We start from the raw sequence: 57,671 nt of genomic DNA on the forward strand, positions 1-57,671 counted from the left end.
TGTTGAAATCGTTACGCCCTTTGGTGTTTTTTCCAACCTTTCTGATTTTGGTTGGTGCTTTGGTATTCAGTCTGGTTGATCTGGACGCTTTCATTGGCTACACCAAATCGCTGAACACAGTGATTTTGTCCAATTTCTCCTGGTTGTTCAGTTTGGGCAGTTTTTATCTGCTGGTGTTAATTGCACTGACCTATTTCTCTAAGCTAGGGAACATCCGAATCGGTGGCGAGCACAGTACGCCAAGAATCAGCAAACCCCGCTGGTTTATGATTGTACTTTGTACCACGCTGGCGGTCGGGGTGCTGTTCTGGACAACGGCCGAACCTATCTATCACCTGCATTCACCTCCGGCGAGCTTTGGCATTGAAGCGGGCAGTGCTGATGCTGCATTGTTTGCATTCTCAGCGATGTTTCTCCACTGGGGGCCAACACCGTATGCGATTTATGCCGTTCCTGCGCTGATCTTTGCACTGGCGTTCTACAACCTGAAAATGCCTTTTTCGATCACCAGTGCCATGCGTCCTGTTTTGGGGAAATATGTCACGGGAAAAATGGCCGATGTAATAGATGCACTGGCGCTGTATTCGCTGGTGGTGGGAATGGCGTCATCGCTGGGAACAGGGGCGCTGACTTTGCTGGGTGGGGTGAGCCAGTTTATTCCCATGGAACGTAACGCCCTGACACTGGGTATTTTCATCAGCCTGATTGTCGCTACCTTTGTGATCTCGGCTGCCAGTGGGTTAACCAAAGGGATAGCGCGTTTATCAGCCACCAATTTCTGGATGCTGATTGCCCTGTTTATCTTTGTTTTTCTCTGCGGCCCGACGGCTTATATCCTGGCAATCGGTGTGGAAGGCGTTGGTGCTTATCTGCAAGATTTCTTCCGGCTCAGCTTGTTTACCGGCCAGGCGGCGAATGATCCATGGCCTCAGTACTGGAGTGTATTTTACTGGGCGGTGTGGTTCGCCTGGGCACCGATCACGGCCATGTTCCTGGGGAAAATTGCTCGTGGGTATACGGTGCGCGAGTTTATCCAGGTGAACGTTGTTTACCCGAGTTTGTTCATTCTGTTATGGGTGTCTGTGTTTGCCGGTACGGCGGTGTACATGGACTTGCACACGGACGGTCGTTTATATGCCGTGTTGAATGAAGGGGGTATTGAACAGTTGCTGTACCATATTTTCGGTGAACTGCCTGTGGGCGGACTGACGTCTTTCTTTCTGGTGATGATCGCATTTATTTCCTATGTCACGGCAGCTGATTCCAGCACCGATGCCATTGGCGATTTGTGTACCAGGGATTTTAAATCCGACTCTGATGAAGGCGCAGCCCTGCCAATAAAAATACTCTGGGGGGTAATTATTGGTCTGGTGGCCTGGATTATGGTCAGCACCGTTGGCGTGGATGGCGTGAAGCAACTGTCTAACCTCGGCGGACTACCTGCCACTGTTATCATTCTGGTGTGCAGCCTGACGCTGATCCACTGGCTGCGAAACCCAGAAAAGTTGCAGCAGACACCGGACTGATGTCTGCCGACTAGCCGACAATAAAATCAATAAAGTCCGGATGTGCAAACCGCCGTCCGGGCTTTTTTGTGGCCGACGGAATCGGTTAAAAGCGATGGAAAGTTTATAAGCAGTGATGGTGACAGACACAGATATGGTTTAGTCTGGACGATGTTTGCAGATAAATTGTTTAATAAACAGACTATTGAGTTCAATCAGACCAATGAGGCAACAGCATTATGATCACATTGCATCACCTGAACAAATCACGATCCAAGCGGATTATCTGGTTGCTGGAAGAGCTGGGGGTGGACTATCAGATCGTCCCCTACCAACGTGACAGCGCAACATTTCTTGCGCCGCCAGAGCTGAAAGCGATTCATCCCTTGGGTAAGTCTCCGGTGATTGAGGATGATGGATTGATCGTCACTGAATCCGGGGCTATTACCGAGTACCTGATTGACAAGTATGGTGAGGGCAAACTGGCACCTGAACGTGGCAGCGCGGATTATGTTACCTACCTGCAATGGATGCACTTTGCGGAAAGCTCGGCCATTCTTCCTTTACTGTTGAAGATGTTCGTTGACAAAGACGGCTGTGAAACCAACTTCCTTGCCGGCTATGCCGAAGGGGAAATTGCCAAGGTCATGGCGTATGTCGATCAGTCTCTGGCCGGTAAACGTTATCTGGTAGGGGACTCGCTGACCGGGGCAGATATCATGATGTCATTTATCGTGGAAATCCTGCATACCAGTGGCGCACTCGCGCACTTTCCTAACATTGCGGCCTATGCGCAGCAGTTGGTGACCCATACAGCGTATCTGAAATCGAACGAGATCGAAGCCGCCCATGACTAGCGCCGGCTGACAAATTGTGCTCCCCTGAACCGATACAGGGGAGCACAGTGTTATCAATCAGCCGAAGTATTTTTCTTGTCGATATTTGCTGCCCGGCGAACGGCTGCCACGCCCAGCCCGATGAGAAGAAAGGGGATGGCGGCTGCGGTAGCCTCAGCCCAGGCAAAATAGGCAACATTTTTCATTAAAATGAAATGGCCTAACACGACCAGGAAGACACAGATAATGGCGATATAAATGAATTCGACTTCGTCTTTCATCTTAGTGGTTCTTTTCATGGTGTGACCCTTAATCAAACAAGAGTCACTATTGCACCACAGCCGCAGTTTTTTCTATGGATACAGTTGATGCACTATTTTGCCGAACAGTGCTTTCTGCCAGTACTCTTGCCGTCCAGGCACGCTTTAGCCAGCTGGCCGAGCGTGGCCATCGCAGCCAGGTTTTCTTCATCCATCTCACACGAATAGTTGAGCCGGATATGTCTGACAGCGTCTTGCCGGATGTTAAATAATGTCCCGGGTGCCACCGCGATGCGTTTTTCCAGAGCTTGCTCGTAAAATGCGTGGCTATTGAATGGCGCAGGAAACGTCAGCCACAAGAAGTAGCCACCAGCGGGATCAGTCACAGCTGTACTGTTTGGGAAATAGCGCCGTATGGCGTTTATCATGGCGCTTTTTCTGTCTTGCAATGTACTGCGCAACTTGCGCAAATGGTTGTCATATCCGCCATGCAACAGGTAATGGCTGATCCCGAGCTGCACCGGCACACTGCTTGAAATGGTCGATAAAAATTGCTGTTTCTGAATGGCTTCGCTGTGTTTTCCTGCCACCACCCAGCCAATTCGGAACCCCGGCGACAGACATTTGGAGAAGGAGCCACACAACAACACCCGATCCTGCTGATCGTAAACTTTGGCCGGTACCGGTTTGTCTGCTGAAAAATACAGTTCTGCGTACACATCGTCTTCAACCAGAAAGACATTATGCTGACGGAGAATGCTCACCAGTGTCTGTTTGCGCTCTTGGCTGAGAGTATAGCCAAGCGGGTGCTGGACATTGGTCATCAGCCAGCAGGCTTTTATCGGGTAAGTCGATAATTTTTCAGTCAGGTCATTCAGATCCAGGCCGTCGTCAGCACTGGCTTTTATTTCTACCGGTATCAACTTCAGCCGCTCTATTGCCTGAAGTGCCCCGTAAAATGTGGTCGATTCAACCGCGACATAATCACCGGGCTGAGTGGCAAACTGTAAGCTGAGATTCAGTGCATCCAGGCCGCCGGAGGTGATCACTATGTCATCCGGTCCAACCTGCAGTCCTTGCTGTACGTACCTTTGCGCAATGATCCGCCGCAAATCATGATTGCCGGGCGGCAGGTGCGTTAATGCACTTCTGTTGTTCATCTTGCGCGATGCACTGGACAGGCTGCGAACCAGTTCCTGCTGCGGAAACAGGCTGGAATCGGGAAACGCCGAGCTGAAAGGCATGAGATCGCTGTCTTTGGTGCGCTGAAAGACATCAAAAAGTAAATCATTAATGTTGACCGGCGCCTGAGGGGGTTCCGGCAGCGAAGTGATCAGCGCCTGAATATTAGGTGCGACAAAATACCCGGACTGCGGCTTAGCCACCAGCCATCCTTCACTTTCCAGCAATTGATAGGCCTGCAACACAGTCGCCGTACCGTAGCCGGTTTGGTGACTGCTTGCTCGCACAGACGGGACTTTTTCACCGGAACGCCAAATCTGTTGGCGGATTTGTTGCCTGAGATCATTAGCAAGTGATTGATATTTAGTCATTTGGTTAGCTGCACCGAGTCGAAGTTCAGAACATATCATGCCAAAACGGTAAAGCAAGCCAGTTTGTCGCTTCCTGAGCTCAGACACATTGCTCACTGTGAGCCCTGCAGCAGAAATATCCAGGCAGGTAAGACGATGGCCGCTCAAAGGCTAAGCTCAATATTTCATTGTCAACAAACTGATAGATAAGTGTCATCCATATTTAGGTTCTCTGTCATACAGACCAATTAGCATCATTAACTGGAAATTGGACTAGTCCAGTTAACGCCATGGAATAGAGAAAAATAAGGATTAAACATGTCGACCAAAATGAAGCATATGGCCAGTATTACGGCTGTCTTGCTGACAAGTACCTTGTTAGCAGGTTGCAATGAGAACTCTGAAACGGCTCAGGAAGATAAAAAAGGCAATGGTGGTGTAGGCCAGATTGGAAAGGAGCTGGTTATTCCGCCTCCGACTGCATTAACACCGGTGACGTTTACTATTCACCCGTATCTGCAGCAACCTACCGCAAATAGCATGGCTGTGTTGTTTGAAACGGATGACACATCCCCGACAGTCTGGGTCAGGCCGGCAGAGACGCAAGATGAATTCACTGTTGTTGAACCTGTTGCCGTGGACAACACGCATTTATACAGCGCGGCAATCAACGGATTGAGCACAGATACGCGTTATGAGTATTACATAGTCAGCGGCGACGGCAGCCCGTCAGGTGTGGCGGCTGTCTCAGATCGTTATGTATTCAAAACCTATCCGGCGGCCGGGACGACACTTGCCCCTTTTAATGTGGTTGCCATCAGTGATACACAAAATAACAGCACTCTGGGTGCGCTGAACGATCTCATTACCAAAGGCATTATTCCAACGGTATGTCACAGCCAGCCGGAGCAATGTGCGTCAGAGATCGCGGCGATTACGATTTCCGGCGACATAGTCAACAGCGGCGACAGCATGCTGCAGTGGCGTCGTGATTTTTTCGACCAGATGAAAGCCATCACCCCTTATGTTCCGCTGGTAGCCGTTCCCGGTAATCATGATTTTTACGGTAATCCTGAGCTGACCAATTACCGTCATTTCTTCCAGCAACCTGAAAATGGCTCGGCGGGTTATGAAGAACAATGGTATGCACTGGATTACGGCAACTTACGTTTGGTCGGGTTGAACAGTTATCCGATTTCCAAGAACCACGGTAAATTTAACGCGGAGATTCTGGGGATACAGCGCCAGTGGCTGCGCGAGTTGTTGATCAACACCCAGGCGGATAATAACGTCGATTATGTCCTGAGCATGTTCCATCATCCGTGCCTGTCTGAACTCTGGCTCTCGGGCGAAAGTATCGGCAGTTGCGAGATGGTGGCTGAGATGGAAGATTTTTCCCGATCAAGCGGCAAGATAACTGGCCATTTATTTGGGCATACCCACGCGTATTCCCGCGGGCAATCCATGGATACCCGGCACCTTTGGCTCAATGCCGCAACCGCAGCGGGTTATCGTGAAAAAATTAACGATGATAACTACTACCAGACAGATACCCGCGATTACGATACCTTTGCCATCAGTCAGAGTGAGTTCGGGTTTAACCTGCTGACGTTCAATCAGCAGAGTTCACCTTCCATGCAGCTGACTCGCTACACTGCCACTGTGGCCTCGAAAGGGGGCGGTTTTGCCAGCCTGGATGATACCTTTACTGTGTCCGATACCCTGACCATGAAAGCCAGTCCGGCTGTGCCAGAGGCGCCGCAAGTTCTGGCCGGTAACGGTAATCACGCTTTCAATCAGTTGAATCTGGCGATAAGCCATCCTGATCCGGGCGCCATTTATGAAGTGCAATGGCAACTGAGCAAAGCCAGCCAGTTTGATTCTGAGGTTTTTGATATCTGGGGGAATCAAACCCGGGCGCACAACATCTGGCCGATGCAGGATGGCAGTATTCAGGGGATGCCGACAGATACTCAGGCGGGGGTTGATCTGACTACAATCAATCTGGCTGATTTTTCAGGCCAGCTCAAAATGGGCAATGATGAAACCTACAAATGGCAGAAACGATCGTCAGAACATTCCCATGATTCGTACCGTGACCCGTTCAACGGCAGCTCGGCACCGGTACTGACGTTATTCCCGGGAGACACCTGGTACTGGCGTGCCAGAGTGCGTAATGACAATCTGGGCTGGTCTGACTGGAGTGACACGGCGACATTATCTATTGATGCCGGGACGACAACCGCATTACCTATTCAGAATGGCGGCGCGGAAGCGCAGGATCTTTCCAACTGGACTGTTGAGCAGGGTTACTGGCGGGTGCTGCAAGAAATTGACAATATCACGGCCGCCGAAGGGGATTATTACTTCAGTGCCCGTCCGAATGATTCCGCTGCAGGTAACGCTGCCTATGATGATCTGAGCCAGACTCTGGATGTCAGTGCGTTCAGCAGTGTGATTGATCAGTCTTCCGCATTCGTTCGGTTCAGCTTTAACAGCAATGGCTGGGGCGACGGCGATCATGCCGTGGTGACGCTACAACCTTTGGACAATAACGGAAACGCCATTGGTCAGCCGACTGTGGTGAAAACAGAAAGTAAAAAGCAACAGTGGCTGAGCAATACATCGACGCTGTTATTACCAGTGGCAACCCGGGAGGTGAAACTGACACTGCGTGCAGTGAAAAAAGCAGGCAGTATGGCAGATGTTCATATTGATAATGTGCAGCTTTCACTGACCACGCCTTAACGTCTCTCAGAAAGCTGAATAGAACATAACGGCATCCTGATGATGCCGTTTTTATTCATAGCTACGCGGATATTGTCACTTGGCAGCGCGCCCAGGGTCAGCAGGGTCAGAATGGGCAAAAGGAAAACATAGGATTGCATGTTTTCTCCCGGTTTATCGGTATAAGCTGAATTTTCCGGTAAAGGATTTCAGCGTCTCTGTGTCACCGAACAGACAGATTCCCAAGTATTCTAATTCACTTTCCGGGGTTTCTTTGGTCCAGGCTTGCTGGGCAATGGAGCCGCCTTCAGTCATGGTGTGCGTGAAATCGGTAAAAGCAATTTTATGCCTGATGGCTTCCTCCCTGACTTTGCGGATTTTGTTCGAGTTATCTGCTTTCAGAACAATAAACGGAAAGTGAGACAGGCTCGGATGGCAGTTGCCATCAGCATCATAATAATCAATGTATTCAGTTCCTTGCTGCTCGACACGATGAGAGAGTCCGGCACTCAGGTGTCCCAGTACATTCAGTGTTCGGCCTGCATCCATTTTTCTACTTAATACTGCGATAAACCGCTTTTGATTTTCATCTGGCAAGCTCATTGATGCGTTTCCTTTTTCTCAATATGTCTCAGCAACGTTTAAGCTGTTTTTCTGTTTAAGAATGAATAAAATAATATGCATATCTGCTGATGAAGCGTCAATTCAATAACAGACAATTGCTGGTAGCGCAGAAAAATGCTATCCGGTAACAGGAAGATAAAGAGCTCAACTTCTGTGCTGGGTGTCTTCACCGGCGGTGATAAACAGCATACATGCCGAGTGTTGTATTTTTGCCGTGTGCCATACGCCTTTAGGTACAAACACGTAGGAACCTGGGGACTCCAACCTGACTTCCTGTATTCCTTCCGGCATTTCCAGTTGAAATGTCGCCGATCCGGATAGCAGTATGACAATTTCATCGCCTTTGGGGTGTGCTTCGCTACCAGACCAGTCAGAGCTGAAATCGTGCAAGCTGACCAGATATTGATGATGGAAATCACCAAGCTCTCCGGCCATTAACCTTGGCCAGAAAGTGTCATTCATCTCAAGAAGCTCAATGCTTGCATCGTTTCTCAGCCGAATCGAACTGCCGGCAAGGTGTTGTGGCTGCTTTCGCGTCATGTTGAATCCTTTCTTTCTGCATGCGTATCAAAACGGTGGGAACACATGCAAAAAAGATAGCAGATATTTATGATGCGTCCTGAGATGCGTCCTGAAAGTCATCAGGCTTCAAGCTCATACGCCAGCGCATCGTCGGGCGTAAAATTGCTCTTAAACGTAAAAGCAAATGGGCTGTCACCCTTTTTTCTCAGGTATTCAAGGCGTTCTTTGGCTTCTGCAATGGTCGGGATATGATCATCTTCTACCCACCACAGCACATAAGTATCTTCCGCTGAACGATGAAACCACTCAGCCTTACGACGCATGAAGTCGCGGTGATGGGTCCTAAACATAAAGTTTTTAAGCGTATCCACCGATTCCCAGACAGACATGTTGATTATCATATTGGGGTCGTCGAATGCGTGAATACTGGTTGCATCGCCGGATTCATCCTGAAGCCGCCATATGAAGCCTTCGCTGCTTTCAGCAATGGCATTCACAGGATCCAGATTATCGGCAAAATCTTTAATTTCAGGTGCATCCATTGGGTATTTAGCAAGGGCGATGTTCAGTTGCGCTAGTTTCATGCTTCTTCCTTGAAAATGGTTAGCCAATACTGGGCGTTTGTCTTTGATGCTGCTCGTAATTCAACCACATCAACAGTATGTTGAATAGTGATAAGGCATTCGCTGTCAGGCGATGCCGGTATACAAGCGGCTCCAGCCAAGCAGCAGGGCAGCAGCGAAACCGGCCCACACCAGAGTTGCCAGACCCAGTGTCCAGAATAAGCTATACCGATAACTGAAGTAGTACACGGCTACCAGATAAGCGGCATAGGGAACTAATGAATACAGACTGAACAGAGCGGTCACTCTCAAATCCGGCATGGTGCGCTCTGTGCCAATAATATAGTGGGCAATTAAGGCAAAAGTTGGAAATAAGGGCACCAAACCTGCAATGAAAAAACTTTTACTTTTGGAAAGTATCGCAATCAGCAGTACAGCTAGCGCCCCCAGCAGACACTTAAGAAACAGGGATACCATTAAAATCAATCCATCAAAAAAAGAGATTATAAGCGATAGCAATAAAAATACTGTGAACAGTATTTTGTATTTATCACTAGAGTAAATATTCTACAACTGAGGCTTGAAACTGGACAGCCAGACTGTATAGATATTTTTATTACATTATTATCTATGTTTTTTAATCGATACAAAGTGATGCATCGCTAAAATAGTAATGGAAGGTCACAGCTTTTATTGTTAATAACAGCTTGTCACTGAAAGCAGGTTTCAATTTTTGACATCGATTACATCGTTGATTTTATTTTCATCTTGTTGTTTTTGGTGGTTTTTTGTTTTTAGCCTGATGAGATGTCATATCTCCTAATATAGCGATGTACTGATATGTTATTTGTCTTTTTTATTCCGGATATTTAATTGGGTGAATAAAGAGAGGAGTAAAAATAAGTCATTGACTTTTTATTAAATGCATTGATATAACGGCGTTGCATATGAGCGCGATATTTTTATTAGCTACATATGATTTTGCATTGATGCAAACCAGCATTTTTATAAGAAGGTCTCAATGAAAAAACAAATAACGCCTTTATTAATTTTATTACCTTTTGGTCATATAGCGTCCGCTGCTGCACTGGAAACCAGTGCGTTTTATCCGGAGGAAGTCGAAATTCATTACAATCTCGGTCCTGAAATCTGTAAAGCCGATTTCCGGCCAGTCACGCGTTCAGAAGCACTGCGTTTTCGAGATTCGATCATGAATAAAATCGGAAAGTGGTCTTATGTGACTTTAGCCGATGGCTGGGTCATTATGGGGCCCGGTTACATGGGTGAAATTAAACAGGGAACCGCCAGCCATACCGCTTGTTATCCTCTTAATGCAGACACAAACATTTTATCTTTCCCTGCTATTTCCATTGATGAAGGCTCTAAAGAGCGAGTTGAATGGACATTGCTCAATGATCAGGACGGTTTTGTAAAACCTGCCGCGTATCTGGCTCACCATATGGGTTATGCCTGGGTGGGTGGTCCGAAAGGAAGCCAGGTTGGCGATGACATGAGAGTCTGGTGGGACGGTAACGAAAGCGCCTGGAAGATTCGGGGTAATGATGGCCCGTGTGACGGATACCGTTGTCAGGATATGACCACCATTAAGGCGAAAAACTTTGCATACACCATGGATCCGGCCTCATTTAAAATTGACGGTTCTATCGTGAATTCAAATAGTCAGCTGGTGAATACGATCTCCTCGACGGCGGTCAATAAAACCAGCATTCAGCAGCAATACGTCATTGATATCAGTTACAACACGTCAACCAGCTGGTCACAGAGTAATGATTACAGCTTCAGTGAAAGTATCGCAGTTTCCAGCACGTTCAAAAGTCCTGATGTCACAGGTGGCGTAGACAAATCGATTTCAGTCACTTTCGGCGCTACTCAGGCATGGGGAAGCACCAGTAGCGGTGAAGAAAGTAACAGAGTAACGATTCAGGCAAGACCGGTTGTACCGGCCAATAGCGCACTGAAAGTGCTGCTGAACGTGTACCGGGCTGATATCTCTTATCCTTACGTTTTTGACGCGGACGTATCGTATGAGCTGGGCTTTGATGGTTTCATGCGCTGGTCGGGCAACGGATTGCTGTGGCACCCGGAAGACAGACCCGATTTTAATACCAGCTTTGCTATTGGCCGCTTTGCCGGCAATGAAAAGAGTCTGGAATTCCAGTGGGATCACCGTGATATTACGGGCATGAACAAAACCTGGGACTGGAACTGGATCGCGCAAACGGCGGGTTCTTATGACACCCGTTATTGGTTAGGCAAAGTACTGGCGCCGAAGAAAGCACGCGTTAAAGGCCAGTTTTACGCCGAAGATCAGTTCACCGGCGAGCTGTATTTTGAAGAGATTGCTCTTCCTCAGGGTGACTCAAATACGGCCTCAATGGAAAAAAGCATTCAGGATCAACTTGAAGATGCCGGCCTGAAAGATGTTCAGGTCTCTGTCAGAAAAGCCAATACCGGGGTGTAACGCTCTGTAGCTAGAAGAAAAAAACCGGAAACCACAAAGGGGTTTCCGGTTTGTTCGGATCGCATTCAGATCGAAAGTACCTGTGCTTCAGGTTTGAACAGGCCGACAGTCAGGCCAAATCGATCAGTATATTGAGCCAATTTGCTTCACGGCAAAATAGGGCAGGTTATCTGTCAGCGTGACCTGGATTTGGGTGACGCTGCCATTGCGAATCGTTAAATTTGAATACCATTGAGGATTTTTCCAGTCGAGGCCAAGCACATCCGCCACTATGGCGCGAATTACGCCGCCGTGCGTAACGATCACGACATCGTGTCGCAGCTCGCTGACTATCCTGCTCCAGCAGGCAGTCACCCGCATACTGAAGCTTTCCAGTGATTCGGCATCAGGTAATCCTGAGCTGGCTGGGGCGTGCCAGAATTGCTCAAGCTGTTGCCACTCTACGCTCGCGCTGGTTATTTCCTCAAAGGGTTTGCCATCTAACTGACCAAAGTGCATTTCTTTTAATGCCGGTTCGCACACCAGAGGGTGTTCACCTGCCAGTAATTCAGCCAGCGATAAGCAGCGACGCAAAGGAGAGCTGATGACGGTTGTATAGTTGATATCAGCCTTGGTGAGAGAGTGACAGATAGCCTGATTGGTCTCGGGACACACTGCTATATCCGTTGAGCCGTACAAAGCGGGTGCGCCATTGACTTTGCCGTGGCGGACTAATGTGACGGTGAAGGTTTTCACCTGGCGCTCCCTTTTAATTGGAGTGGCAAGCCGGCTGCCACCAGAGTCACCTCATCGGCAATGGCGGCGAACTGCTGATTCATGCGCCCGGCGTTGTCAACAAAATAGCGGCTCACTTCACCGAGCGGCACGACCCCCATGCCGACTTCGTTTGACACAAAGATCAACCGGGCCTGGCTGTCTTTTGCAGCCTGGACCAGTTCGGCAATGCGCGCTTCCAGCGCCTCGTTGCTGCATGTTTCTCCCAGAGAGAAAATAACGTTATTCAGCCAGAGGGTTAAACACTCAATCAACACCACATCGTTCGCGGTAAACTGAGTTAACAGATTTGCCAGTTCCAACGCACATTCGTGTTCAGCCCAGTCATCCCCACGTTGCTGCTGATGGTGTTTGATCCGCATGCGCATTTCATCATCAAAGGGTGTGGCCGTGGCGACATAATGCAGTTTGTTATCCTGTGTGGCTTTTTCTTTGGCCTGCTGCTCGGCAAAACGTGATTTGCCGGATCGTGCACCACCAAGTATCAGGCTCAATGTTGCTTGCATCGTCATTTTATCCCCACTGGTTGTGAACTGAGGCGATAAGGATCAGGTAAATCAAGAGTTCCATGAGCTGCTGAGCGGCGCCCAGACAGTCACCGGTAAACCCGCCAAGCCGTGCATTCAGCCAGGCTTTGAACCCCATCCGAAACAGAACAGCCGCCACTACCAGTACCAGCGCCAGATCGGGCGCCAACACAAGGCAAACGAGGATACCGGTCGCCACTGAAAAGAGTAACTCAGGGACGGTCTGGGCATTGGCCAGAGGTTTGCTCTTGCTGGTACTGGCGTCGCTGACATAGGGCATGTCGAAAATCAGTGAGGCCGCCACTGTACGGCTGAGGGTGTAGGCAATCAGCAGGATCACGGCCAGTTCGGTGTGTACAGCCAGATAGCTGAGCATGATAAATTTACCCAGCAAGGCCATGATCAGGGTGGCGGCACCGTAAGTGCCGATCCGGCTGTCTTTCATTATGATCAGACGGCGTTCAGTCGTCATGCCACCACCAATGCCGTCAGCCATGTCGGTCAGGCCATCCTCATGAAAAGCCCCGGTCAGCAGCAGGCTGAACACCATAGTGATAAAGACGGCAAACTGTGGTGGCAACCAGGCTGCCGACAGGCTGTAAGCAATGGCACACAGCGCCCCCAGCACTAGCCCAACCAGGGCAAAGTAACGCCCGGCCCGATTCATACGTTCGTCGGAATAAGGGGTTGACGCTGGAATGGGCAGGCGGCTGAAAAAAGACACCGCCAGACAAAACAACTGGTACTGATAACGAAGGTTGAACATTTACACCGTGACTCCGGCATCGGCGAAGCTGGCCATGTTATTGTAAAATTCAGCACTGGCACGAAGCAGAGGGTAGGCCAGTGCCGCACCTGTTCCTTCACCCAGACGCAAGCCTAAATCCAGCATAGGTTGAGCTTCGAGAAGGGCTAACACTTTTTGATGTCCTTGCTCTTCAGAACGGTGCGCAAAAATCATCACATCCCGCGCTTCCGGCTTGAGCAATGTGGCAATATAAGCGGCGATTGAAACGATAAAGCCATCCACCAGAACAGGCACGCGTTGGTCACTGGCGGCCAAAAACGCACCGACCATCTGAACGATTTCAAAACCGCCCAGCTCTGCGAGTGCACGTAATGGACCTGGTTCACCGCTTTCATTGTATCTGGCAACACCCTGACGAATCAGACTGATCTTGTTGCCCAGCTGGGCGTCGCTGATCCCTGTGCCTTTACCCACGCAATAGGCCGCATCCGTGGTACTGAGTGCCGACAGTAAGGCGGAAGAGCTGCTGGTATTGGCAATGCCCATTTCTCCGAACATCAGCAGATTACAGCCCGCTGCTATGGTCTGTTTTGCAATCGCACTGCCCAACTCCAGCCCCTCGGCAACCTGCTGCTGACTCATGGCGGCTTTCTGGGCGAGGTTATGTGTTCCGGCACCCAAACGCTGGACGATGAAATCAGGATGATCGGTTTCCACTGGTAGCAGAATGCCGCAATCAATGACTTTCAGATCAATGTTGTTAATGCGGCAGAACTGATTGATAGCCGCACCGCCGGCAAGGAAATTGAGCACCATTTGCTGGGTTACTTCGCTGGGGGCAATACTGACGCCTTCTTTGGCAATGCCATGATCGCCGGCAAACAGCAGCATGGTGGGCTGAGTTAAGGAAATTTGAGAAACCGCCTCTTTCTGCCCCTGACTTTGTAATAAAGCAAGCTGGTGGGCTGTGGTTTCGAGTTGCCCCAACGCGCCCAGAGGCTTGGTTTTGTTATCTATGCGTTCCTGAATGACTGATGCGTGGCGAGTGTCTAACATGATTTCTAACGCTCCGGTTAAGTGTTTTCCATAATCACTGTATTGCAGTTTACTCGCCAGTGGGGCCACTATCCAGTGAAAGCAAAGTGTTTGATATTGTTACGCCAAAATGACAGGAACAGAGAATGGAATTTGCAGGAGAGCTCAAATTTTTGGGCGGGACGGTTCTTATCTTAAAAGAAGGCACTGCTTTGTCAGTTATTCACATCACAGGCCAGATAATACCTGGCCTGTGATTCATTTCTTTACGCCTTGAGCTGAACGTCCAGTTTCGCCAGCATAAGCTGTGCGGTCTGCAGAGCGCCTTCGACCCATCCCTGGCTGTGGGAGTAGGCCTCGCCACAGATATAAAGGTGAGTATTCGCTAATGGCTGGACGATGTTATTGGCCACATCATCACTTTGCACACCAATATTCCAGCTGTTCCAGCCGCCGCCATACGGGTCATCAGCCCAGTCACGAAATGCCGCCTGAAGCGGCAGTGTTTGCGCCTCATCTGTGGCAGACACATTATGCATCAGGTTAACCTGGCGGGTGACTTCCGCAATCATAGACGCAGGTGCCTGATGCGCTTCCCATTGCGGATCGACATTTTGCTGTTTCAACAGACGCCCGGTAAAGGCCTTGTGTTCTGGTAAGGGCAGGACTTCCAGCTGTTGTTTCCATGCCAGGCCACGTTTTTGTCTGTAGCCATCCCAGAACCCCACATTGACGCCGTCATCATAACTTGCCATCAGGATTGCCGGGCCGTGTAACGCAGGCTGCCCCTCGTCGGTTGGCCAGTAATAGGTTTGCCGCACGGGCATGTCAGTTACGCTGCGTCCTGCTTCAATGCCGGATTGCTCAACCCACCAGGGGGACGCGTAAGTGGTAAATAATTTAAACAGCGGCCTTGGCGTAACACTGCCGGTTAAGGCTTTTACTTCTGGTTGCTGCAAAACAGGACAATTTGGTTCCAGTAAGTCGATGGCGCGTCTTGGCATAGCAAGCACAACATGCGTGGCTGTACACTGGATAGCATTGTATGCCGTGTCCGCCAATTCACTGGTGAAATTGAGGCTAAATACACCGTTAACCTGTTCAAAGCCAGACAGTTTGTGGCCGAGTAACAGCTCGCCACCAATCGCCTGAAGTTCTCTGGCCAGCGCTAATGGTACTGACTGGAAGCCTTGTTTAAAGCCGAGGTATTCGACACCATCACCGAAATCTGTCAGAAACCAGGGGATGGCATCGGCGGCATTCCAGTTAGACAAAGTAGAATTGTAGCCACCGGCATCGCGGCAGTAACTGTAGTCTTCGCTGCTCATGACAACTTGCAGAACATTCCAAAAGCCTTGTTCGTACAGCATTTTGCCATTGAATTCCGCATTCATAGCCATTTCACGGCGCTGTTGTTCAGTAAGATCAATGGCGGTAATGCCGGGAACGATTTTATCGAATGCCTCAATAACCAAAGCGCCGGGTGTTTTACCGAAAGCGTCAGGACTGTAGTTGTATGGCACAGCATGCGGGTTATTTTGATAATCCCAGAGCCGGAGCCGTACATCGCGTAAATAGGCGATATTGGCCGGCGTATCGACCGGGAAAGGGTAGGTTTCAATAGGATCTGGCAGAGAGGCAAACTGGTTGATTTCATCCAATAATGCGTGGATGAGTGGTTGCCGTTTTACATCCAGAATGCGCATGCCGCCCAGCTCAGCGACCATGTTATTGACATCCGGCGCCTTGACCGACAGTAAACGGCCACCGACGCGATCGCTGCCTTCAAAAACAGCAATGCGCTTACCGGGGAAGTTCTTTTTTAACTGCCAGGCGCTGTAAACGCCTGAGACGCCAGCGCCAATAATGGCGACATCATAATGTTCACTCATATTACTTTTCCTTGTGGGCAGAATGGGGTCGATCAGGCCAGAGTGCTGACATGATCCGGGTTGATTTCATCCAGAAGATCCTTGTGGAAATAGTTCAAAGGCGGACGTCGATACGTCGGTGATGTTTTGAGCGGCCCCCCGCTTTGTTGTACTGCGGCTGGATCGCGCTCAGTCCGGATGTCCAGCACATAAGGTTTGTTTTCATTCAGTACGTAGTGAATCGCTTGCTGTAAAGCGGCATTCAGTTCGCCTGTTTTTTCGACCACTTGCCCCTGAATGTCCGCACCCATGGCATTGGCAATCTGATGGAAATTGAGCTGAGGATGCTGCAACGACAGATAATCAACGTCGTAATTGTGGTAACTGGTTGGGTCGGCAGGGTCGCGCTCTACAGGCTTTTTCTTTGGCTCCCAGCCATAAGAGCCAATCACCTCTTCGAGGCCATTTTGCAAGGTATGGTATTCCCGGTTGTTGGTGATGATGTACAACACAGCGAGCTGATATTTGGCGGCACTCCACCACACTTGCGGGTAAAACAGGGACGAACCATCACCGACCGCATTGATCACCAGTTTGGGGGTGACACCCTGAATCGCGGTGGGTTGAATTTTAATACCCAGCGATGCGGGCATTGACCAGCCGAGTGAACCGCCTGATACGCAGTAGTAGCTTACCGGCTTACTCATTTCCTGATTCAGCGGCATCAGGTATTGAAAGCTTGGGCTGTCAGACACGGCCTCATGCACATAGACAAACTCGTTCGCCAGCCCTTGTTGGGTAATGGCCTGAGATAAATAGTGCGGGATCAGTGCCGGGTTAATGGTACCTGAAGCGTCTTGCTGGGCTTGCTGTAAATACGCATCCCAGTCCTGACGGCGCTGTTCGCAAAGCTTGCTCAATAACTGATTGCGGGCGTCCCTTTCGCGCTGCATGTCACCGGAAACAGGCAATTCGGCCATGACTTGATTCAGTTTTTCCAGGCTGGCTCTGATCCCACCCAGCACGGCATGGCTGCCATAGTAGTTTTTACCTATGTCCCAGGTATTATTTGAAAGGTACAAAATGTCCACAGACGTCGGGATTAGCGGCCCATCCGCATAATTAAACACAGTAACCTGGGCCTGATTACTGTAGCCCACCCAAAAAGCCACATCATGTTGTTGATAGATGGCTTGCAGCATGGCCTGATTACCCGGCAGCTCTCCCTGCCAGTGATAATCATCGTTCGGGAAGTTTGCCAAACTACTGAAGGTCTGCAACGCCACAGGCGCACCAACAGTTTGTGCTAATACTTGCAACTGTTCTGCGGCATTGTCGTACCCGACACCATCACCGGCAATGATGATAGGGTTTTTGGCCTGCGCAAAGCGCTCAGCCAAACGCTTTATTTCATCCGGATCACCGGCGAAATTGGTGGGAATACGAGTAATACCCGGCAGCTTTTCAGGCAGTTTCGGCAAGGGTTTTGCCATCATGAATTCCCAGGGAATAGATATGAAGACCGGGCCACAAGCCGGGGCCTTGGCTTCTTTGAAGGCTCTTTGCAGTACCAGTGGGAATTCGTAAGGTGTGCGCAGTTCGTGCGACCACTTACAATACTGGCTGGCTAACTCTTTGATGTTGGACGAAAGCAGAGGTTCTTGCGTGACCAGCTCGTTTTGTTGCTGGCAGCAGAGAATAACCAGCGGCGTGTGAGAGCGATAAGCGTTGAACAGGTTGCCGATACCGTGTGCGATGCCTGGGGTGATGTGAACGACCAGCACTCCGGGTTCACCCGTCATGCGTGCCGCGCCCATGGCCGCACCCATAGCAATGTTTTCGTGTAAACATTCGACATACTCCACATTATTTTCGGCATAGGAGGTGCCATCGATAATGGGAATTTCATTGGTACCAGGAACGCCAAAAATTTGGCGGATATTGAGTTGGTTGAGCGCATCGTATAAATAATCGCGCATGACGCGCGGGGGCATGTCAGACATGACTTATCCTTGTTGATAAAGGGTACAGCTCTCTCCCTGTTAATGAGATGTAATCGGAACGTTACTTTTTGGTATTTCGACATTAGTTCAGGGTTGAGTGTTCTTCAAACTTATTGGTTAAGTTTTAAGGTGTGTCTGAGAAATATTTTAATTGATTTAAATGTCATTAAAATTCTGGCGCAAGGAGAAAGTTTTTCAGATGAGGGGATTTGGTAGATTATTGTTCCAAAGATGATCAATTACTTCTGATTTCTTTGATTTATAAGTTAATCATGTGGGAGAGATTATTATCAGTATTAATAAACAATTAATTTATTGTTTTTGCTTGTTATTGAGAAATGTTGTCAGGTGTTTTTTATGGTAATTACATCACCAGTTGGTGAGGCGAATATGAGACTTAACGAAAATATTATTGTGACAGGATACAGCGACCTTTAAAATTAATGGAATAGCTATTAGATCTTCTTCATCATAAATCTTGATAAAATACAGAGCTTGCATCTTAACTAATTAAAATAAGTCCCTTTTAAATTAGCTGTTATATTTTTTGGCAATCTCATCTGGTGGTGTATTTGTCATTTTGAAGGTATAACTACTTTGGTATCAGTTTGAACCGCCTGGTGAAAGGCGGTCCTTAATTGAAACCCTATACGCAGATGCTGCGGACAAGCACCTGCGTATTAAGGAGGGAGTTACTGCAGTTTGGCCATCCGCTCGCGCAGTTTTACATCGTTTTGCAAAGCATTGGCAATCTGGTTGTAGTTCTCTACAGACAGACCAGCATCTTCAACAGCTTTCACCATTTGCTCACTGGCCTGTTGCTGAATCATCTGTGCCGTTTCCTGATTAATATCACCGTTCAATCTTGTGATTGCCTCTTGACGGATGGCATTGACTGACTCATAGGCATTGGCGAAATCAACCAACTCTTTATCTGTGACATTGAGATTAGGCTGCGTTTTTTGCGCTGAGGTTTGAGCCTGAGCCTGGGTTTGCCCTTCAGCTGCTATTGCTGGTGTTGCAGACACAGTGAGACCGATAGCAGTGAATAATGCGACGAGTGTGATCTTACGCATAAATGAATGCTCCTTTTTCTACGGTTAAAAATCTCCTTTAAGTAGAGCAATGATCTTGCCAACTTATAGCTATGTTTTTATCTATTTGATTTATGTTGAAAAAATTAAGTGGCGAGATGAATTTGGACAAAACGGACATGGTGTTGTGTTTCTTTTTGTCACACTATAACATGGTGTTTGTGACAAAAAGATACACATTCGCTGTGCCTGGATAAGACAATACAGAGCGGAGTGACGGCACTACTTCAAAGGAGAATCCATGGCCAGAATAAGTAAGATGTCTCTATCGATGCGTATGTTATTGCTGGTTTTTCTTCCTTTGTGGGGGCTTTCTGCCGCATCGATTGGTATTGGTACGTATTATGTTGTTGAGCAGCAGACACGCAAACTGAAAGATGACATCAAGTTAATCGCTCGCGCAATTCGTGTGCCTATCGGTGAAGCTATTGAACAAGGCGACCTGGCTACCGTTCAACGGACACTGGATGCTGTATTTACCTTAGGGCAGGTATATGGTGCATCTGTTTATAACAAAGAGGGTGAACGAGTAGCGGCGGCCGGCATTGCTCGTATTGATACGGAAGACAGCCCAATAGCGGAAAAGCTGCTTGAGGTAGGTCGTGATAGTAACGCTTATCAACGCCAGGCAGGACGAAAAGTGTATTCTCATTTTGTCCCGGTTACTGACGAAGGTGGGCAGATCTCCAGCTTGGTTGAAGTCACCCGGCGGGCCAGTGATTTTTCTGCCTCTATCGACCGTCTTTCTTATTGGGCGTGGGGGATTTGGGGGTTGCTCGGGTTGCTGACTTTAGTCATTGTGCAGTTGGGACACCGCCAGGCTGTTGGACGAGACGTGTCTCAGCTGACACAAATGATGGCCGATATAGGACGAGGGCAATTGGGTCTGCGGGCTCCTCAGTCGGGAACTTATGAGCTGGCTGCGATTTCTCAGGCACTGAATCGTATGTTAGATGATATGGTTACTGCACAGGCTGAAATTGCTGCCCACCAAGCCCATGAGACATCACTCAATCAACGGTTGGAACGCAATGAACGGATGGCTACTCTGGGTCGCTTCGTCAGTGGTATCGCCCATGAACTGGGAGCGCCGCTCAATGTTATTGATGGCAGAGCCAGACGTCTGTCTCGTTCAGTTGAAGGCGACGCGCCTCAATACGAACTGACGGCAATTCGCGGCCAGGTTCACCGACTCACTCGTATTGTTCGTCAATTACTCGATTTCTCTCGCACGAGTAGTCAGAAACAAAGCACTCAGCTAAAGAGTCTGATTACGCACGCGATTGACTCATTACGACACGAACAGACGGATAATCCCCCTCTGATAGCAGTGAATGTTCCAGACATGAAATATGTCTGTATTGATCCAGACCTCTTTGAATTAGCAATAATTAACTTGCTACGTAATGCCTGTCAGGCAGCCACTGAACGGGTGGGGATTGACTATCTGGAGGAAGCTGGGGGCTGGAGCCTGTTAATTTGGGATGATGGCCGCGGTATTCCTCCGGAGATGGATCTGCAGCAGTTGGTTGAGCCTTTTTTTACAACTAAACCCAAAGGTCAAGGCACCGGACTTGGGCTGGCCATTGCTCATAACGTGGTTAACGATCACGGTGGAGAATTATCTCTCAGCCGATCTCAGCAAGGAGGGGTGCTAGTGTCATTACATTTTTCTAAGGATGCTTGCGCATGAATATTTTATTAGTCGAAGATGATTCCGACTTGGCTGAATTGCTATGTGAGGAGCTGGAAGGTGAAGGGTACCAAGTGGTTACCGTGCATTCAGCCGAAGCTGCTTCTGCCCAGCTCGGCGAATTATCACCAGATTTAGTTATCTCTGATTTGCGCTTGCCCGGTCGTAACGGCATTACGCTCATACCAGAAGTCAAAGCCATGAACCCAGCCCCTGCCATTTTGTTGATCACGGCTTTTGGTACGGTTAATCAGGCAGTTGATGCGCTTAAGGCTGGTGCCGATGACTTCCTGACTAAACCTTTTGATATGGATCACTGTTTACTTACAGTACGCCGTTTGCTTGAACACCGAAAGCTCAAAGCGCGTATTGCCGGTGAGCAGTTTCACGGTATGTTAGGTGAAAGCTCAGCGATGCAGACGCTGTTCAAAACTATTCGCAGGATAGCCAGAGCAGACGGGCCGGTTTTAATTTTGGGAGAAAGCGGCACGGGAAAAGAATTAGTTGCTAAAGCTATTCATCAGGAAAGTGACCGTCAAAAAGGCCCGTTTCTTGCGGTTAACTGTGCCGGTATACCAAATGAGTTACTTGAAAGTGAGTTTTTTGGTCATGCTGCCGGCGCTTATACTGGCGCGAATAAAGCGCGCTTAGGTTTGCTACGAGAGGTTAATGGCGGGACACTTTTATTGGATGAAATAGGTGAAATGCCTCTTGCTCTTCAGGCTAAATTATTACGTGTATTGCAAGAAGGAACGATTCGCCCGGTAGGAACGGATAAAGAAATTAAAGTTGATGTCCGCATTGTTACTGCAACGCATAGAAATTTAGAAACTCTAATGACGGAAGGATTGTTCCGTGAAGATTTGTTTTTTCGCTTGGAGACTTTTACTTTGTCCGTTCCACCTCTGCGAGAGCGAGGAGATGATATCGCACTGCTGACTCGACATTTTCTGGCACAGCAACAGCAAGCGGGTAAAACCAAAGCGCGTCAGCTAAGCCATACTACCTGGAAAGAACTGCTGAATTACAGCTTTCCCGGCAATGTACGTGAGTTACAAAACGCCATAGAGCGTGCTGCAATTTACTGCGAGGGTGAAGAGGTTTTACCACAGCATCTTCCGCAACGGTTACGTCAACAGCAATATAAAGCGATGGAGAACATTTTCTATCACTTATCGTCAGATGCATTACCTTCACTTTCGCATGTCCAGCAAGATTATGTTCGCTATGTGCTGGACAAGACTCAGGGAAATAAAGCGCATGCAGCTGAAATTCTTGGTGTTACCCGGCGAACGCTTTATCGCTGGTTAGATGAAGGTTGATTGCCGGCCTCCTGTTTCCAGGAGGATTCATCTGTGGGCGGTTCAGATTGCGTTAGTGAGGCAATCACAGAGGTGGCGCATCGTGAACCGTGCTCGACAATCAGATCCAGAGCGCTGGTAAATAAGAAGTTGCCGTTAGTAATTTCACCCAAGGCGAAAATGCTGGCATGTGCGAATCCTTTTTTTCTCAATGACAAAAATCACAACATCCTGATTGGGTTGATAATTCCAGTGACGAGTAAAAGCATCAAGAAAGGCCAGTGATGATGCGCCGCCGCCGACAAGGGTTAAGGTGATCCGTTTCATCATTCTATTCCTCACACGCATCAGTAGAAGTGAACAGTAAGCTTCGTAACCCCAGCCCCAGCACTAAAACAGCCACCGAAAAAAGCAAGGCCGAATCTGTCTCAAAGAACTGGCTGATAAGGCCTGCCCAGAATGAACCGGTTGCCTGAGCCAGGTACATGACAATCAGGTATATCGCGATGACGCGCGAGAGGATTTGCCGTGGAAAAGAGGATTGGATCTCACCATTGAGCAAGGTGACTGCCATGCTCCAACTCAGTCCAAAAACCATGAGAGCAGCGAAAATGACAGTCAGATTACTGCTTAGCCAGATGGTGGCAATCGACGAGATCATCAGGCTATAGCACAACCAATAACCCTGGTGATTGTGGCGAAGTTTCAGCACAGCCGGTAATACGATAACCGTTAACAGTGCGCCCAGACCTGTGGCTCCCATCAAGGTGCCTTGTCCGGCCGTGCTCTGGTTTAAGTGATATTTGGCGATAAAAGGCATCATTGACCAGATCACGCTGCCAGCAAAGAACAAAACACAGGCATCAAATGTGCAGCGGCGAAACAGCCCGGAGGCAGAAATTTGTTGCCACGCATTACGAATGGATACAAAAGCGGGCTGGTCGGTACTGGCCGTCCGTTCGTTGTAAAATCCCCGGAAAAAATAGGCTGAAACGGCAAGCAGCAAAGTCGCCGTGACCAAGTAAACCTGATAGTAAGCCAGCATAAGCAGCAATGTTCCTGCGACGGCAGGGCCGACAGCACGGGCAATATTGAAACCCAGGTTGTTGAGGACAGCCGCATGTTTGACCTGGTCGCCGGGCACGGTCAGCGCAATCCCTGCCTGTGCAACGGGCATGCGGAAGACGGTTGCGACAGAGAATGCAGCCGTCACCCCAACCAGCAATGCCGGGGAAAGCAGCCCCTGCCAGGTTGCGGCTGCTAGGGTTAACGAAACCAGGCCAAGGCTGAGCTGAGCGACAGTCAGAACCAGAGGCTTGCTGAATCTGTCGCCAATCTGACCCGCCAGAATGCCAAACAACAAGAAGGGTAAGGTTGCTGCGACCTGTACCAGCGAGTTGACGGCAGGGGAGGTCGACAAATGCGTTAAAGCGATTGAAGAGGTTGTATTCTGAATCCAAATTGCGCCGTTACTCATGATGTTCGCCAGCCAGAAATGGCGGTACTTCGGATTTCTTGCCACAGCAATTAACTCTGCATGCATGATGTCACCTCCTCAGTCTCTGCAGACCAGATGAATTCGCTGGCAGCCCATTGCGCAATGTCGCGGAAAATCTGTTCCATACGCGCTTCGCTATCAGCTTTGACAATCACGTGAATCAGAGCATCGTTTGACATAGTCATGGCATTGTAGTGTTGTCCGGAAACTGCTCTGGATTGGAATCTGACGATTCCCTCATGTCTGAAGGGGGGATTTCCGGAACAGATCAAACGGCCTGTTTGTGGCGGAAGCTGGAATCGGCCTCCGAGCTGCCCCGGAGTCATGGTTTGCGGGCAAAGTGACTCTGAGTTGAATTCGGCATGCAAATAGGCTTCAACGACATTCACACCGTAAGCCAGTTCAACTTCAGTGGCAAGATCGTTGCCTCCTAACCGGCAGGCAATCTCACACAGGGTGATGTGCTGATTGTTTCCCACGAAGCATTCAATATGGAAGAGGGAGTGCTCAGGAGTCGGGAAGACATGTTCGAGTAAATATCTGCTGAATTCAGTCAAAGGGCGATAAAGAGGGTTTGATTCAGACAGAGTGTACGAGCCAAGGCTTTGGCCACCAACGAAATCCATACAGTTCCCCACATACTTGGCAGGGCTGCATACAGACATTTTTCCGTTTACTACCAGACCGTCGACGTGAAAGACTTCCCCTTCAATGAAGGGTTCAATGATCATATCCGTTGGGTCAATGTCGGTACCGATTTCAGCCCAATGTTCGCAAGAGGTGACTTTGAGCGTTTGCTGGGAGCCGCGGCCAGATTTCGGCTTTATCACGACGGGATAAGGTAACGACTGCCAATTGGCAACCTGATTGGCATCCTGCGGCATTGCGGTGACCACGCCATAACGGGCGGCGTGTTGTTTCATCAGGATTTTATCTCTGAACAGTATGGCTTGGTTAAAACGCTGTCCGGGAATATCGAGAATTTCGCGGATGTGCGCTGCTCTAAGTATGTCTCCTTCGGAAAAGGCGATGACAGTTTCAATAGCAGGCAGCACCCCATTATCGGTTAATCGCTGTAAAAGCTCAGTCGCTGGGTGGGAAAAATAGTGATCCAATTCGATGATCACACCAAATTGAGATGTCAGTTCACTTCTGTTTTCTGCAGATAACTGTTCTGTGATTAAGATGCTGTCACCCTGAAAATATGTTTCCCGGATGCGGCGCTGAATTGACAATATAAACTTTTTACTGGACAAAATGAGAGCTGACATAACGATCCTCTGTTGTACCACCTGTTTATTGATTCGATTGTTTTTATTTGTAACCATTAAATAGATGTAATAACCAATAAATAATATTTTTGTGGTTTATCAATCTGTAGTCTCGATGGGATATTTGCCCATTCAGCGCTGAAATGGAAACACTGTGGTATTTATATATGCAACTGTGTGATCATGATCGGGTTACAACAATAAATTCATCTACTTTGGGAGGCTCTCTTCATCTGTTTCCATATATTTGATTTTGCTTATTACGTATATTGTGTCCGGCGAACAATCTTTCAGGTTGCATGCAGGATTGGCTATTCTGTAAATAGATTCAGTAGTTTGCTTGCGCCGAACGTTGCTGTGGCCAAATTTCAAAACGTTGCTATGGAGAAAGGGAAGTGTTGGGTATTGAAAATGTATGGCTGTTTGTTGTCTCCGGCTTGTTACTGAATATGATTCCCGGACCGGATTCGTTGCTTATTGCAGGGCGCGCCGCGACACAGGGATTTAAAGCGGGCTCTGCGGCTGCGCTCGGGATTGGTTCCGGGACGCTGATCCATATTGTCGCCGCCGCCCTGGGATTATCCGCTGTGCTGGCCACTTCTGCGACCGCGTTTACCGTGGTTAAGGTGCTGGGTGGGGCATACCTTATCTATATGGCAATCAGTATGCTCAGAAGCAGCAGTGCGGCCGGTAATACTGAGGTAATGAAAAAGCCAAAGGCATCGTTGAAGCGAATTTACTATCAGGGATTCATCACCAACCTGTTTAACCCCAAAATCGCTGTTTTCTTTCTGGCATTTATGCCGCAGTTTATCTCGGTATCCAGCGATAATAAGGCATTGGCATTTATCGTTCTCGGACTGATTTTTAACGTTAACGGCATGTTGTGGTGCCATCTGATTGCCTGGGCATCGTCTTCACTCAGCAATAAATTGTCCGTTAGCATCACGACCAAGAAATGGTTATCCCGCTTTACGGCAAGCCTGTTTGGGGTGTTTGGGATCCGGTTGTTGCTCACTTCACAAAGCTAACCGGTAGGAAGTAGAGAAGCATGAATTATTGCTGTGTGGGGTATAAACAAAAAAGCGAGGCCATGAGCCTCGCTTTGTTTTACGTCGCTATCAAGATTGATCAATCCTCGATATAGTTCTCAATACCCGGGCAAGAACAGACCAGGTTACGGTCACCGAAGACGTTATCGACACGGTTGACGGTTGGCCAGTATTTGGCACCTTTGCTGTGCGCGGATGGGTAGCATGCCAGCTCGCGGCTGTATGCGTGCGTCCATTCCGCATCCATCAGATCAACCTGAGTATGCGGTGCATTGACCAATGGGTTGTCTTCCAGTGTCCACTCACCAGACTGCACGCGGGCGATTTCCTGACGAATGGCAATCATGGCGTCACAGAAGCGATCCAGCTCGGTCAGATCTTCCGACTCGGTCGGTTCGATCATCAGTGTGCCGGCGACCGGGAAAGACATGGTCGGCGCGTGGAAGCCATAGTCCATCAAACGCTTCGCGACGTCTTCTTCTGAGATGCCAGAGGCTTCTTTCAGCGGACGGATGTCGATAATACACTCGTGCGCAATACGGCCGTGAGTACCGCGGTACAGCACAGGGTAGTGATCACGCAGGCGTTCCATCACGTAGTTGGCATTCAGAATGGCCAGCTTAGTAGCTTGCGTCAGTCCTTCTGATCCCATCATCGCGATGTAGGCATATGAGATAGGCAGGATAGACGCTGAACCCAGTTCGGCAGCAGAAACTGCGTACTGAGCACCTTCGGTTGCTTTCACTGATTCAACATGGCCCGGTAGGAAAGGCGCCAGGTGTGATTTCACACCGATTGGTCCCATACCCGGACCGCCACCACCGTGTGGAATACAGAAGGTTTTGTGCAGGTTCAGGTGAGAAACGTCCGAACCGATAAAACCAGGGTTGGTCAGGCCAACCTGTGCGTTCATATTGGCACCGTCCAGGTAAACCTGACCGCCAGCAGCATGAACCAGTTCGCACACTTCGCGCACCGCTTCTTCATACACACCGTGCGTCGACGGGTAAGTAATCATGATGCATGACAGGTTATCGCGGTGTTTCTCAATCTTCGCTTTCAGATCTTCAACATCGATGTTGCCGTTGGCATCACAGCCAACCACCACAACTTTCATCGACACCATGGCAGCAGAAGCCGGGTTTGTGCCGTGGGCAGAACTTGGGATCAGACACACGTTCCGGTGGCTGTCGCCATTGGCTGCGTGGTAGCGCTGAATCGCAATCAGACCAGCGTATTCACCCTGCGCACCAGAGTTCGGCTGCAGTGAGAAAGCATCGTAGCCGGTGATTTCACACAGCATTTCAGACAGTTTGCTGGCCAGCTCCTGATAACCCTGAGTTTGATCGGCAGGTGCAAACGGATGCAGGCCACCGAATTCAGGCCAGGTCACCGGGATCATTTCTGCTGCGGCATTCAACTTCATGGTACAGCTACCCAGCGGGATCATACCGTGGGTCAGAGAATAGTCTTTGTTTTCCAGTTTCTTCATGTAACGCATCATTTGCGTTTCACTGTGGTACTGGTTAAACACAGGATGAGTCAGGAACTCACTGGTACGGCGGCAGCTTTGCGGAATCGCCGCGAATTCGTCAGCGGCAATATCGTCAGTGAAAGCGGTGGCTTTCAGTGCCTGGCCGGTGAAGATCTCCAGCAGTTCTTCGACGTCAGTGACTTTGGTGGTTTCATCCAGGCTGACACCCAGCTTGTCGCTGTATTTGCGCAGGTTGATACCGGCAGCCAGTGCTTTCTTGTAGATAGCATCGGTTTGTTTGCCTGAGTTGATGGTCACAGTATCGAAGAAGGTATCGTTAACCAGTTCCAGACCAGCGTTACGCAGACCCGCAGCCAGAATCGCCGTCAGGTGGTGAACGCGGCGACCGATTTTACGCAGGCCTTCCGGACCGTGGTACAGCGCATAGAAGGCCGCCATATTGGCCAGCAGTGCCTGAGCGGTACAGATGTTGGAGGTCGCTTTTTCGCGGCGGATATGCTGCTCACGCGTTTGCATCGCCATACGCAGCGCCTGATTGCCTTTAGCATCTTTTGATACACCGATAACACGGCCTGGCATGGTACGTTTGTGCTGATCTTTAGTTGCCATGAAGCCGGCATGCGGGCCACCAAAGCCCATTGGTACGCCGAAGCGTTGTGCACTGCCGATGACCACGTCAGCACCCATTTCGCCCGGCGCTTTCAGGATAGTCAGTGCCAGCAGATCAGAAGCAACCGCAACCAGTGTTTTCTTGGCGTGTGCTTTTTCAATGATGTCAGTCAGATCGGCAATAGCACCTGTTGTGCCCGGGTATTGAACCAATGCACCGAATACCTCGTGGTTGTCCAGCTCTTCAGCTTGGCCACGGATGATCTCAATACCTATGTATTCTGCACGGGTCACGACCACGTCGATGGTTTGTGGGTGCAGGTCGGTAGAGATGAAGAAGGCTTTGCTTTTGCTCTTGCTGGCACGCTGACACAGGGTCATGGCTTCTGCGGCTGCAGTGGCTTCGTCCAGCAGGGAGGCATTCGCCAGTTCCATACCGGTCAGATCCATGATCATCTGCTGGTAGTTCAGCAGTGATTCCAGGCGGCCCTGAGAAATTTCTGGCTGATACGGTGTGTAAGCCGTGTACCAGCCAGGATTTTCCAGCACGTTACGCAGAATGACATTCGGCGTTAAGGTGTTGTAGTAACCCTGACCGATGAAACTGCGGTTGATGACGTTCTTACGGGCAACAGTCTTCAGCGCAGACAGCATGTCTGCTTCGCTTTGTGGCTGATCCAGCTTCATCGCTTCTTTCAGACGGATGGAAGCCGGTACAGTTTCTTCAATCAACTTGTCAATGCTTTCGGCGCCAATGGTCTGCAGCATTTTTGTCTGCTGTGCGTCATTTGGGCCGTTGTGACGGGCAGCGAAAGCTTTGTCGTCACTGAGTGCATGTAAAAGGTTCATGTCGGTCATGGTTCTTTCCTGAACAGTTACTACACATTGCCAGTGAATGTCTGGGCAATGGCGAGAATTCTCTTGGGTGGAAAAACGGCTTTCGTGTTGAAAGCCGCGGTGTTCCATTACTCTTCGATAGCCGCCTGATATTGGTCAGCATCGATCAGTTTGCTCAGTTCTTCAACGTCAGCAATCTTGATTTTAGCAATCCAGCCGCCTTCGAACGGTGCTTCGTTGATCAGTTCCGGGCTGTCGCTCAGTTCTTCGTTGATCTCAACGATTTCGCCTGTCACAGGGGCATAAATGTCAGAGGCCGCTTTCACAGATTCAACCAGAGAGAAAGACTCACCGGCTTCGGTGCTGTCGCCCACTTCTGGCAGGTCTACGAAAACCACGTCGCCCAGCAGGCCCTGAGCGTGGTCAGTGATACCCATGGTGATAGTACCGTCGCCGTTGTCGCGGACCCACTCGTGGCTTTCAGTAAACTTTAGGTTGCTCATTTAAATCTCCTCGCGCAATGTTTCTGCATCTTTGTTATTTGTGAGGGCAGGCGGGAATCGAAAGCTGCCTGCCGACCATTTTCTGTCACATTAAAATGAATTTACTGGTACAGCGGGAAGCGGCTGCACAGTTTCTGTACCTGCTGCTTCACGCGTTGTTCTGTTTCGCTGTTATCGTCCGGACTGGCTGCCAGGCCATCCAGCACATCGCCGATCCACTCACCGATTTGTTTGAATTCGGCTTCGCCAAAACCGCGACTGGTGCCAGCTGGTGTACCAAGGCGGATACCTGATGTCACCATAGGCTTTTCAGGATCAAACGGGATACCGTTCTTATTGCAGGTGATACCGGCGCGTTCCAGTGCTTCTTCCGCCTGATTGCCCTTCAGGCCTTTCGGACGCAGGTCAACCAGCATCAGATGGGTATCCGTGCCGCCGGTGACAATGTCACAACCGCGTGCTTGCAGCGTCTCTGCCAACACCTTGGCATTGTTGATCACATTTTTGATGTACAACTTGAATTCGGGTTCCAGCGCTTCACCCAGGGCAACGGCTTTACCGGCAATGACATGCATCAGCGGGCCGCCCTGCAGGCCTGGGAACACGGCAGAATTGATCTTTTTATTAATGTCTTCGTGGTTGGTCAGAATCATACCGCCACGAGGGCCACGCAGGGTTTTGTGTGTTGTTGTGGTGACAACATGCGCGTGCGGCAGGGGTGACGGGTGTTCACCGGCTGCAATCAAACCTGCGATGTGCGCCATATCTACCATCAGATAGGCACCGACTTCATCGGCAATGGCGCGGAATTTTTCGAAGTCCACCTGACGCGGAATCGCAGAACCGCCGGCAATGATCATTTTGGGTTTGTGCTCAAGTGCCAGCTCGCGCACCTGATCGTAATCAATGTCGCAGCTGCCCTGACGTACGCCGTACTGAACGGCGTTGAACCATTTGCCCGACAGGGCAGGGCGCGCACCGTGAGTCAGGTGGCCGCCGGCATCCAGAGACATCCCCAGAATGGTATCGCCCGGCTGCAGCAGTGCCAGCATGACAGCGCCGTTTGCCTGGGCGCCCGAGTGCGGTTGAACGTTGACGTATTCACACTGGAAAAGCTGTCTGGCGCGCGCAATGGCAATACGCTCAACTTCATCAACATGCTCACAGCCACCGTAGTAACGGCGTCCTGCGTAACCTTCAGCGTATTTGTTGGTCAGGCAGGTGCCTTGAGCTTGCATGACGGCTTTGGAGACGATGTTCTCAGAGGCAATCAGCTCAATTTGCTGATTCTGGCGGTTCAGCTCTGCGGCAATACCGGCATTCACTGCGCCATCAACCTCGGCAAGGTTGGTTGAGAAGAACATTTCCAAGTCGTGGTTTTGGTATGAAGCTTTCATTTCACGTTATCCTCAATTCGCGCTCTGAACCGGTTCGTGCTGTACGGTGATATCGGTACGCAGAGCGGTATATGTCGTTATGTCTCGTTGTTATCGCTTCCCTGGCTTAAGCGAAGCACCGAAGTGCATTTGCCTAACAAGTGCGTTACATACGTTTCTATTGATAACGGATCAAACCAGAATTTCCAATAGTGGATTATCGTTCACTTTAGTGGCCGCAATCTTACGCAAACGTTTGCTTCTTGTCATGTAAATTTCTATGATAGGGACCAAATTTTCGCTATTTATCTGGCGGAAATGTGTGTCAGCTCTAATTCTTTTTAGTGGCTGATGCCAGCAATAGTGCACTCTGATGGCCGATTATGCTGCTTTTTGCGTTGTCATTGTAACGATATCTGCGTTGGAAAATCTGAGTGTCTGGCCCTGGAAAAAGCGTCAGGGTTTACCTTGTGTTTCCTATTGGAAACTTTATTTCAAATATGTTGTGTAGGTCATGGTTTTGCCTTTGCCTGGCTTCCCACTTGTTAACAGCTTGTGTAAGAATGATTGAAAGACGTGCCTCGGAGGGCAAAATGAGTAGTGATGAACAGCAAGTGGATCCGTACCCATCACTGACTGTCGCCAGGGAACGGGAGTCAGAGAATATTGAGCCGTTGCAGTTAGGCAAGCGGTTGAAAGAAATACGTATGGCTCATGGTCTGACCTTGGAAGAGGCCAGCAAGCGCACCGGATTGGCGCGTTCAACCTTGTCTAAAATTGAGAATGAACAAATCTCGCCGACTTTCCAGGCGATGCAGAAACTGGCCACCGGATTACAGATAGATATTCCGCAACTGTTTGCGCCGCCCAAGCAGCTGGTTGCCACCGGGCGGAGAGATATCACTCGCCAGGGTGAAGGCAAGCCACATCCCACCACGACCTATGAGCATGAATTGCTGGCGACCCAGTTACGCAATAAGAAAATGATGCCTTTTAAGTCGCGGGTTCGTGCCCGTCATTTTGATGATTATTCAGACTGGATCCGGCATGACGGCGAAGAGTTTTTACTTGTGCTGTCGGGGAAAATTACCTTTTTTTCGGAGTTCTATGAACCGGTACGCCTGAGTGAAGGTGATTCAGTGTATTACGATGCCACCATGGGGCACATGCTGGTGTCAGTCAGCGATGAAGACGCCCTTATTCTTTGGGTGACAGCGTCATAACCGTCGTGTTATCGCGGAAACAGTCACAATGGCAGAGGGGGAAACACCGCCTCTGTCGCACTTTGAGAACGGCTAGGTTGAGAGATAAGAAACTTTATCTACTATTGGAAACAAGAGATACAGTTTATCTACCTGCTAGCAACATCTACACAGTGACAGGTTAAGTCAATCTGCCACAGAAATTGATGCAACAGCCGCTGTGCGGTGAATGGAGTAAATATCAATGTCTCAGGATCTTCTTGTTACACCTTTGCATGCCCTTCACATTGAGATGGGTGCCAAAATGGTTCCGTTTGCAGGCTACGACATGCCAGTGCAATACGCACTGGGTGTGCGTAAAGAGCACATTCATTGCCGTGAATCAGCCGGTTTGTTTGATGTTTCCCACATGGGTCAGCTGCGTTTACATGGCGAAAATGCGGCGAAAGCCCTGGAAGCACTGGTCCCTGTCGACATCATTGATCTGCCGGAAGGCAAGCAGCGTTATGCTTTCTTTACCAATGAAAACGGCGGCATTTTAGATGACCTGATGGTGACCAACTTCGGTGACCACTTGTTTGTTGTGGTCAATGCGGCGTGTAAAGAGCAAGACATTGCGCACATCCAGGCGCACCTTCCTGCTGATGTGACGCTGGAAATCATTGACGATCGTGCGCTGCTTGCCCTGCAAGGCCCGAAAGCCGCTGAGGTGCTGGCGCGTCTGAACCCAGCCGTCAGCGATATGCTGTTTATGGATGCCACTAAACTCGAACTGCTGGGCGCAGAATGCTATATCAGCCGTTCTGGATACACAGGTGAAGACGGTTACGAAATTTCCGTACCGTCAGATAAAGCGGAAGAGCTGGCACGTACCTTACTGGCCTACGGCGAAGTCGAGTGGATTGGTCTGGGCGCACGGGATTCACTGCGCCTTGAGTGTGGCCTGTGCCTGTATGGTCATGACATTGATACCACGACCACGCCGGTAGAAGCCAGCCTGTTATGGGGTATCAGTAAGCCTCGCCGCGCTGACGGTGAACGTGCGGGTGGTTTCCCGGGCGCAGAACTGATTCTGAATCAGATTGAGACCAAAGATGTAGCCCGCAAACGTGTTGGTTTGATTGGTCAGTCGAAAGCGCCGGTTCGTGAAGGCAGCAAGCTGTTTGATGCGGACGATAATGAAATCGGCATTGTGACCAGCGGTACGTTTGGGCCGACGAAAGAAGCCCCGGTTGCCATGGCGTATGTAAAAACTGAGCTCGCCACGATTGGTACTGAGATTTTCGCTGAAGTTCGCGGAAAGAAACTGCCAATGACAGTGGAGAAAATGCCGTTTGTACCACAGCGTTATTACCGTGGCTAATGGCGGTAATCAGCAGTGAAGCCTGCCGATAAAAATGGAAAGGAGCGCAATGCGCTCCTTTTTTATTTCGTAAACATCAGCAGGGGGAACTGAGGACGTTTAGCGCTCAATCTCAGCAATCAATCATTTTGTAGGCCGAGGTAAACATCAGGCTGAAGCCTTCTTGTGAAATTTCCTGCGGGGTCAGTTCAGCAGCTTCCAACCGACGGTAACATTCATTCAAAGCAGCGATAACTCGCTCCTGCTCTTGCTTATTCAATATTTCAGCGTTCATTCTTTTCTCTCTTTCTTTTTGTTGTTTTGAGTGATGACTCGTTCGCCGCATGTGGCTACTGAGTCATTGACAGAAAACGCTGTTGATGCACTTTGTTACTGGATGGGGCACAAAGTTCGTTACAGCTTTTCCGGTTAACTAGACCTTTCAACTGTGTCTATGTTTCCAGCTTAATCAAGCTGTGGCGGGATAATGTCAGGAAAAGGTAAAACCTAAAGCCGGCAGAGCGACTTTAGGTAAGACATTAATAACGTGTATTTAAATCGTGCAACTTATTCAAAAAAGCCTGAATCTGGGTTTCATTGTTGTGATGAAAATCGGTCGTTGTCTGGTTAATGACTGTGTCTGGATCTTCATTCAGAGTATGGAAGTGGTAAGTGTTATGAAAGTTAACATCAACACTGACATTACCGTCTGACAGGCTGACGCTGTATCCGTCGTAGCTCTCTGTACAGGTAATATCATCGAGCTGTTTGCCGTTTTCGACGGGTGTTCCCAGTGTTTTTATTTTTTCATAGGCGGTTAGTAAGGCGCGAACATCAACGCTGTTTTTCATGATGGCCTCCGGTTGGATCTACCCCTCATGCTTTAAATTTAGGTGCTGAGTCAACCCTTGCAAGCTTTATTGGCTTTTGATTAATCCAGATCAATTCAGGATGTAACAATTTCATTACATGGTGCTGTTAATCTGGATAAACACTGGCGGGACTATTTCTGAGCTGGGGTAGTGACCTTGGATAAGGTGCATGATAATTTGAGGAAAGTCGCAATAACAAAACGGAATTTCACAGATGTTCAAGCAGCTTACTGAAGCACAACTCGATCCAATTTTATCCCTGACACAAATGTTCCGCGAGGATGCCCGTTCTGAGAAGATGGATTTGGGTATCGGTGTATACCGCAACAGCCAAGGTGAAACGCCAATCATGCAGGCGGTATTTCAGGCTGAGCAGCGTCTGTTGGAAACACAGAAAACCAAAGCCTATGTGGGGTTAGCAGGCGATGAAGTTTTCAATCAGGCAATGATGGATTTACTCATCAAAGATACCTCTGCTTATCAGCGTGCTGCTGCGGTACAGACCCCGGGCGCCAGTGGCGCACTGCGTATGCTGGCCGATCTGATGCATCTGGCTCAACCAGACACAACCGTGTGGATTTCAAACCCCAGTTATGTCAACCACAAGCCGGTAATGGAAGCGGCTGGCCTGAAAGTGAAGTTCTATCCGTACTTCGATACCGCAACCAAACAAGTTAACAGCGAAGCGATGCTGGCAGAGCTGGCGAAAGCCGGCCCTAAAGATGTGGTATTGCTGCATGGTTGCTGCCATAACCCGACCGGCGCGGACATTTCATTTGATGACTGGAAGGCAATCACTGAGCTGGCGAATAAAAATGGTTTCCTGCCCTTTGTTGATATCGCTTATCAGGGATTTGGTGACGGGCTGGAGCAGGATGCGGCCGGTTTACGCCATCTGGCTGACAATGTGGAAGAAATGATTGTTGCCACTTCCTGCTCCAAGAATTTTGGTTTGTACCGCGAGCGTACGGGGGCGGCGATTATCATCAGTGATTCTCTGAAAGAAGCTCAGAAAGCCAAGGGCAGAATTCTGCAGCTGGCGCGTGCTTCTTATACTATGCCACCTGATCACGGTGCGGCTCTGGTGGCGACTGTCCTCAATGATGACTCTCTGACCGCCACCTGGAAAAGCGAGCTGACGGAAATGAATCAGCGTCTGCGGCGTCTGCGTGCGGGTTTGACTCAGGCGGTGCGGGATAATGGCTCCGATGCGTTTGATTTCATTGAAAAGCACAAAGGGATGTTTTCCGTCACAGGTTTAAGTCAGGATCAAATTATTCAGTTACGTAATGAATTCGGCATTTATGCGGTTGGCGACGGCCGGATTAACATTGCAGGTTTGCAGGAGCAGAAACTGGATTACCTGGCAAAAGCCTTGTTGAGTGTCAGTCGCTGATCGGTTCGTCAAAACTTAACTCAGGCAAACAGGCAGAAGGAGCACTCAGGTGCTCCTTTTTCTTGGCGTTTTAATCGCTTTTTTATTGATCCGGGAACACAAACTCAGCCTGCACTGGGTAATGATCAGACAGATCGCTGTAGTAGCCATTATGCCAGAACTCACCTTCAGGTAATGGCCATTTGCCTTTCAGGTAATGCCAGTACCATTGTTCATCGGCTTGCAGTTTCACCACTTTCATTGCTGCTGGTACTGAGGGTTGCAGGTAGTCTTGATGCCAAAGGACATAATCCAGGGTATCGTTGTAGTTGAGTGAGTAACCGTCCCTGTACGCACCAGATTTGGTGATCCAATTGTATTTGGCAGAGAAGCTGCCGGTGCTCGGATCGGGAAAAAACAGCTGGCTTTGTGTCGTTGTCAGCATGTCTGCAATCTGATCCTGGCGGCTCCACTCCACATTCAGATCGCCTGCAATAATAACGGGCTCTGAGGTCGGAATAGCTTGTGCTGAAATGAAACTCTGCATTTCAGCCAGCTGTGCCATGCGCACCGGGTGTTCTTTATCCGGGTTGTCAGTGCTGGATTGCAGGTGTGTACCAAGCAGATGAAAGCGCTGACCATTTTTGTCAATTTCGACGTAGGCAAAGCCTTTGTTGGCATAATAATCCCAGGTGCTGTTGTCGCTGGCGTGATAAACATGCGCTTTCTGGCTCACAATGGGGTAGCGAGACAATATTGAGACACCGCCACGCACAACCACAACAGAGTTGGAACAATCTCCGGTTAATGCATCCCATCCCCGGCCGCTGCAATCTAAGCCCACAACCGGTGTTTGATATGGATACAGAGACGCCAGTTCATTAAGCATGACTTCGGAATCTGGATTGAAGGCTTCATTGATGATCAGCACATCGGGTAAGTTTTCCAGGGCAGAAATCGCAGCGGGTATCCGCTGGGCGCGATTGGCCTGATCCCAATCACCGAAAGAGAGTAACAGCGTGTTATACGCCATGACGTTTAACGTTTCTGCCTGAGTGAAGGATGACAACAATAACAAAGTTGTCCCTAACATTTTTTTCATCGCCAGTGTCCTTGTTGATTAATTAAAGAGAATCATTCTCCCGATGAAATGATAGGTGTGCTTATGTTAAGAGTTTGTTGCTTTAAGATGAAAGTTAACGCTAACCAACAGAAAAATAAGGATAATTGAGAAATAACTCGAAAAAGTGAAATTTAGCTAACAGTAATTACAGGGATGAGATCTGGGTGGGAGCAGGTTTCAGGGGGAAACAGCAATGGCGCGATGGATCAGTCTGTACCGGCAAGCAAAGTACAGACTGGCGGGCTTAGCATAACCACAACGTTTCAGATTTCTCAGACGCTTGCTGAATAAGCCAGCTTGTCATAGCAGCGACAAGTTCATCATGATTTGGCAGCGGTAGCGCACAGATGTCGCTGATTAAGGTGTCTGTCGGACTGTCCGGGTCGGTAAACAGCATACCGCAGGCTGCAGGCTTCCCCTGATAGAACCCCACGAACAGTTGTGCTGGACAGTCGGTCTCCAGCATGATTTGCGTCAGAAACTCTATGACAGCGTCAGACTCTTCATTTTGCCATTGGCTGGCATGAACCAGAGAAAACCGGATAGTGAGAGGGTGGCAATCGACAGGATAGACACTCAACAAATCTGAAGGCGAAGCGAAATCAGAAGCTTGAACTGAGTTGACTGTCAGTTCGTTCTGCGCGGTGTGATAGAGGGCAAGCCCCTGCTTGCTGAGCGCTGTGGGAAACTCAGCGTCCGTAATATGACTGGCCATCCAGGCATTTTTTTGTGCGAGCAACTGTGTGATTTGAGAATGCATATCTTCGATTTCTGCTGGATTCAGCCTCAAAGATACATGAAACAGGCAAAAGAAGGTATGTTAAATTTTTACAATTTCGCTGTTTCAGCGTGAGTCAGGAATCAGTGTTTATCAAAGTAATCCTTATTCCTGATGTATTTGTGCATATAGTGGTAAGTGATAGGGCGCAATATCCAGCTCACCAGTGACTTGTACAGTCTGACCGGTGTCGAGATGTTGTCGTAGATTTTTTCGTTGTGCAGCCAGAGCATTTTACCTACATGCCAGTGCATCAAAGGAATAGCCGGCAGAAAGGTGACTATGTCCAGATCGCAGCATATCCGGTAGGTGCAGTGATGGTAACTGTAGGCTTGCCTGAAGCTCCAGAAGCCGGCCGCCGGTTGCCCGAAAGTCACAACCCGTTTGATGGCGTCAGGAAACTCTTTGCCCAGCCTTTCCACTGTCAGCACCGCCATGGCACCACCGGAGGAATGGCCAGTGAAAGACACCCTTTTTCCGTTGCTGATCAAGGGTAACAGGGTTGAGCGAATTTGCTGGTAGAGCGATTCATCCTGAAAATGCTTTGCATCAGCAGCTTGCAGATAATCAATTTCTTGTGAAGCCGACATGGAGGGGAACGCCTCTGCGTACCGATTTGAGTCTATTTTACTTTTCTGTTCCAGAAGAAAGTGATAGCCCCAGTGGACATGATAAGGCTTATGTCTTCCTGGCAGCTTTTGCGGAAAACACGCAAAGTTGAGTAGCCAGTCCCACAGGTTTTGCGATCCTTTGAACACGACTATGGCTTCATTCTGCTCTCCCCAGAGTACCCGGATAATGGTTCGCCCCCATCTGTCGGTAATATCTCGCCGGCCTGCCGGGTCAAAGCCATACTGGGTATGGTCAAAGTCAGCCGGATAAGCCTGTCGGCATAAAATGGCGTAGCGTTCGTACTGATAGCGTTTAAGTTTCTTCATACAGTCGGCAAATTGGTGCTTCTGTGTGTGATGTCTCCCCTGAGGCTAACGGGTTAACATCGCAAATTCATGACAATATGACAGTTACATTTTGGTGTAACGTTTCTCTCAAGTTTCTCTTAACATTCACTAATTCAATGATCAAAGCATAGTGCTGCTTGTTTTTTGTTCTTTATGCTGTCATTTTGGGTGGGTAAACTATGCGCATCTGGCATTGTGCGCACAGTGTGCCATGTTGTTTAGGGCATATCCCGAAAGGGAATCACAAGGACAATTGCTAAATTGAAGCCAACTTTAGGAGAATGACTGATGGAAAATGGTTTACAAAAGGCTTTGCAACAACAATGGTCTTCACCGGTGTTTGACCCTAGCCTGTACTTTTCTCACGTTGAAACCTGGATGCAGGTTCACCGTGCATGGGAAGCCATTGCGGCGAAGCAGTTTACCCGGGCAACACACGACGGCTATGACAATACCCTCAAGCAGATTGAACAGGCAGACAAGGTATTGAATGAGAAAGTGCAGCAAACCAAAGAGCAAGGACTGGTGTTTCCGTTTGATATGATGCAGTTAGCCAGTGAGAATATGCTGTCGGGTTGGCTGGCGATGACGGGTCAGGAAAGCGCCGCTGCAGACAATTCTCAGCAACTGGAAGAGTTGGAACAAGCGTTAGCGCTTATGACGTCTGAGTGTGAAAAAGCACAGAAAGCCAAGCAAACGGCACAGCGCAATCAGCGTAAAGTGAAAACCGATCTTGATGCCAGCACGGCGAAAGTGGCATCGCTGAATGAAGAACTCCGGGCGGTAAAAGCGGAACTGGCTGAAGCCAACAAGCTGGCTAAAAAAGAGCAAACAGAATTGCTGGCCGGACAGAAAACGCTGCAAAATGAGAATGATGCGCTGAAAAAGCAACTGAAAGAATTGCAATCCCAGCAGATGTCACAAACTAAAGCATCACAAACCAAATCATCAGACGTGTCCTGAAAAACGGGTCAACCGAATGCCGTGTACATCAAGCGCCGAAAGGCGCTTTTTTGATCTGGCAGGGAAAAGGCAACCGGATAAACACTCAGGCACCGAAGACTGGGGGAGGTCTTCTTTATCCGGTTGCCATAGAATGAAACCAGCCAGCTAAGTGCTTCATTCTGTATAAGAATAACGGGCAGAAGCTGAATGCGGCGGTTTCATGTAACAGCAATGTAGACTAAAATAGGGAAACAAAAAATTGAAAATCCCAATTTAAAAGGTTCCCCTTTTCTATGAGTGGTCAGCGTCTGAAAACGCAATTCCAGCGTCTTTATAGCCATTTTTCCGGTCAGGACAGCGATACAAACTTGCAAGACATTTCTGATGTGCTGTTTTGCACGCGCCGCAATGTGCGTATGGTCATCAACAAGATGGTCGAGAAGGGATGGATCGACTGGGAACCGGCTATCGGTCGCGGCAAACAGTCACGGTTAGTCTTTCATAGTACGGATGCTGAGCTGCAGTACAATCATGCCCGTAAGCTGGTCGCCGATGGCAAGCTGGAACCCGCTCTGGAAGCGCTGGGGCATGATGCCAATAAGCTGGCACAGCTCATACAGGAACAGCTTGGACTGTCCACCCAAAAAGGACGTCAGATTGTTCGCGTTCCCTATTACCGCGCGTTTACCAACCTCAATCCGCTTCGTCCGCTCCGGCGTTCCGAGCAGCATCTTGTGCGACAGATTTTTAACGGACTGACACGGATTAATGAGGAAAAAGAGGAAACCGAAGGCGATCTGGCTCATCACTGGGAGGCTTTTTCTGCCCGCCACTGGCGGTTCTATCTTCGTCCTGCTGTTCGCTTCCACGATGGCAGTCTGCTGGACAGCCAGGATGTCGTGAAGAGTCTTGAGCGCCTTAAAGAGCATAAGTTGTTCTGCCATCTCAGTCATATTTCTTCACCCTTTCCTAATACCATTGATATTCGTCTTAGCCATGATGATTATCGCTTGCCTGATTTACTGGCTAACATCATGGCGGTGATTCAGCCTGCCGAGCTGGACAGTGAAAAGGAAGCGGATTTGTTTCCGGTGGGCACCGGGCCTTATAAAGTCACGCAAAATGACAGGCAGCGTTTGACGCTGGAAGCGTTCGATCACTATTTTGGATTCCGGGCTCTGATAGATGTGGTCGAGATCTGGATTTTAACCGGTGTCACCGCCTGCTATCTGCAACCCGGCACGGATAGGGTTGTTGAGCAGATTAAAGACGTGAACGATCAACTGACCCTGGATGAAGGTTGCAGCTATCTGCTGCTGAACAGGGTCAATGGTCTTGCCAGCGATCCTGAGTGGCTGGCTTATTTTCAGAGCCGGTTTGGGCCAATGCAATTGCTGTCGAGGATGAATCCGGCAGAGACAGGCGATATCCGTTTGATCAATGCTTTTGGGTTGTTACCCGGCTGGACCGATCTTAACCCGCTACCGGTAAAAGCCGCTGTTCCAGCTAAACGCATGGTGACGTTAGCGTTTCCTCAGCATCATCCGGTTTACCATGAACTGGCCCGGGCGATAGAAAGCGTTCTTGCCGAAGACGGACTGAGACTCAAAGTGATGGAGCTGAGCAACACAGATGTGCTGATGGGTAAGCACGCGGATAAAATCGACATCTGGCTCAATGGTATGAGCCTGAGTAACCACAGGGATGATGCTTTTCTGGCCTGGCTTTACAGCTTCGACCATATTTCACGGGCAATGCCTGACAGTGAATTTGATTCGCTGAATCAGCGCGTTAAAGCATGGCGTTCAGAGCATGGCCGAGCGTGTCCCAGCCATGACATAGGCGCGAGTCTGGTTAAATCAGGCCAGGTGATTCCTTTATTTCATGCCTGGTTAGGGGTGTACAGCGCCGGTCCGGTACAAGGTATGGAACCCAATTCCATGGGATGGTTTGATTTCAAATCCGTCTGGCTCAAACCGGGCCTGGAATAGACCCGGCAGCGTTAAACCGTCTATTGGGTGGTTTCGACAACAGCTTTCTCTGCTCTCGGATCCCAGTCCTGATCACTGAACCAGCGTCCAATCGGCCGCCAGACGGTATCTATCATGGATTTGTACCAGGGTGCTTTTTCTGAAGTTTCCGCGGCAAGAATTGGCTGAACTGTCAGTAAATGTTTGTCGAGATACCACTCGACTTTGCCCACCTGCTGGCCTTTGGTGACAGGAGCTTCCAGGTTTGCGTTATAAAAAACTTTGTGTTCCAGGCTTTTCCGCTGGCGGCGTGGTACGGTAAGAACGCCGCTGTCACCCACTTCAACCTGAACGTTTGATGGAGAGCCATACCAGACTTTGGCTTTTTTCAGTGTCTTACTGTCAAAATCGGGTTTGAGATCCTGATAGAAACGAAAGCCCCAGGTCAGTAATTTTTTGCTTTCGTTGCGGCGGGTATTCACGTTTTCTGTCCCCAGTACCACGGCTATCAGCCTGAAATCATCTTGTGCTGCTGAAGAGACCAGGCTGTAACCTGATTCTTTGGTGTATCCGGTTTTCACACCATCGGCATTGAGGCTGGTGTCCCAGAGGAGCGGGTTACGGTTGCCCTGTTTGATGTTGTTGAACGTGAATGATTTGATTTTAAACATTTCGTACATTTCAGGCAGGTCATGAATAAATGCCCGCGTCAGCAGCGCCATGTCATAAGCGGTTGTCGCTTGCTGATCATTATCCAAACCATGTGGATTGGTAAAATAGGTATTATTCATCCCCAATTTTTCTGCCTGGCGGTTCATCATTTCGATAAATGCTGAAGTATGTCCGGCAACATGCTCGGCAAGTGCCACTGTGGCATCGTTGCCGGAAGACACGATCACACCGTGATTAAGATCGTCGACGGAGACAGTATCGCCCACTTTGATAAACATGACTGAAGAGCCCGGAAATTTTTGACTCCAGGCATTTTCACTGATCACCACTTTGTCGTCATTGTGAATATGACCGGCCTTCAGCTCGGTTCCGACCACATAACTTGTCATAATTTTGACCAGGCTGGCGGGGGCATGCGCTTTGTGCTCATTACTGCCGGCGATCACTTGCCCCGATTGGTAGCTCATCAGCACCCACGCGTCAGCAGCGATCTCCGGAGGGCTTGGCATCAGCGGCTCTTCTGCCAATGCGGGAGGAAGCAAAGAAAGATACAGGCCGGTTGTAAAGCATAACAACGCGGGTCTAAACAGTGTTTTTATCATAGTCCAGTGCCCCTATTCAGATGACGCCGAGTGATACCAACCAAAATACAGGTTTGTTATTTTCCGGTCCGACAACCCGTGATCGAGACGGATTTTTTATATTTATTGTCACGAGTTAGGTTAATTTTCGCTTTATCACTGACTGTTACTCTTCATGAAAAATCTGACGATACACAGATTCTGATTGGTACTACTTCCAGCTTAGTAAAAACTCTGTTCGTGAGGATATTTTTTACCGTCGGCCTGTGCTGTTTAGCTAATGACGCTGTCAATGAACCTCTTCATGTTTGTTTCATATTATGTTGTTAATTTGATGTAGTTATCAAAAAAGTGATAGCCCATTCATAATTTTGTTCATCAATCGAGATTTGTGTGCAACTTTATGTTCTTAACACCTCGTTAACAAAAATCACAGGGATACACATGAAGCGAGCATTAACACTGCTGGGACTTTTAACATTCGGAGTGCAGGGCGCGGCAGTCGCTCAGGTCAGTAACGGCGACTTTGAAAGCTGGAGTAATGGGAGTCCGGATCATTGGACCACTATAGATTCAGGGATCAGTGTAGATGTAACCAGCAGTCAGGTTTACTCAGGAAGCAGTGCTGCGGCAATAACTGTCAATACTGGAACGCAAAGTTCAACGGATTTTCGTCAGACAGTCGGTGTGACTGATGGGGAAACTTACGAATTCAGTGTCTGGGTATATCACACTGAAGGAGGGGTGGCCGCACGTTTGTATGTTGATGGTTATCTGGAATATTCCACACCTGCAACTACCGGCCAGTGGCAGCAGCTTAGTTATAGCTATACAGCCGCGAGTACCACCAGTATTGAGGTAGGGTTACGTTTCTATGACCAGCCGGGTTTTGATGGCTCAGAAGTAGTTTATGTGGATCGCTTTGAACCCACCGGCAGCGAGGGCGGCAGTTCAGGAGGAACAGGCTCAGGAGGCGGGCTGAGTGATCTGTCGAGTTACTATCAGACGGCTGAAGGATTGACCGGATATACACTGAAAACAGCACTGTACAATATCATCAAGGATCACAGTGCTCAGAGCTATAGCGATCTGTGGACGTTTTACAGCACATATGAACGGGATGACAGCTATGAAAATGACGGTTCCATTCTGGACATCTATTCGGAGAATCCGTCGGGAACTGATAGTTATACCTTTACGCCAGGTAACGATCAGTGCGGCTCCTATAGTGGTGAAGGCGACTGTTACAACCGCGAGCATTCTTTTCCTCGAAGCTGGTTCGGCGGGGCCGTTGCACCGATGAATACCGATGTGCACCATGTGTTCCCGACCGATGGTTATGTGAATGGCAGACGGAGCAGTTACCCTTACGGCGAAGTTGGCAGTGCGACTTACACTTCTGATAATGGTTCAAAGCTGGGCTCGGCTGCATCCGGCCTGAGTTATTCGGGGACTGTGTTTGAGCCTGTAGATGCTTTTAAAGGTGACATTGCCCGGGCTTATTTTTATATGGCCACCCGCTATCAAAACGTGATTTCCGGCTGGGAATCGAATAACACATACGGCGACGCAGTGTTGAACGGAAGCAGTGATCAGGTGTTTGAGGAGTGGTTCCTGGCGATGTTACTGCAATGGCATCAGGACGATCCGGTCAGCCAGAAAGAGTTAGACCGCAACGAAGACGCTTACAGTTTCCAGGGCAACCGCAACCCGTTTGTCGATTATCCGGAATTTGTGACAGAAATATGGGGGCAGTAAACGCCTCTCAGTCAGGGGCCCGTTTGGGTCCCTTTCTTTTTTCTCATTAAACGGTTATCTCTGCGAAGAGTGAAGCACCACAAATTTTTGAGTAATTTCATCGCATTATTGCTGTTCTGAACCACAATATAAAAAATGCAACAGTGTATTGTTTGTTGAGTGTGTTGTCTCATGGAGTAGAGAATGCGTAAAAATGTGTCTTACTTTGTCCTTTTTCTGATCTTGCTCGGATGCCCCTTTTTAGCCAGTGCCAGTACCGACAGTACGGGCTTGGATCTGACCCGGACGACTATCGGCTATATCGCCATTCTGATATTTGTGGTGGCATATGGGTTGGTGATGGCGGAAGAATATCTGCAGCTTCGCAAGTCAAAACCTATGTTGCTGGCGGCAGGTATCATCTGGATCATGATTGGTTTTGCTTATAAAGAGCAGGGCGCGATTGAGACAGCACATATTGCGCTTGAGAATAATTTACTCGAATACGCCGAGCTGATGTTGTTCTTGCTGGTGGCAATGACGTACATCAGCGCCATGGAAGAGCGACGACTGTTTGATGCCCTACAAGGCTGGATGGTCAGTAAAGGGTTTAACTTCAGAACGCTGTTCTGGCTGACAGGGTTTCTGGCATTTTTTATCTCTCCGGTTGCCGACAACCTGACCACGGCGTTACTGATGTGTGCCGTGGTGATGAAAGTGGGCGGGGAGAACACCCGTTTTATCAATCTTGCCTGTATCAATATCGTCGTGGCTGCCAATGCGGGCGGTGCGTTCAGCCCGTTTGGTGATATCACCACGCTGATGGTCTGGCAGGCCGGTCTGGTTCGGTTCACCCAGTTTTTTGAGTTATTTATCCCTGCGCTGGTGAATTACATCGTGCCGGCGTTAATCATGTCTTTCTTTGTGCCGCGCACCAAACCTGACACCATCAGCGAGTACGTGGAACTAAAACGAGGGGCACGGCGTATCGTGATTCTGTTCTTGCTGACGATACTGACGGCGGTGGCTTTCCATGCTTATCTGCACTTCCCGCCGGTCATGGGGATGATGATGGGGCTGGCTTATCTCTCTTTGTTTGGTTTCTTTCTGCAAAAAACCTTGCCGCGTTCACTGGAGAAAAAACGAGCAATAGCCATGGCCAATAATGACAGTGCAGCGCTGGAACGTCTTGGCTCTGTGGTGCCCTTTGATGTATTCAGACGAATATCGATGGCGGAGTGGGATACCCTGCTGTTTTTCTATGGGGTAGTGATGTGTGTCGGAGGCCTGAGCCTGCTGGGGTATCTGAGTGTGGCTTCGCACCTGATGTATACACAATGGGATCCTATGTGGGCCAACATTTTCGTTGGTGTTCTTTCCGCTGTGATTGATAATATTCCGGTTATGTTTGCTGTGCTGACCATGAACCCGGATATGTCGATTGGCAACTGGTTGTTAGTCACTTTAACGGCGGGCGTTGGCGGCAGTTTGTTGTCGATTGGTTCTGCCGCCGGTGTTGCCCTGATGGGCGCAGCTCACGGTAAGTACACCTTCTTTGGTCATCTCAAGTGGACACCGGTCATCGCACTGGGGTACGCATTAAGTATTGTGGTACATCTGATACTCAATACGGCTGAGTTTGGTTAGGCTAACAGGGTACTTAGAGCGATAGGGCACTAGGGTGAAAATCTCGATTCCGATAATACGTCGGTGACAGGTCAATAACCGACATGGCGACGACCTGATTGGCGGCCACTTGATTAAAGTTACTTTGCCTGCCACCAACAACAATGCGGTGGCAGGCAGAGGTTTACAATGCGGATTTCAGCTCTGCAATCAAGCGATCAATATCATCACGACTGACATCTAAATGGGTAACCAAACGCATCGGATTACCCTGACTCAGGAGAATCCCTTTTTCTTTCAGTGTTGAAAGCAATTGCGTCTGATTAATGCCATCGTCCACTTTAGCGAACAGAATATTGGTTGCTACCAATTCAGGCTTAGTGCTGAATCCCGGCACACTGTTTAACTTCTCTGCTAAATAACGGGCATTGTCATGGTCTTCTTTCAGGCGGGCCGCATTTTCCTGAAGTGCGATCTTACCCGCTGCGGCCAGAATACCTGCCTGGCGCATGCCGCCACCCAGCACTTTGCGCCAGCGTCTGGCTTTTTTGATGAATTCTTTATTGCCAAGCAACAGCGAACCCACAGGTGCGCCCAGCCCTTTCGACAGGCAAATCGTGAACGAATCGAAGTATTTGACTATTTCGGTGATATCAACATCCAGCGCTGCCACAGCGTTGTAAACCCGGGCACCATCCAGGTGCAGCGAGAGGCCGTGTTGATCCACAAAAGCTCTGGCTTCAGCCAGATAGGACAGCGGAAGCACCTTGCCGTTAATCGTATTTTCCAGACTGAGCAGCCTGGTACGTGCGAAGTGGCTGTCGTCCGGCTTGATCGCCGCAGCCAGCTTATCAAAAGGCAGTGTTCCGTCTGGCAGGTTCTCAATCGGTTGCGGCTGAATTGAGCCCAGCACCGCCGCGCCGCCGCCTTCAAACTTGTAGTTGTGCGCCTGCTGCCCGCACAGATATTCATCCCCGCGTTCGCAGTGAGCCATCAGTCCCAGTAAGTTGGCCTGCGTGCCGGAGCTGCAAAAAAGGGCGGCTTCAAAACCATGTCGCTCTGCAGCCCAGAGTTCCAGCTCATTGACTGTCGGATCATCCCCGTAAACATCATCACCAACGGCAGCATGGGCCATTGCCTGACGCATAGCTGCTGAAGGACGGGTGACAGTATCGGAACGAAAATCAAGGTATTGTTCGGATGGGTTGGAAAGGCTCTCGGTCATTTATTTTCTTCCATTAATTGTGCGCTCAGAAAGCGATTTTTCCAGAGAAATGACTATAGCATGGGACCGAAGTAAGGGGAGTTGTTTGCTGCCAAAAAAAGAATCCGGGAGACCCCGGATTCTGATGTTTAAAATATAAGAGACTTAATCGTCATCATATTGATCACCAAAAACGTCCTGATAGGTTTTTCGTTTCGAATCAATATTGGGTTCTTTCACAATCCATTCCGGCATGTACAGCGTCTCAATCTGAGGCTCAAGGCCCCAGCGGTGATAGGCCAGCGCTGCCAGACCGGTGATCGTCATCGCAAACCAATAGCCTGCATCGTATGCTTTATCCTCGCTTCCGAAATAGGTTTTGTGATCTTCCAGAGCTGCCTGAAGCTTTTCGGGATAAGCCGTTTCCCGGTTCGGGCTGTACATGGCATGAATCAGCGGGATCAGCGGTAAAAATTTGTAATTGACCGCTTCTTGTCGCTCCTCATGGCCGACGCATTCAGGCTTGAATATTTTCTCGGCCGCATCCACCAGTAAAGCGTTCATGTCTGCATCGGGGTACAGAATGCCTTTCAGCAGGTTAAGCATGGCTTTATCAAATGCCCGATTTGAAGGGCCGTTTTGCCTTGCATCCAGATCAATGTGTGCTTCATTCAGCTCACACAACTCATAGGCACCTGAATAGTCCTGCAATATCAGGCAGCAGGCAAACACCAGCACCCAGTCATCCAGGTTCAGGCGGAAGTCGGTTGGTTTACCCACGCCTTCATATTCATACTGGTTGATACTGAAGGGGACAAACTCTCCCTGATTAAATACCAAACGGTAATAGGCCAGACCATGATCCCTGAATGATTTTAAAAACCATTCGATCTGATCTTTTGTTGCCTGTTTCACGACAAGACTACCAAGAATATCAAGTAGCTTTATTTGTCTAATACCAAGGATATTTTGATGCCCTTCTTGTGCTATACCTTCCAGCGCTTCTGAAGGCATATCCCTAGCAATTAAAGGGTCAAGCCAGGCATTTAAACGGTTGATAATTTTTCCATCATCAATTTCTTCATCCAGAATGTGATGGCTGAGAGTATTGATCTTATTCAAAAGCGTCTTCCTTATAATCCACAGTACTGCCATTGGCTTTCAGCGAGCCGTCTGGGTTTAGTTTGGTTCTTGCATCACTCGATTCTAATAAGGTGTCATGTGATAAAAACAAATACTGAATAAGAGAAACCGGGTCAGATCTGGTCAAATTGCCCGCGTTTGTCGTTGGATCCAGGGTAGTGAGACATCAGTTGTTTAGCCCCATTTTGAACCTGGATTGCTTCACCAGCCATTTCACCTAACGCCTCTGAGTAACTACGCTGTTTGGCGCGGTGATCAGGGGCTGTCAGTTTACCGTTTTTCTGTTTTGCTTGCTGACGCAATTGCGAAAAACAGTCGATGTTACAATCGTCAACCGCTTGCCCATCCAGCCTCTTGTTGGTTATCTGTCTTTTGAAACTGTCCAAACATCATTTCCATTCGCTCTGCAGCTAAACATGATACTGCCAGGCAGGTTATCTTTACCGATTTGTCCAAACATTGAGACAGCTGTTTTATGAAAGGCAGGCTTCACTCATATGAAGAAACGGTGACAGTTGATCATCGAAACGTGTACAGCAACAAGATGGCGGATGTACCGCTGATAATGATTTTGAATAAGTAACTGATGCCTGATAACAAAGTATTGAGTGAGCAGACGATGACTTAAAACGCGTGGCAGATTCAGCCGATTATCGTGATTGATACCGATCGATCTTTTCTGGCTGCATAAGAAAAAAGTATTATTTTTCATAAGCTTAGGGTAGCTCTGATTTGGGAAGAATTTACTCGCGTAACAGAATCTTTGACTACACTTTTAATTGCGAGTCAACTGAGTGGAGGAAAGGAGGATGTTAGCTGAACACCGGCAGTACCTGTTACCAGGCGGTAAAGGATACCATTTGGATGTGAAGGTTATACCTACTGGTTTTCTTGAAGTTGAAATCATGGAAGAACACGATAAGTTTTTGGCTGAGTTTGAAGAACTTTCGTTTCTGTCAAATGGCAAAAAAACTGAGTTAGTTTGTCGAGATCATGTCGGTGGTGAATGTGTACGCTGGCAAGTGGATATGGCGAGTGATGATGCCCGGGAGCTCGCTAAACTGATCGAACTTGCTGAGGATGAGTTTGAGTTGCTAATGCGTGATCTATGACGAATTATCAGCATCGAATTCTGCGAAACAAGCCCTGCTTCGGCAGGGTTTTTCGTATCTGGCGTTCGTAACACGCAATCGGTTGGGCAATCGTTTCTTTCAATCAACACTCTGTTTCTGTCAGGCCCGGGCTTGTGGGTTGTTCAGGCGGTATTGAAGGTCTAAAATCCTTGTCACAAGATGCGATTAACGCATAAATCTACGCCCTACCGTAAAAGAAGAACAGAATGAAATTAGAAGCCATTGACTTTACTGCTGACGATGCACAAGAGCGTTTCGTTGAATCACTGCGCGAAACAGGTTTTGGTGTCCTGAAAAATCATCCCTTACAGCAAGAGCTGGTCAGCGCCATTTATCATAACTGGCAAGCGTTTTTCGACTCTGAAGATAAATACGCTTTTCGTTTCAACGCTGATACGCAAGATGGTTTCTTTCCACCAGAGATCTCTGAAACCGCAAAAGGCCATGATCAGAAAGATATCAAAGAATTCTTTCACTATTACCCATGGGGCCTGTGCCCTGACTCGCTGAAAGACGAATTGCAGAACTATTATGCCCAGGCCAATGCGCTGGCGGCGACTTTGCTGTCCTGGGTGGAAAAGCACTCACCTGCAGAGGTATCTGCACTGTATTCGCAGTCGCTATCCAGCATGATTGAGAACAGCGACAAAACCTTGCTCCGTGTTCTGCATTACCCGCCTCTGAAAGGTGAAGAAGAGCTGGGTGCTATCCGTGCCGGTGCCCATGAAGACATTAATTTGCTGACTGTGCTGCCTGCTGCCAACGAGCCTGGTCTGCAGGTCAAAGCGAAAACAGGCGAGTGGCTGGATGTGCCGTGTGAATTCGGTAACCTGATCATTAACATTGGTGACATGCTTCAGGAAGCGTCTGGCGGTTATTTCCCGTCAACGACTCACCGTGTGATCAATCCTGAAGGTGCAGATAAAACGAAATCGCGTATTTCTCTGCCACTTTTCCTGCACCCGAAACCTGACGTTGTCTTATCAGAGCGCCATACTGCCGACAGCTATCTGATGGAGCGCCTGAAAGAGCTGGGCCTGATTTAATTCATTCATCCCAATCAAACAACGCCAGCTCAGTGAGCTGGCGTTTTTGTCTGGCACATCAAGGCTGAATGGATTCTTTGATCAGCCAGCATTCATTGCCTGCATGTTGGGGCATGGATATTGGGGTAGTAGGCTGTCATCACTGCGTAGCGATGCAAGGTGGTATTCGTGTGCAGTCGTTTGAGCGGGTGGTGGAGTTGAGTAATACCCTGGGTGAGTTCGAACTGAGTCTGCAGTTGTCCTGTTAAAGACAATTCACTGGGTAGCAACTTGATGCCGTCCTGCAGGTAGCCCTGCATATTATCCGGCATCTGACCAAGCCACCAGGACGGAAGTTGTTTACTGGCTTTGCTTCGGTCAAACCAATGGTCGGACAGTAACAGTAAGTGATGATCCCCGGTTGGCGTCAGTTGCTCCAGCGTCAGGCCGATAGCCTGGAAAAGCGTTGAGCGCCGCGCCAGATTAGCGCTTTGAAGGCGGTGCGCGATAACCCACAGAGTTGTTTCGTGGGTCCGTATCCGAAAGACTGGAGGCATGATCACATCATCGCATTCCACTTGTTCAAGCGTGGCTGTCATGCCCTCTTTTTCCAGCGTTGCCAGAATACGCCGACACATCAGCCTGCCTAAATGACGATCGCGCATGCCTCGGTTATGCACCGTAGGGTAATGTTGGGTACACAGCTGTAAACAGTCAGCCTGAAACTGTTCGATACTGACGGCAACTAACTCACTGATCAAAAACAGCTTAACCTCACGTGATCGGACTCGACATAGATAATGGGTATACCGCTCTATGATATTGCCAGAGCGCATAGCAGAAAAGGGTTATGTGCCTGAATAATCTGAACCTGTATCAAAGTTATGCGTTTAGTTTGAAATTATATCCGTTTTTCGGCATGGAACGGCCTGAAGCAGGAAGAGTGATGGAAGCGAGCCAAATGTTCTGTGGTGCTCACTACGCCGAAACAGACAAGCGTGCAGTGACTAAATACTTAAGCAAGACCTCAGATCTGGCTGCCAGCCAGCGGCCAGATCGACGTTGTGAGGAAATGTGCAACGGCCCAGAGAAAGGCGCGTTATCTTTCTTCAGAAGGGGTGTGCTGTGGAAATTTAGGTAGCCACCGCTTGAAAGTTTTTCGCCGGAAACTCAATAGCATCACAGCCCCGACAATATAGAGTGCCGGTTCCACAATACCGGATTTCACTGACCAGTAGTAATGAACCGGTGCCAGCACAGCTACCAGATACACCCAGTAGTGCAGCTGTTGCCAGCGTTTACCTAATTTTCTCTGCATCCCCTGAGTGGAAGTAATGGCAAGGGCAAAGAGAATTAACCAGCATACTGCACCTATAGTCAGATAGGGACGCTCGGTTATTTCACTGGCCAGCAAGGACCAGTCGAGATTCAGATCCAGCAGTACATAGACCAAAAGATGCAGGGCTGCCCAGAAAAAACTGTAAAGTCCGAGCACCCGACGTACTTTCACTAAGGCGCCTTGCTTGAGCAGCTTTGCAACCGGGGAGACCAGCAGGGTGATAAAGAGGGTGTTGAGTGCCGCTTTACCTGTAAAGTGACTTAGGCCCTGAACGGGATCCGCACCGAGCCGGCCGTTCAGAAGCTGAAAAGTCAGCATCGCCAGAAAGCCTAACGACACCAGATGAATCAGCGTTTTTAACACAGTTATGTGAGCGGGCTTAAGCCGGATACTTTGCAAGGTGCGCGCCAGTTTCTGCATTAAAAGAATTTCCCCAAATCCATTCCTTTATAAAGTCCCGCGACTTCAGAGCCATAACCGTTGAATAGCAGCGTCGGCTGACGACGACTGCTGAACAGGTTGCCCTCACCAATAAAGCGTTCGCTTGCCTGGCTCCATCTAGGGTGATCGACTTGTGGATTCACGTTGGCGTAGAAACCGTACTCATTAGAAGCGAGCAGGTTCCAGGTTGTGGGCGGTTGCTTATCCGTCAGTGTTATTTTGACGATAGACTTGATGCTTTTGAAGCCGTATTTCCATGGCACCACCAAGCGCAGCGGTGCACCGTTCTGCGGTGCCAGCGTTTTTCCGTATAAGCCGACAGCAATCAGGGTCAATGGGTGCATCGCTTCGTCCATTCGCAGGCCTTCAACGTACGGATAATCTATCCCGCCACCCAGGCGGCGAGATGCCTGTCCCGGCATTTGTTTCGGGTCGTACAGTGTTTCGAAAGCGACGAATTTGGCGTTACTGGTTGGCTGTGCATATCTCAGCAGTGACGCCAGCGGGAAGCCGATCCAAGGCACGTTCATCGACCAGGCTTCGACACAACGCAGCCGATAGATGCGCTCTTCAATCGGGAAGCGTTTAAATATGTCGTCATAATCGAGCGTGAAAGGGCGGGCAACCATGCCGCTGACATCCACTTTCCATGGATCGGTCACAAAATTGGCTGCCCGGCGTGCAGGATCAGACTTGTCGGTACCGAACTCATAAAAATTATTATATTTCAGAATCTTGTCTTCAGGTGTCAAAGACAGTTCCGGGTGAAAACGTGTGGAGGCGGGGGCGTTGAGCGCCCGTCGGCGATCCGGTATTTTTTCGTCATCACCAAAAATATCAAAGATATTGGCCTGGGCTTGCGTGGCTAAGGGCAGGGTTGCCAGGGTGATCCCCAGCTTTTTGAGAATGTCGCGGCGTTGGTGATAAACCGACTCCGGTGTGACATCACTTTCCTTCAGTTGCCAGGGCGGGGTTGATTTAATACGCATGTGCATCCCTTTGTGCGGTATAAATTTACTGATGTGTTACAAGAGACCTGAATCAATCAGAAAAATTTCATCTGCACGGGTATTAAAAGGCTGAAAGCCAGGTTGCCGTTGTTTATGATGACCGCCGGATTGTTATTGAGTGATGTGGCCTGTTTTCACTAACAGCAGGCAGCCATCCCGGGTTGCAGGCTGATGAGAGCTGCCCGGCGGCGTACGCAGCCAGAAGCCTTCGCCATATTCTCCCCATTCATCATAAAAGCTGCCAGCAAGGATATAGACTTCCAGGCCGCCGTCGTAACTTTGCGGCGGTAGCGTTGACCCCGCGGGCCATTGCATGATGACAGTGCGATCTGAGCCATAGCCATGCAGCGGAAGCACGGACTGACCGGGGTAATGGCCGGGCTGCCATCTGGCGTTATGGGTATCAATCCTGAGCGGTTCCCTATCGCCTTCCGGAAACATGTTCAGTTTGACATACAAGGTACAGCCGCTGTCGCTGGCAGGCGCATGCCGGGTTTTGGCCGGGTTTCGGATATAGGTGCCTGCCGGGTAGTGACCAAACTCGTCCTGAAAGATACCGCTGACGACAAAGATTTCTTCACCGTTTGGATGGTAATGCGTTGAAAAGTGCGTGTTGGGTTCATAACGGACAAGGCTGGTGACTTCACCTGACTCTTTCGCTTCCCGTTCCAGTGGAATACGCCACACGCCTGTTGCCGGGGATGCCATCCAGTGTTGTGCCTGGGTATTGATCACCACACGTTCATCACGGTTCATGTTAATCGGCTCAAAGGGAGCCTCGGAGCAGGACCTCATGGTTTCGTCTCCATGTTTGAGCTTTATTTAAAGCAGCTTCCTAAAGTGTAGTTAATTCACTGTAACCGGAAAGTCTGCCAAGCGTTTTCGTATCGGGAAGGCTGAGGACTGCTGTCATCTTTTTTGGACGCATATTTCTGCATTCAAAATGTCAAGCTGTGATGTAAAACAGTAAATCTCAGACTTTTACGATTGACCTGAGCTGGATGCTTGCTATTCTAGCGAACACTTGTACGCCGAAAGACAGAGAATGACATGTCACATCCAAAGCCGCCAATCATCTGGCTAAATTTGATTATCTTTACCGTTACCTTTTCCATTGCTGCGATTGGTGCACCCCTTTATGCTTATTTTGTCGGGTTTGACTGGCAGCAGGGGCTGATGCTGCTGGCTGCTTTCAGTTACTGCGGGCTGTCTATTACAGCAGGTTATCACCGCCTCTGGTCGCATAAAGCGTATGAAGCAAGTGCTGCCGTGCGTTTTATCTATGCGATTGGCGGCGCATTCGCGCTGCAAAACAGTATTCTGCACTGGTCATCGGATCACCGGATTCACCATCGCCATGTGGATAATAACGATGTCGATCCGTATTCCGCCAAACGTGGCTTTTTCTACAGCCATATCGGTTGGATGCTGCGTGAATATCAGGCGCATCGCTACACGGACTACTCAAACTGCCGCGACTTACAAAAAGATAAGATCGTCATGTGGCAGCACAAGTATTACGTACCGCTGGCTGTGGCGACGAATGTGGGTATACCGCTGCTGTTTGGCCTATTACACGGCGATATCTGGGGAGCGTTGCTGCTGGTCGGGGTTGTTCGTCTGGTGCTCAGTCATCACACCACCTTCTTTATCAACTCTCTGGCTCATATCTGGGGGTCACAACCTTATACGGATAAAAATACGGCGCGGGACAATGGCTTTCTGGCTTTCCTGACTTTTGGTGAGGGGTATCATAACTACCATCACATCTTTGAAAATGACTACCGGAACGGAATTCGCTGGTGGCAGTTTGATCCGACTAAGTGGTTGATAAGAAGCCTGTCCTGGTTAGGTCTTGCCAGCAACCTGCGTACTTGCCCGGAAGATAAAATTGAAAAGGCGAAGGCAACTATGATGCTTAAACGTATTCAGTCCCGCCTGAGCACCGGGCCGGATAGCCGGGCTGTACTGCAAAAAGTGGAAGCCGAGTATGACGTGCTGATACAGAAAATTTCAGAGTACTATGCAACCCGAAAACAATTACTTGAGGTAAAAAGACAGGCTCTGCGTGAACAGTACGACAATCTGGATATTGTGAAGCAATATCAGGAAATAAAGGCCCGGCTGGAACAACAGCGTCGTGACTGGAAACTGCTGACAGCACAATATGCCTGAGTCTGGATCGGGTGAACGAAAAAGCGGGCAATGCCCGCTTTTTTTGTACGCATAATTCTACACAAATCCCACAGCTAACAACTCACCGCCACTTTATTGACGTAAATCTGACTTGGTATTTGCAGGAGCTGGGTACACTGACGGTCAAACTCAGAAAGTGATCAAGGCTACATTTTGTGTCATATATAAGAAAATCACAGTCACTTGCTGAGTAAAGATCAAACTTTGCCATAATAATTAAGGTTCTGTTGCCAAATTTTTTGGGTGGAATATCAACTGACTCTCAGTTGCTTATGTCAACAGACTTTATCGATCTGGAGGCTTTCGTGTATCGCTCATTACTTTGTACTCTGATTGGCCTGGCTTCAATGGGTGCGAATGCTATTGAATACCAACTCCCTTCTGACGGCAGTAAGCTTGTCGGCGCTGTGGAGTATTATCAGGTTCCCGAGAATGAAAAAGAGAGTATCGCTGATATCGCTAACCACTTTGACGTGGGCTTTTTAGCCGTGATGGAAGCGAATAAAGGGGTTGATCCTTTTCTGCCTGAACCGGGTACAATGCTGACCATACCGACCCAGCTGATTTTGCCTGATGTTGAGCATGAAGGCATTGTGATCAACCTTGCTGAATTGCGTTTGTACTATTTTCCGCCAGATAAAGACTCTGTCTATGTATTCCCTATCGGCATCGGCCGGATTGGCCGGGAAACACCTGTGATGACAACGTCAATCAGCCAGAAAATTGTCGGTCCTACCTGGACACCAACGGCGAACATTCGCAAAGAATACCGCGAAGAACGGGGCATTGAACTGCCGGCCGTGATTCCCGCCGGTCCGGATAATCCATTAGGTGAGTACGCCATGCGGCTTGCTCACAGCCGTGGTGAATACCTGATACATGGTACCAACAAAGACTTCGGTATTGGTATGCGTGTCAGCTCGGGTTGTATCCGTATGAACCCATGGGATATTGAGTGGTTGTTCCCGCAGGTTCCAAAAGGCACTAAAGTCCGGGTGATCAATCAGCCGTTGAAAGAAACCCGCGAACCGGATGGCAGTCTGTATGTTGAAGTGCATCAGCCTTTGTCAAAGTCTGAGTCTGAAGCGGGGCATGCTAAAGTCGTGAAACCAAGTAATGCCCTTGTTAATGCTGTTGAAAGTGATAACCAGGCGATTTCACGCTTGTCTCAGGCTCTGCAGTCTCAGGACGGTGTACCTGTCGCGATTGACTGATTATGCGGGCATAGGAATGTTGATTGCTGCCAGCTTGTACGTGCAAACTTGTATAAGCGGGTAAATACCAAATTTCAGACAAAAAAAAGTGGAGCTGAAAAGCCCCACTTTTTTGTCGTTTTTGTTACTTACGATACGAACTAGCCATGTTGTCAATACGCTGGTTAGCACGCATTGCTTCCTGGTAAGCAGCATCTGCAGAAGCACGAGCGTCGTTAACGGCGCCGGCCATCTGATCTTGCTGACTTTGCAGTGCACCCACTTGGTCAGAAAGCATGTCTACTTTATTGGTTAGTTGTTGCATCTGATCTACTTCATCTGAGCTGGAACAGCCAATCAAAGTTGCACTCAGAATGATACCAGTAAGGATAGATAATGAACGGTTCATTTTTCTTTCTTCTCCTTTGTTTTGCCACTACAGACCGAGTGTAAAAATTTATCAGTCGGCAGAATTAGTATGGCATATGTTATTCAAATTGCTCATCCAAGAAGCTTTTTTCCCAAAAAAAATTCTCTCAAAGACGAGAAAAAGCCCGTGAACGACAGCAAGAATGCGGCCTTTCGCTGTTTGAGTCAATGCACGCTATGTGAATGATATGTCAAATCTTCTTGATTATTTCTCAATCAAGAGACGTTCATTCCTGTCAATAGCGTCTACCAGAATATTGGGGTTTAAGGTGTGAGGCACTTTTTCTAACAAGGTGCCGTCGGGTTTTAACAGATAAAAATACGAGCTGTGATCGACAGAATATTCTAGTGCAGAATCTTCCTGCTTGGTTTTCATATAGAGGACGCCATACTTTTTCGCCAGTAATTGGGTTTGTTCCATCGTCCCCGTCATGCCTGTAATATCTTTATGGAAATATTGCGCGTATTGAGCACTTTTTTCAGGTGTATCCCTTTCTGGATCCAAAGTAATAAATACAGGCCAAACCTTATTTAACTCATCCTGGGAGATCGCTTTCAAAGCGGCACCCAAAATAGCCAGTGATGTCGGGCAGACATCCGGGCAGTGGGTGAAACCAAAGTAGACAACACGCAGACGG

53 protein-coding genes (2 of these 53 running past the window's edge) are annotated in these 57,671 nt (G+C 49.0%); 18 read left to right on the forward strand and 35 right to left on the reverse strand.

Going from position 1 to position 57,671, the window contains the following annotated elements; all coding sequences use genetic code 11:
* Both H511_RS22440 and H511_RS0103415 read left to right on the forward strand, forming a co-directional pair.
* Nucleotides 1-1,526: the 3' portion of a BCCT family transporter gene (locus tag H511_RS22440; protein WP_036758628.1), read on the forward strand. The gene continues 1 nt to the left of window position 1, outside the view; 1,526 of the gene's 1,527 nt are visible here — the last part of the coding sequence; the start codon is cut by the window's left edge — 2 of its three bases fall inside, at nucleotides 1-2; it ends in the stop codon at nucleotides 1,524-1,526.
* Nucleotides 1,527-1,744: 218 nt separating this feature from the next.
* Nucleotides 1,745-2,362 (forward strand): glutathione S-transferase family protein, encoded by a 618-nt coding sequence (locus H511_RS0103415; protein ID WP_027251047.1) that lies wholly within the window; start codon nucleotides 1,745-1,747, stop codon nucleotides 2,360-2,362.
* 53 nt (nucleotides 2,363-2,415) lie between these two features.
* Here H511_RS0103415 and H511_RS0103420 read toward each other — a convergent pair whose 3' ends face one another.
* Nucleotides 2,416-2,640, reverse strand: coding sequence for a hypothetical protein (locus H511_RS0103420; RefSeq protein ID WP_027251048.1), 225 nt, complete (start codon nucleotides 2,638-2,640; stop codon nucleotides 2,416-2,418).
* Between the two features lie 74 nt (nucleotides 2,641-2,714).
* On the reverse strand, nucleotides 2,715-4,154 hold the full coding sequence (locus H511_RS0103425; protein ID WP_027251049.1) for an aminotransferase-like domain-containing protein: 1,440 nt from the start codon (nucleotides 4,152-4,154) through the stop codon (nucleotides 2,715-2,717).
* A 297-nt stretch (nucleotides 4,155-4,451) separates the two neighbouring features.
* Between H511_RS0103425 and H511_RS0103430 the strand changes: the two genes are divergently transcribed.
* Entirely contained in the window at nucleotides 4,452-6,881 is a 2,430-nt protein-coding gene (locus H511_RS0103430; RefSeq protein ID WP_051287790.1) for a purple acid phosphatase family protein, read from the forward strand.
* Here H511_RS0103430 and H511_RS24560 read toward each other — a convergent pair.
* The 5 genes from H511_RS24560 to H511_RS0103455 all read right to left on the reverse strand — a co-directional run bounded on the left by H511_RS24560 (nucleotide 6,878) and on the right by H511_RS0103455 (nucleotide 9,046).
* The gene (locus tag H511_RS24560; protein WP_155804790.1) at nucleotides 6,878-7,021 is read right to left on the reverse strand and encodes a hypothetical protein; all 144 of its coding nucleotides are present in this window, start codon (nucleotides 7,019-7,021) and stop codon (nucleotides 6,878-6,880) included. The two genes, H511_RS0103430 and H511_RS24560, sit on opposite strands and share 4 nt — an antisense overlap.
* A gap of 13 nt (nucleotides 7,022-7,034) precedes the next feature.
* Entirely contained in the window at nucleotides 7,035-7,463 is a 429-nt protein-coding gene (locus H511_RS0103440; RefSeq protein ID WP_027251051.1) for a DUF2000 domain-containing protein, read from the reverse strand.
* Nucleotides 7,464-7,628: 165 nt separating this feature from the next.
* Complete coding sequence (locus tag H511_RS22445; RefSeq protein ID WP_051287792.1) at nucleotides 7,629-8,024, reverse strand: WxcM-like domain-containing protein; 396 nt, start codon at nucleotides 8,022-8,024, stop codon at nucleotides 7,629-7,631.
* Nucleotides 8,025-8,125: 101 nt separating this feature from the next.
* Complete coding sequence (locus tag H511_RS0103450; protein WP_027251052.1) at nucleotides 8,126-8,590, reverse strand: DUF3291 domain-containing protein; 465 nt, start codon at nucleotides 8,588-8,590, stop codon at nucleotides 8,126-8,128.
* 105 nt (nucleotides 8,591-8,695) lie between these two features.
* Nucleotides 8,696-9,046, reverse strand: coding sequence for a GlpM family protein (locus H511_RS0103455; protein WP_027251053.1), 351 nt, complete (start codon nucleotides 9,044-9,046; stop codon nucleotides 8,696-8,698).
* A 544-nt stretch (nucleotides 9,047-9,590) separates the two neighbouring features.
* Here H511_RS0103455 and H511_RS0103460 point away from each other — a divergent pair.
* The gene (locus H511_RS0103460; protein ID WP_027251054.1) at nucleotides 9,591-11,051 is read left to right on the forward strand and encodes an aerolysin family beta-barrel pore-forming toxin; all 1,461 of its coding nucleotides are present in this window, start codon (nucleotides 9,591-9,593) and stop codon (nucleotides 11,049-11,051) included.
* A gap of 123 nt (nucleotides 11,052-11,174) precedes the next feature.
* Here the strand turns inward: H511_RS0103460 and H511_RS0103465 are convergent, their stop codons facing one another.
* The 7 genes from H511_RS0103465 to H511_RS22455 all read right to left on the reverse strand — a co-directional run bounded on the left by H511_RS0103465 (nucleotide 11,175) and on the right by H511_RS22455 (nucleotide 19,085).
* The gene (locus tag H511_RS0103465; RefSeq protein ID WP_027251055.1) at nucleotides 11,175-11,786 is read right to left on the reverse strand and encodes a histidine phosphatase family protein; all 612 of its coding nucleotides are present in this window, start codon (nucleotides 11,784-11,786) and stop codon (nucleotides 11,175-11,177) included.
* Nucleotides 11,783-12,337, reverse strand: coding sequence for a bifunctional adenosylcobinamide kinase/adenosylcobinamide-phosphate guanylyltransferase (cobU, locus tag H511_RS0103470; protein WP_027251056.1), 555 nt, complete (start codon nucleotides 12,335-12,337; stop codon nucleotides 11,783-11,785). Before cobU ends, H511_RS0103465 begins: the two co-directional genes overlap by 4 nt.
* A 1-nt stretch (nucleotide 12,338) precedes the next feature.
* Nucleotides 12,339-13,118, reverse strand: coding sequence for an adenosylcobinamide-GDP ribazoletransferase (locus H511_RS0103475; protein WP_027251057.1), 780 nt, complete (start codon nucleotides 13,116-13,118; stop codon nucleotides 12,339-12,341).
* Nucleotides 13,119-14,156, reverse strand: a complete 1,038-nt coding sequence (gene cobT / locus H511_RS0103480; protein ID WP_027251058.1) for a nicotinate-nucleotide--dimethylbenzimidazole phosphoribosyltransferase — start codon at nucleotides 14,154-14,156, stop codon at nucleotides 13,119-13,121.
* 245 nt (nucleotides 14,157-14,401) lie between these two features.
* Nucleotides 14,402-16,027: a flavin monoamine oxidase family protein gene (locus H511_RS0103490; RefSeq protein ID WP_027251059.1), complete on the reverse strand. Its 1,626-nt coding sequence runs from the start codon at nucleotides 16,025-16,027 to the stop codon at nucleotides 14,402-14,404.
* Between the two features lie 32 nt (nucleotides 16,028-16,059).
* Nucleotides 16,060-18,009 (reverse strand): thiamine pyrophosphate-binding protein, encoded by a 1,950-nt coding sequence (locus tag H511_RS22450; protein ID WP_051287794.1) that lies wholly within the window; start codon nucleotides 18,007-18,009, stop codon nucleotides 16,060-16,062.
* A 692-nt stretch (nucleotides 18,010-18,701) separates the two neighbouring features.
* A complete protein-coding gene (locus tag H511_RS22455) occupies nucleotides 18,702-19,085 on the reverse strand; it encodes a DUF4168 domain-containing protein (protein WP_051287796.1) in 384 nt (127 codons plus the stop codon).
* A gap of 259 nt (nucleotides 19,086-19,344) precedes the next feature.
* Here H511_RS22455 and H511_RS0103505 point away from each other — a divergent pair, with 259 nt between their 5' ends.
* Both H511_RS0103505 and H511_RS0103510 read left to right on the forward strand, forming a co-directional pair.
* Complete coding sequence (locus H511_RS0103505) at nucleotides 19,345-20,796, forward strand: sensor histidine kinase (RefSeq protein ID WP_027251060.1); 1,452 nt, start codon at nucleotides 19,345-19,347, stop codon at nucleotides 20,794-20,796.
* The gene (locus H511_RS0103510; RefSeq protein ID WP_027251061.1) at nucleotides 20,793-22,118 is read left to right on the forward strand and encodes a sigma-54-dependent transcriptional regulator; all 1,326 of its coding nucleotides are present in this window, start codon (nucleotides 20,793-20,795) and stop codon (nucleotides 22,116-22,118) included. The genes H511_RS0103505 and H511_RS0103510 overlap by 4 nt, the downstream gene beginning before the upstream one ends.
* 144 nt (nucleotides 22,119-22,262) lie before the next feature.
* On the opposite strand, the gene H511_RS24565 is transcribed toward H511_RS0103510, so the two are convergent.
* The 3 genes from H511_RS24565 to H511_RS0103525 are packed head-to-tail and all read right to left on the reverse strand — an operon-like array spanning nucleotide 22,263 to nucleotide 24,923.
* Entirely contained in the window at nucleotides 22,263-22,427 is a 165-nt protein-coding gene (locus H511_RS24565) for a hypothetical protein (RefSeq protein ID WP_211225178.1), read from the reverse strand.
* 1 nt (nucleotide 22,428) lies between these two features.
* On the reverse strand, nucleotides 22,429-23,640 hold the full coding sequence (locus H511_RS0103520) for an MFS transporter (RefSeq protein WP_027251062.1): 1,212 nt from the start codon (nucleotides 23,638-23,640) through the stop codon (nucleotides 22,429-22,431).
* Entirely contained in the window at nucleotides 23,625-24,923 is a 1,299-nt protein-coding gene (locus tag H511_RS0103525) for an ATP-grasp domain-containing protein (RefSeq protein WP_155804792.1), read from the reverse strand. The genes H511_RS0103520 and H511_RS0103525 overlap by 16 nt, the downstream gene beginning before the upstream one ends.
* A 338-nt stretch (nucleotides 24,924-25,261) precedes the next feature.
* Here H511_RS0103525 and H511_RS0103530 point away from each other — a divergent pair, with 338 nt between their 5' ends.
* Complete coding sequence (locus tag H511_RS0103530; RefSeq protein WP_027251064.1) at nucleotides 25,262-25,897, forward strand: LysE family translocator; 636 nt, start codon at nucleotides 25,262-25,264, stop codon at nucleotides 25,895-25,897.
* A 100-nt stretch (nucleotides 25,898-25,997) separates the two neighbouring features.
* Here H511_RS0103530 and gcvP read toward each other — a convergent pair whose 3' ends face one another.
* The 3 genes from gcvP to H511_RS0103545 form a co-directional block, all read right to left on the reverse strand.
* Nucleotides 25,998-28,880 (reverse strand): aminomethyl-transferring glycine dehydrogenase, encoded by a 2,883-nt coding sequence (gene gcvP, locus H511_RS0103535; RefSeq protein WP_027251065.1) that lies wholly within the window; start codon nucleotides 28,878-28,880, stop codon nucleotides 25,998-26,000.
* 107 nt (nucleotides 28,881-28,987) lie between these two features.
* On the reverse strand, nucleotides 28,988-29,362 hold the full coding sequence (gene gcvH, locus H511_RS0103540) for a glycine cleavage system protein GcvH (RefSeq protein ID WP_027251066.1): 375 nt from the start codon (nucleotides 29,360-29,362) through the stop codon (nucleotides 28,988-28,990).
* Nucleotides 29,363-29,463: 101 nt separating this feature from the next.
* Complete coding sequence (locus H511_RS0103545; RefSeq protein ID WP_027251067.1) at nucleotides 29,464-30,759, reverse strand: serine hydroxymethyltransferase; 1,296 nt, start codon at nucleotides 30,757-30,759, stop codon at nucleotides 29,464-29,466.
* A gap of 572 nt (nucleotides 30,760-31,331) precedes the next feature.
* Between H511_RS0103545 and H511_RS0103550 the strand changes: the two genes are divergently transcribed.
* Both H511_RS0103550 and gcvT read left to right on the forward strand, forming a co-directional pair.
* A complete protein-coding gene (locus tag H511_RS0103550) occupies nucleotides 31,332-31,961 on the forward strand; it encodes a helix-turn-helix domain-containing protein (protein WP_027251068.1) in 630 nt (209 codons plus the stop codon).
* Between the two features lie 223 nt (nucleotides 31,962-32,184).
* The gene (gene gcvT, locus H511_RS0103555) at nucleotides 32,185-33,303 is read left to right on the forward strand and encodes a glycine cleavage system aminomethyltransferase GcvT (RefSeq protein WP_027251069.1); all 1,119 of its coding nucleotides are present in this window, start codon (nucleotides 32,185-32,187) and stop codon (nucleotides 33,301-33,303) included.
* A gap of 112 nt (nucleotides 33,304-33,415) precedes the next feature.
* On the opposite strand, the gene H511_RS24850 is transcribed toward gcvT, so the two are convergent.
* Both H511_RS24850 and H511_RS0103565 read right to left on the reverse strand, forming a co-directional pair.
* Nucleotides 33,416-33,577: a hypothetical protein gene (locus tag H511_RS24850; protein ID WP_169449965.1), complete on the reverse strand. Its 162-nt coding sequence runs from the start codon at nucleotides 33,575-33,577 to the stop codon at nucleotides 33,416-33,418.
* A gap of 244 nt (nucleotides 33,578-33,821) precedes the next feature.
* Nucleotides 33,822-34,133: a DUF3081 family protein gene (locus H511_RS0103565; RefSeq protein ID WP_027251070.1), complete on the reverse strand. Its 312-nt coding sequence runs from the start codon at nucleotides 34,131-34,133 to the stop codon at nucleotides 33,822-33,824.
* Between the two features lie 235 nt (nucleotides 34,134-34,368).
* Between H511_RS0103565 and H511_RS0103570 the strand changes: the two genes are divergently transcribed.
* Nucleotides 34,369-35,550: an amino acid aminotransferase gene (locus H511_RS0103570; protein WP_027251071.1), complete on the forward strand. Its 1,182-nt coding sequence runs from the start codon at nucleotides 34,369-34,371 to the stop codon at nucleotides 35,548-35,550.
* 82 nt (nucleotides 35,551-35,632) lie between these two features.
* Here the strand turns inward: H511_RS0103570 and H511_RS0103575 are convergent, their stop codons facing one another.
* The 3 genes from H511_RS0103575 to H511_RS0103590 all read right to left on the reverse strand — a co-directional run bounded on the left by H511_RS0103575 (nucleotide 35,633) and on the right by H511_RS0103590 (nucleotide 38,368).
* Nucleotides 35,633-36,631 carry a sphingomyelin phosphodiesterase gene (locus H511_RS0103575; protein ID WP_027251072.1) on the reverse strand — a complete coding sequence of 333 codons (999 nt, stop codon included), beginning with the start codon at nucleotides 36,629-36,631 and terminating at the stop codon, nucleotides 35,633-35,635.
* A gap of 265 nt (nucleotides 36,632-36,896) precedes the next feature.
* Nucleotides 36,897-37,412 carry a hypothetical protein gene (locus tag H511_RS0103580; protein WP_027251073.1) on the reverse strand — a complete coding sequence of 172 codons (516 nt, stop codon included), beginning with the start codon at nucleotides 37,410-37,412 and terminating at the stop codon, nucleotides 36,897-36,899.
* A gap of 101 nt (nucleotides 37,413-37,513) precedes the next feature.
* On the reverse strand, nucleotides 37,514-38,368 hold the full coding sequence (locus H511_RS0103590) for a lipase family protein (RefSeq protein ID WP_027251074.1): 855 nt from the start codon (nucleotides 38,366-38,368) through the stop codon (nucleotides 37,514-37,516).
* Nucleotides 38,369-38,677: 309 nt separating this feature from the next.
* Between H511_RS0103590 and H511_RS0103595 the strand changes: the two genes are divergently transcribed.
* Entirely contained in the window at nucleotides 38,678-39,352 is a 675-nt protein-coding gene (locus H511_RS0103595) for a hypothetical protein (RefSeq protein ID WP_027251075.1), read from the forward strand.
* A 275-nt stretch (nucleotides 39,353-39,627) separates the two neighbouring features.
* Nucleotides 39,628-41,325, forward strand: a complete 1,698-nt coding sequence (sgrR, locus tag H511_RS0103600; protein ID WP_027251076.1) for an HTH-type transcriptional regulator SgrR — start codon at nucleotides 39,628-39,630, stop codon at nucleotides 41,323-41,325.
* 20 nt (nucleotides 41,326-41,345) lie between these two features.
* On the opposite strand, the gene H511_RS22460 is transcribed toward sgrR, so the two are convergent.
* The gene (locus H511_RS22460; protein WP_237582911.1) at nucleotides 41,346-42,485 is read right to left on the reverse strand and encodes a D-alanyl-D-alanine carboxypeptidase family protein; all 1,140 of its coding nucleotides are present in this window, start codon (nucleotides 42,483-42,485) and stop codon (nucleotides 41,346-41,348) included.
* A gap of 516 nt (nucleotides 42,486-43,001) precedes the next feature.
* Between H511_RS22460 and H511_RS0103610 the strand changes: the two genes are divergently transcribed.
* A complete protein-coding gene (locus tag H511_RS0103610; RefSeq protein ID WP_027251077.1) occupies nucleotides 43,002-44,315 on the forward strand; it encodes an endonuclease in 1,314 nt (437 codons plus the stop codon).
* A 183-nt stretch (nucleotides 44,316-44,498) separates the two neighbouring features.
* A complete protein-coding gene (nhaD, locus tag H511_RS0103615) occupies nucleotides 44,499-45,941 on the forward strand; it encodes a sodium:proton antiporter NhaD (protein ID WP_027251078.1) in 1,443 nt (480 codons plus the stop codon).
* A gap of 163 nt (nucleotides 45,942-46,104) precedes the next feature.
* Here the strand turns inward: nhaD and ltaE are convergent, their stop codons facing one another.
* The 3 genes from ltaE to H511_RS0103630 form a co-directional block, all read right to left on the reverse strand.
* The gene (ltaE, locus tag H511_RS0103620) at nucleotides 46,105-47,145 is read right to left on the reverse strand and encodes a low-specificity L-threonine aldolase (RefSeq protein WP_027251079.1); all 1,041 of its coding nucleotides are present in this window, start codon (nucleotides 47,143-47,145) and stop codon (nucleotides 46,105-46,107) included.
* 144 nt (nucleotides 47,146-47,289) lie between these two features.
* Nucleotides 47,290-48,246 carry an Imm49 family immunity protein gene (locus H511_RS0103625; protein WP_027251080.1) on the reverse strand — a complete coding sequence of 319 codons (957 nt, stop codon included), beginning with the start codon at nucleotides 48,244-48,246 and terminating at the stop codon, nucleotides 47,290-47,292.
* Between the two features lie 134 nt (nucleotides 48,247-48,380).
* Nucleotides 48,381-48,653, reverse strand: coding sequence for a hypothetical protein (locus H511_RS0103630; RefSeq protein ID WP_027251081.1), 273 nt, complete (start codon nucleotides 48,651-48,653; stop codon nucleotides 48,381-48,383).
* A gap of 423 nt (nucleotides 48,654-49,076) precedes the next feature.
* On the opposite strand from H511_RS0103630, the gene H511_RS0103635 reads away from it, so the two are divergent.
* Complete coding sequence (locus tag H511_RS0103635; RefSeq protein ID WP_027251082.1) at nucleotides 49,077-49,379, forward strand: hypothetical protein; 303 nt, start codon at nucleotides 49,077-49,079, stop codon at nucleotides 49,377-49,379.
* Between the two features lie 227 nt (nucleotides 49,380-49,606).
* Nucleotides 49,607-50,446 carry an isopenicillin N synthase family dioxygenase gene (locus H511_RS0103640; protein WP_027251083.1) on the forward strand — a complete coding sequence of 280 codons (840 nt, stop codon included), beginning with the start codon at nucleotides 49,607-49,609 and terminating at the stop codon, nucleotides 50,444-50,446.
* A 92-nt stretch (nucleotides 50,447-50,538) separates the two neighbouring features.
* Here the strand turns inward: H511_RS0103640 and H511_RS0103645 are convergent, their stop codons facing one another.
* From H511_RS0103645 to H511_RS0103660, 4 genes are all read right to left on the reverse strand, one after another.
* Nucleotides 50,539-51,186, reverse strand: a complete 648-nt coding sequence (locus H511_RS0103645; protein WP_027251084.1) for a hypothetical protein — start codon at nucleotides 51,184-51,186, stop codon at nucleotides 50,539-50,541.
* A gap of 338 nt (nucleotides 51,187-51,524) precedes the next feature.
* A complete protein-coding gene (gene msrQ / locus H511_RS0103650) occupies nucleotides 51,525-52,184 on the reverse strand; it encodes a protein-methionine-sulfoxide reductase heme-binding subunit MsrQ (RefSeq protein ID WP_036758631.1) in 660 nt (219 codons plus the stop codon).
* Nucleotides 52,184-53,194, reverse strand: a complete 1,011-nt coding sequence (gene msrP, locus H511_RS0103655; RefSeq protein ID WP_027251086.1) for a protein-methionine-sulfoxide reductase catalytic subunit MsrP — start codon at nucleotides 53,192-53,194, stop codon at nucleotides 52,184-52,186. The genes msrQ and msrP overlap by 1 nt, the downstream gene beginning before the upstream one ends.
* Before the next feature lie 132 nt (nucleotides 53,195-53,326).
* Nucleotides 53,327-54,010, reverse strand: a complete 684-nt coding sequence (locus H511_RS0103660; protein WP_051287803.1) for a cupin domain-containing protein — start codon at nucleotides 54,008-54,010, stop codon at nucleotides 53,327-53,329.
* 255 nt (nucleotides 54,011-54,265) lie between these two features.
* Between H511_RS0103660 and H511_RS0103665 the strand changes: the two genes are divergently transcribed.
* Both H511_RS0103665 and H511_RS0103670 read left to right on the forward strand, forming a co-directional pair.
* Nucleotides 54,266-55,390, forward strand: a complete 1,125-nt coding sequence (locus H511_RS0103665; protein ID WP_027251088.1) for a fatty acid desaturase — start codon at nucleotides 54,266-54,268, stop codon at nucleotides 55,388-55,390.
* Nucleotides 55,391-55,683: 293 nt separating this feature from the next.
* Nucleotides 55,684-56,625, forward strand: a complete 942-nt coding sequence (locus tag H511_RS0103670) for a L,D-transpeptidase family protein (protein ID WP_155804793.1) — start codon at nucleotides 55,684-55,686, stop codon at nucleotides 56,623-56,625.
* Nucleotides 56,626-56,749: 124 nt separating this feature from the next.
* Here the strand turns inward: H511_RS0103670 and H511_RS0103675 are convergent, their stop codons facing one another.
* Together H511_RS0103675 and H511_RS0103680 are read right to left on the reverse strand one after the other, a co-directional pair.
* Nucleotides 56,750-57,013, reverse strand: coding sequence for an Lpp/OprI family alanine-zipper lipoprotein (locus H511_RS0103675; protein WP_027251090.1), 264 nt, complete (start codon nucleotides 57,011-57,013; stop codon nucleotides 56,750-56,752).
* Between the two features lie 225 nt (nucleotides 57,014-57,238).
* Nucleotides 57,239-57,671 carry the 3' portion of an SCO family protein gene (locus H511_RS0103680; RefSeq protein WP_027251091.1) on the reverse strand. It continues 161 nt past the right edge of the window, so only the last 433 of its 594 coding nucleotides appear in the window; the start codon falls outside the window, past its right edge; it ends in the stop codon at nucleotides 57,239-57,241.

Origin of the sequence: Photobacterium halotolerans DSM 18316 (genome assembly GCF_000425165.1) — a bacterium.
In the GTDB taxonomy this organism is placed as follows: Bacteria; Pseudomonadota; Gammaproteobacteria; order Enterobacterales; family Vibrionaceae; genus Photobacterium; species Photobacterium halotolerans.

Excerpts from the sequence above, each read along its gene's own strand:
- H511_RS0103490 (WP_027251059.1), bottom strand. The coding sequence starts at position 16,027 with ATGAGTGAACATTATGATGTCGCCATTATTGGCGCTGGCGTCTCAGGC.
- H511_RS0103590 (WP_027251074.1), bottom strand. The coding sequence starts at position 38,368 with ATGAAGAAACTTAAACGCTATCAGTACGAACGCTACGCCATTTTATGC.
- H511_RS0103475 (WP_027251057.1), bottom strand. The coding sequence starts at position 13,118 with ATGTTCAACCTTCGTTATCAGTACCAGTTGTTTTGTCTGGCGGTGTCT.
- H511_RS22450 (WP_051287794.1), bottom strand. The coding sequence starts at position 18,009 with ATGTCTGACATGCCCCCGCGCGTCATGCGCGATTATTTATACGATGCG.
- H511_RS0103415 (WP_027251047.1), top strand. The coding sequence starts at position 1,745 with ATGATCACATTGCATCACCTGAACAAATCACGATCCAAGCGGATTATC.
- H511_RS0103635 (WP_027251082.1), top strand. The coding sequence starts at position 49,077 with ATGTTAGCTGAACACCGGCAGTACCTGTTACCAGGCGGTAAAGGATAC.
- H511_RS0103565 (WP_027251070.1), bottom strand. The coding sequence starts at position 34,133 with ATGAAAAACAGCGTTGATGTTCGCGCCTTACTAACCGCCTATGAAAAA.
- gcvP (WP_027251065.1), bottom strand. The coding sequence starts at position 28,880 with ATGACCGACATGAACCTTTTACATGCACTCAGTGACGACAAAGCTTTC.
- H511_RS0103520 (WP_027251062.1), bottom strand. The coding sequence starts at position 23,640 with ATGCATGCAGAGTTAATTGCTGTGGCAAGAAATCCGAAGTACCGCCAT.
- H511_RS0103525 (WP_155804792.1), bottom strand. The coding sequence starts at position 24,923 with ATGGTTACAAATAAAAACAATCGAATCAATAAACAGGTGGTACAACAG.
- H511_RS0103450 (WP_027251052.1), bottom strand. The coding sequence starts at position 8,590 with ATGAAACTAGCGCAACTGAACATCGCCCTTGCTAAATACCCAATGGAT.
- H511_RS0103425 (WP_027251049.1), bottom strand. The coding sequence starts at position 4,154 with ATGACTAAATATCAATCACTTGCTAATGATCTCAGGCAACAAATCCGC.
- H511_RS0103510 (WP_027251061.1), top strand. The coding sequence starts at position 20,793 with ATGAATATTTTATTAGTCGAAGATGATTCCGACTTGGCTGAATTGCTA.
- msrQ (WP_036758631.1), bottom strand. The coding sequence starts at position 52,184 with ATGCAGAAACTGGCGCGCACCTTGCAAAGTATCCGGCTTAAGCCCGCT.
- H511_RS0103575 (WP_027251072.1), bottom strand. The coding sequence starts at position 36,631 with ATGAAAAAAATGTTAGGGACAACTTTGTTATTGTTGTCATCCTTCACT.
- gcvT (WP_027251069.1), top strand. The coding sequence starts at position 32,185 with ATGTCTCAGGATCTTCTTGTTACACCTTTGCATGCCCTTCACATTGAG.
- cobT (WP_027251058.1), bottom strand. The coding sequence starts at position 14,156 with ATGTTAGACACTCGCCACGCATCAGTCATTCAGGAACGCATAGATAAC.
- H511_RS0103665 (WP_027251088.1), top strand. The coding sequence starts at position 54,266 with ATGTCACATCCAAAGCCGCCAATCATCTGGCTAAATTTGATTATCTTT.
- ltaE (WP_027251079.1), bottom strand. The coding sequence starts at position 47,145 with ATGACCGAGAGCCTTTCCAACCCATCCGAACAATACCTTGATTTTCGT.
- cobU (WP_027251056.1), bottom strand. The coding sequence starts at position 12,337 with ATGACGATGCAAGCAACATTGAGCCTGATACTTGGTGGTGCACGATCC.
- H511_RS0103505 (WP_027251060.1), top strand. The coding sequence starts at position 19,345 with ATGGCCAGAATAAGTAAGATGTCTCTATCGATGCGTATGTTATTGCTG.
- H511_RS0103460 (WP_027251054.1), top strand. The coding sequence starts at position 9,591 with ATGAAAAAACAAATAACGCCTTTATTAATTTTATTACCTTTTGGTCAT.
- H511_RS22445 (WP_051287792.1), bottom strand. The coding sequence starts at position 8,024 with ATGACGCGAAAGCAGCCACAACACCTTGCCGGCAGTTCGATTCGGCTG.
- H511_RS0103550 (WP_027251068.1), top strand. The coding sequence starts at position 31,332 with ATGAGTAGTGATGAACAGCAAGTGGATCCGTACCCATCACTGACTGTC.
- H511_RS0103640 (WP_027251083.1), top strand. The coding sequence starts at position 49,607 with ATGAAATTAGAAGCCATTGACTTTACTGCTGACGATGCACAAGAGCGT.
- H511_RS0103545 (WP_027251067.1), bottom strand. The coding sequence starts at position 30,759 with ATGAAAGCTTCATACCAAAACCACGACTTGGAAATGTTCTTCTCAACC.
- H511_RS24565 (WP_211225178.1), bottom strand. The coding sequence starts at position 22,427 with ATGATGAAACGGATCACCTTAACCCTTGTCGGCGGCGGCGCATCATCA.
- H511_RS0103675 (WP_027251090.1), bottom strand. The coding sequence starts at position 57,013 with ATGAACCGTTCATTATCTATCCTTACTGGTATCATTCTGAGTGCAACT.
- H511_RS0103670 (WP_155804793.1), top strand. The coding sequence starts at position 55,684 with ATGTCAACAGACTTTATCGATCTGGAGGCTTTCGTGTATCGCTCATTA.
- H511_RS22460 (WP_237582911.1), bottom strand. The coding sequence starts at position 42,485 with ATGCCAAGCCCTCCGGAGATCGCTGCTGACGCGTGGGTGCTGATGAGC.
- gcvH (WP_027251066.1), bottom strand. The coding sequence starts at position 29,362 with ATGAGCAACCTAAAGTTTACTGAAAGCCACGAGTGGGTCCGCGACAAC.
- H511_RS0103430 (WP_051287790.1), top strand. The coding sequence starts at position 4,452 with ATGTCGACCAAAATGAAGCATATGGCCAGTATTACGGCTGTCTTGCTG.
- H511_RS0103610 (WP_027251077.1), top strand. The coding sequence starts at position 43,002 with ATGAAGCGAGCATTAACACTGCTGGGACTTTTAACATTCGGAGTGCAG.
- H511_RS0103420 (WP_027251048.1), bottom strand. The coding sequence starts at position 2,640 with ATGAAAAGAACCACTAAGATGAAAGACGAAGTCGAATTCATTTATATC.
- H511_RS0103595 (WP_027251075.1), top strand. The coding sequence starts at position 38,678 with ATGGAAAATGGTTTACAAAAGGCTTTGCAACAACAATGGTCTTCACCG.
- sgrR (WP_027251076.1), top strand. The coding sequence starts at position 39,628 with ATGAGTGGTCAGCGTCTGAAAACGCAATTCCAGCGTCTTTATAGCCAT.
- H511_RS0103455 (WP_027251053.1), bottom strand. The coding sequence starts at position 9,046 with ATGGTATCCCTGTTTCTTAAGTGTCTGCTGGGGGCGCTAGCTGTACTG.
- msrP (WP_027251086.1), bottom strand. The coding sequence starts at position 53,194 with ATGCGTATTAAATCAACCCCGCCCTGGCAACTGAAGGAAAGTGATGTC.
- nhaD (WP_027251078.1), top strand. The coding sequence starts at position 44,499 with ATGCGTAAAAATGTGTCTTACTTTGTCCTTTTTCTGATCTTGCTCGGA.
- H511_RS0103580 (WP_027251073.1), bottom strand. The coding sequence starts at position 37,412 with ATGCATTCTCAAATCACACAGTTGCTCGCACAAAAAAATGCCTGGATG.
- H511_RS24560 (WP_155804790.1), bottom strand. The coding sequence starts at position 7,021 with ATGCAATCCTATGTTTTCCTTTTGCCCATTCTGACCCTGCTGACCCTG.
- H511_RS0103660 (WP_051287803.1), bottom strand. The coding sequence starts at position 54,010 with ATGAGGTCCTGCTCCGAGGCTCCCTTTGAGCCGATTAACATGAACCGT.
- H511_RS0103570 (WP_027251071.1), top strand. The coding sequence starts at position 34,369 with ATGTTCAAGCAGCTTACTGAAGCACAACTCGATCCAATTTTATCCCTG.
- H511_RS22455 (WP_051287796.1), bottom strand. The coding sequence starts at position 19,085 with ATGCGTAAGATCACACTCGTCGCATTATTCACTGCTATCGGTCTCACT.
- H511_RS24850 (WP_169449965.1), bottom strand. The coding sequence starts at position 33,577 with ATGAACGCTGAAATATTGAATAAGCAAGAGCAGGAGCGAGTTATCGCT.
- H511_RS0103440 (WP_027251051.1), bottom strand. The coding sequence starts at position 7,463 with ATGAGCTTGCCAGATGAAAATCAAAAGCGGTTTATCGCAGTATTAAGT.